Source organism: Dictyobacter arantiisoli (assembly GCF_008326305.1).
GTDB classification, from domain to species: Bacteria; Chloroflexota; Ktedonobacteria; order Ktedonobacterales; family Ktedonobacteraceae; genus Dictyobacter; species Dictyobacter arantiisoli.
Genome location: NZ_BIXY01000030.1, coordinates 1 through 57,671 on the forward strand (window position 1 = coordinate 1; position 57,671 = coordinate 57,671).

At 49.1% G+C, this 57,671-nt stretch carries 42 protein-coding genes and 1 pseudogene (1 of these 43 running past the window's edge); 23 read left to right on the forward strand and 20 right to left on the reverse strand.

Annotated features, from left to right (window positions below; translation table 11 throughout):
• Nucleotides 1-563 precede the first annotated feature (563 nt).
• The 3 genes from F1593_RS29605 (at nt 564) to F1593_RS11595 (ending at nt 2,123) form a co-directional block, all read left to right on the forward strand.
• Nucleotides 564-686, forward strand: a complete 123-nt coding sequence (locus F1593_RS29605) for a hypothetical protein (protein WP_268907042.1) — start codon at nt 564-566, stop codon at nt 684-686.
• Nucleotides 687-854: 168 nt separating this feature from the next.
• Entirely contained in the window at nt 855-1,478 is a 624-nt protein-coding gene (locus F1593_RS11590; protein WP_149401727.1) for a hypothetical protein, read from the forward strand.
• A 345-nt stretch (nt 1,479-1,823) separates the two neighbouring features.
• Complete coding sequence (locus tag F1593_RS11595; protein ID WP_149401728.1) at nt 1,824-2,123, forward strand: GlsB/YeaQ/YmgE family stress response membrane protein; 300 nt, start codon at nt 1,824-1,826, stop codon at nt 2,121-2,123.
• 669 nt (nt 2,124-2,792) lie between these two features.
• On the opposite strand, the gene cofH is transcribed toward F1593_RS11595, so the two are convergent.
• A complete protein-coding gene (gene cofH / locus F1593_RS11600; protein WP_371873825.1) occupies nt 2,793-5,225 on the reverse strand; it encodes a 5-amino-6-(D-ribitylamino)uracil--L-tyrosine 4-hydroxyphenyl transferase CofH in 2,433 nt (810 codons plus the stop codon).
• A 362-nt stretch (nt 5,226-5,587) separates the two neighbouring features.
• Between cofH and F1593_RS11605 the strand changes: the two genes are divergently transcribed.
• Both F1593_RS11605 and F1593_RS11610 read left to right on the forward strand, forming a co-directional pair.
• Entirely contained in the window at nt 5,588-8,086 is a 2,499-nt protein-coding gene (locus F1593_RS11605) for a DUF2298 domain-containing protein (protein WP_149401729.1), read from the forward strand.
• A 347-nt stretch (nt 8,087-8,433) separates the two neighbouring features.
• The gene (locus F1593_RS11610; RefSeq protein WP_149401730.1) at nt 8,434-10,371 is read left to right on the forward strand and encodes a PAS domain-containing sensor histidine kinase; all 1,938 of its coding nucleotides are present in this window, start codon (nt 8,434-8,436) and stop codon (nt 10,369-10,371) included.
• A gap of 140 nt (nt 10,372-10,511) precedes the next feature.
• On the opposite strand, the gene F1593_RS11615 is transcribed toward F1593_RS11610, so the two are convergent.
• Entirely contained in the window at nt 10,512-10,772 is a 261-nt protein-coding gene (locus F1593_RS11615) for a hypothetical protein (RefSeq protein WP_149401731.1), read from the reverse strand.
• Between the two features lie 380 nt (nt 10,773-11,152).
• Between F1593_RS11615 and F1593_RS11620 the strand changes: the two genes are divergently transcribed.
• The 4 genes from F1593_RS11620 (at nt 11,153) to F1593_RS11635 (ending at nt 15,724) form a co-directional block, all read left to right on the forward strand.
• On the forward strand, nt 11,153-11,596 hold the full coding sequence (locus F1593_RS11620; RefSeq protein WP_172632060.1) for a GtrA family protein: 444 nt from the start codon (nt 11,153-11,155) through the stop codon (nt 11,594-11,596).
• 167 nt (nt 11,597-11,763) lie between these two features.
• Nucleotides 11,764-12,774: an ornithine carbamoyltransferase gene (argF, locus tag F1593_RS11625; protein WP_149401733.1), complete on the forward strand. Its 1,011-nt coding sequence runs from the start codon at nt 11,764-11,766 to the stop codon at nt 12,772-12,774.
• Between the two features lie 232 nt (nt 12,775-13,006).
• Complete coding sequence (locus F1593_RS11630; protein WP_149401734.1) at nt 13,007-14,635, forward strand: S1C family serine protease; 1,629 nt, start codon at nt 13,007-13,009, stop codon at nt 14,633-14,635.
• Nucleotides 14,636-14,731: 96 nt separating this feature from the next.
• Nucleotides 14,732-15,724, forward strand: coding sequence for a YtxH domain-containing protein (locus F1593_RS11635; RefSeq protein WP_149401735.1), 993 nt, complete (start codon nt 14,732-14,734; stop codon nt 15,722-15,724).
• 226 nt (nt 15,725-15,950) lie between these two features.
• Here F1593_RS11635 and F1593_RS11640 read toward each other — a convergent pair whose 3' ends face one another.
• The 6 genes from F1593_RS11640 to F1593_RS11665 all read right to left on the reverse strand — a co-directional run bounded on the left by F1593_RS11640 (nt 15,951) and on the right by F1593_RS11665 (nt 22,098).
• Nucleotides 15,951-17,318, reverse strand: a complete 1,368-nt coding sequence (locus tag F1593_RS11640; protein ID WP_149401736.1) for an ABC transporter permease — start codon at nt 17,316-17,318, stop codon at nt 15,951-15,953.
• Nucleotides 17,315-18,112 (reverse strand): ABC transporter ATP-binding protein, encoded by a 798-nt coding sequence (locus F1593_RS11645; RefSeq protein WP_235932557.1) that lies wholly within the window; start codon nt 18,110-18,112, stop codon nt 17,315-17,317. Before F1593_RS11645 ends, F1593_RS11640 begins: the two co-directional genes overlap by 4 nt.
• A gap of 3 nt (nt 18,113-18,115) precedes the next feature.
• Nucleotides 18,116-19,405, reverse strand: coding sequence for an efflux RND transporter periplasmic adaptor subunit (locus tag F1593_RS11650; RefSeq protein WP_149401737.1), 1,290 nt, complete (start codon nt 19,403-19,405; stop codon nt 18,116-18,118).
• A 94-nt stretch (nt 19,406-19,499) separates the two neighbouring features.
• On the reverse strand, nt 19,500-20,339 hold the full coding sequence (locus F1593_RS11655) for a hypothetical protein (protein WP_149401738.1): 840 nt from the start codon (nt 20,337-20,339) through the stop codon (nt 19,500-19,502).
• A gap of 618 nt (nt 20,340-20,957) precedes the next feature.
• Nucleotides 20,958-21,419: an SRPBCC family protein gene (locus F1593_RS11660; RefSeq protein ID WP_149401739.1), complete on the reverse strand. Its 462-nt coding sequence runs from the start codon at nt 21,417-21,419 to the stop codon at nt 20,958-20,960.
• Between the two features lie 151 nt (nt 21,420-21,570).
• The gene (locus F1593_RS11665; protein WP_149401740.1) at nt 21,571-22,098 is read right to left on the reverse strand and encodes a hypothetical protein; all 528 of its coding nucleotides are present in this window, start codon (nt 22,096-22,098) and stop codon (nt 21,571-21,573) included.
• A gap of 566 nt (nt 22,099-22,664) precedes the next feature.
• Between F1593_RS11665 and F1593_RS11670 the strand changes: the two genes are divergently transcribed.
• A complete protein-coding gene (locus F1593_RS11670) occupies nt 22,665-26,708 on the forward strand; it encodes a tetratricopeptide repeat protein (RefSeq protein WP_149401741.1) in 4,044 nt (1,347 codons plus the stop codon).
• A 118-nt stretch (nt 26,709-26,826) separates the two neighbouring features.
• Nucleotides 26,827-27,936 carry a DNA polymerase IV gene (gene dinB, locus F1593_RS11675; RefSeq protein ID WP_149401742.1) on the forward strand — a complete coding sequence of 370 codons (1,110 nt, stop codon included), beginning with the start codon at nt 26,827-26,829 and terminating at the stop codon, nt 27,934-27,936.
• Nucleotides 27,937-28,997: 1,061 nt separating this feature from the next.
• On the opposite strand, the gene F1593_RS11680 is transcribed toward dinB, so the two are convergent.
• Together F1593_RS11680 and F1593_RS11685 are read right to left on the reverse strand one after the other, a co-directional pair.
• Entirely contained in the window at nt 28,998-29,591 is a 594-nt protein-coding gene (locus tag F1593_RS11680) for a GNAT family N-acetyltransferase (RefSeq protein WP_149401743.1), read from the reverse strand.
• 53 nt (nt 29,592-29,644) lie between these two features.
• Entirely contained in the window at nt 29,645-32,911 is a 3,267-nt protein-coding gene (locus tag F1593_RS11685) for an Eco57I restriction-modification methylase domain-containing protein (RefSeq protein WP_149401744.1), read from the reverse strand.
• A gap of 290 nt (nt 32,912-33,201) precedes the next feature.
• Between F1593_RS11685 and F1593_RS11690 the strand changes: the two genes are divergently transcribed.
• Nucleotides 33,202-34,092 carry a fumarylacetoacetate hydrolase family protein gene (locus F1593_RS11690; RefSeq protein ID WP_149401745.1) on the forward strand — a complete coding sequence of 297 codons (891 nt, stop codon included), beginning with the start codon at nt 33,202-33,204 and terminating at the stop codon, nt 34,090-34,092.
• Between the two features lie 174 nt (nt 34,093-34,266).
• Here F1593_RS11690 and F1593_RS11695 read toward each other — a convergent pair whose 3' ends face one another.
• Nucleotides 34,267-35,163 (reverse strand): aldo/keto reductase family oxidoreductase, encoded by an 897-nt coding sequence (locus F1593_RS11695; protein WP_149401746.1) that lies wholly within the window; start codon nt 35,161-35,163, stop codon nt 34,267-34,269.
• 146 nt (nt 35,164-35,309) lie between these two features.
• Here F1593_RS11695 and F1593_RS11700 point away from each other — a divergent pair, with 146 nt between their 5' ends.
• Nucleotides 35,310-35,729: a winged helix-turn-helix transcriptional regulator gene (locus tag F1593_RS11700; RefSeq protein ID WP_149401747.1), complete on the forward strand. Its 420-nt coding sequence runs from the start codon at nt 35,310-35,312 to the stop codon at nt 35,727-35,729.
• A gap of 988 nt (nt 35,730-36,717) precedes the next feature.
• Nucleotides 36,718-38,010 (forward strand): erythromycin esterase family protein, encoded by a 1,293-nt coding sequence (locus F1593_RS11705; RefSeq protein ID WP_149401748.1) that lies wholly within the window; start codon nt 36,718-36,720, stop codon nt 38,008-38,010.
• A 241-nt stretch (nt 38,011-38,251) separates the two neighbouring features.
• Here F1593_RS11705 and F1593_RS29830 read toward each other — a convergent pair whose 3' ends face one another.
• Nucleotides 38,252-38,383: a DUF1330 domain-containing protein gene (locus F1593_RS29830; protein ID WP_371873821.1), complete on the reverse strand. Its 132-nt coding sequence runs from the start codon at nt 38,381-38,383 to the stop codon at nt 38,252-38,254.
• Between the two features lie 27 nt (nt 38,384-38,410).
• Here F1593_RS29830 and F1593_RS29270 point away from each other — a divergent pair.
• Nucleotides 38,411-38,587, forward strand: a pseudogene (locus F1593_RS29270) (winged helix-turn-helix transcriptional regulator); the annotation flags it as partial.
• On the opposite strand, the gene F1593_RS11720 reads toward F1593_RS29270, so the two are convergent.
• Nucleotides 38,582-38,809: a hypothetical protein gene (locus F1593_RS11720; protein ID WP_149401749.1), complete on the reverse strand. Its 228-nt coding sequence runs from the start codon at nt 38,807-38,809 to the stop codon at nt 38,582-38,584. The pseudogene F1593_RS29270 and the gene F1593_RS11720 sit on opposite strands and share 6 nt — an antisense overlap.
• A gap of 212 nt (nt 38,810-39,021) precedes the next feature.
• On the opposite strand from F1593_RS11720, the gene F1593_RS11725 reads away from it, so the two are divergent.
• Together F1593_RS11725 and F1593_RS11730 are read left to right on the forward strand one after the other, a co-directional pair.
• Complete coding sequence (locus F1593_RS11725) at nt 39,022-39,657, forward strand: TetR/AcrR family transcriptional regulator (RefSeq protein WP_172632061.1); 636 nt, start codon at nt 39,022-39,024, stop codon at nt 39,655-39,657.
• 15 nt (nt 39,658-39,672) lie between these two features.
• Nucleotides 39,673-40,536: an alpha/beta fold hydrolase gene (locus tag F1593_RS11730; protein ID WP_149401751.1), complete on the forward strand. Its 864-nt coding sequence runs from the start codon at nt 39,673-39,675 to the stop codon at nt 40,534-40,536.
• A 69-nt stretch (nt 40,537-40,605) separates the two neighbouring features.
• On the opposite strand, the gene F1593_RS29275 is transcribed toward F1593_RS11730, so the two are convergent.
• Nucleotides 40,606-40,917: a hypothetical protein gene (locus F1593_RS29275; RefSeq protein WP_235932558.1), complete on the reverse strand. Its 312-nt coding sequence runs from the start codon at nt 40,915-40,917 to the stop codon at nt 40,606-40,608.
• Between F1593_RS29275 and F1593_RS29280 the strand changes: the two genes are divergently transcribed.
• Together F1593_RS29280 and F1593_RS28320 are read left to right on the forward strand one after the other, a co-directional pair.
• A complete protein-coding gene (locus F1593_RS29280; RefSeq protein ID WP_371873826.1) occupies nt 40,799-41,725 on the forward strand; it encodes an alpha/beta hydrolase family protein in 927 nt (308 codons plus the stop codon). The two genes, F1593_RS29275 and F1593_RS29280, sit on opposite strands and share 119 nt — an antisense overlap.
• A 128-nt stretch (nt 41,726-41,853) precedes the next feature.
• The gene (locus tag F1593_RS28320) at nt 41,854-42,021 is read left to right on the forward strand and encodes a hypothetical protein (protein WP_172632063.1); all 168 of its coding nucleotides are present in this window, start codon (nt 41,854-41,856) and stop codon (nt 42,019-42,021) included.
• 596 nt (nt 42,022-42,617) lie between these two features.
• Here F1593_RS28320 and F1593_RS11745 read toward each other — a convergent pair.
• Nucleotides 42,618-45,110 carry a hypothetical protein gene (locus F1593_RS11745; RefSeq protein WP_149401753.1) on the reverse strand — a complete coding sequence of 831 codons (2,493 nt, stop codon included), beginning with the start codon at nt 45,108-45,110 and terminating at the stop codon, nt 42,618-42,620.
• 1,893 nt (nt 45,111-47,003) lie between these two features.
• Nucleotides 47,004-48,338, reverse strand: a complete 1,335-nt coding sequence (locus tag F1593_RS11750) for a hypothetical protein (RefSeq protein ID WP_149401754.1) — start codon at nt 48,336-48,338, stop codon at nt 47,004-47,006.
• Between the two features lie 511 nt (nt 48,339-48,849).
• Here F1593_RS11750 and F1593_RS11755 point away from each other — a divergent pair.
• Complete coding sequence (locus tag F1593_RS11755; RefSeq protein WP_149401755.1) at nt 48,850-50,286, forward strand: MFS transporter; 1,437 nt, start codon at nt 48,850-48,852, stop codon at nt 50,284-50,286.
• A 380-nt stretch (nt 50,287-50,666) separates the two neighbouring features.
• The gene (locus F1593_RS28325; RefSeq protein WP_172632064.1) at nt 50,667-50,822 is read left to right on the forward strand and encodes a DUF5679 domain-containing protein; all 156 of its coding nucleotides are present in this window, start codon (nt 50,667-50,669) and stop codon (nt 50,820-50,822) included.
• A gap of 86 nt (nt 50,823-50,908) precedes the next feature.
• On the opposite strand, the gene F1593_RS11760 is transcribed toward F1593_RS28325, so the two are convergent.
• Entirely contained in the window at nt 50,909-51,847 is a 939-nt protein-coding gene (locus F1593_RS11760; RefSeq protein WP_149401756.1) for a serine/threonine protein kinase, read from the reverse strand.
• A 463-nt stretch (nt 51,848-52,310) separates the two neighbouring features.
• Between F1593_RS11760 and F1593_RS11765 the strand changes: the two genes are divergently transcribed.
• On the forward strand, nt 52,311-52,949 hold the full coding sequence (locus F1593_RS11765; protein ID WP_149401757.1) for a TetR/AcrR family transcriptional regulator: 639 nt from the start codon (nt 52,311-52,313) through the stop codon (nt 52,947-52,949).
• Between the two features lie 179 nt (nt 52,950-53,128).
• Here the strand turns inward: F1593_RS11765 and F1593_RS11770 are convergent, their stop codons facing one another.
• Both F1593_RS11770 and nudC read right to left on the reverse strand, forming a co-directional pair.
• Complete coding sequence (locus tag F1593_RS11770) at nt 53,129-54,328, reverse strand: lipid II:glycine glycyltransferase FemX (protein ID WP_172632065.1); 1,200 nt, start codon at nt 54,326-54,328, stop codon at nt 53,129-53,131.
• 484 nt (nt 54,329-54,812) lie between these two features.
• The gene (gene nudC / locus F1593_RS11775) at nt 54,813-55,673 is read right to left on the reverse strand and encodes an NAD(+) diphosphatase (RefSeq protein ID WP_172632066.1); all 861 of its coding nucleotides are present in this window, start codon (nt 55,671-55,673) and stop codon (nt 54,813-54,815) included.
• Between the two features lie 534 nt (nt 55,674-56,207).
• Between nudC and F1593_RS11780 the strand changes: the two genes are divergently transcribed.
• Nucleotides 56,208-57,341, forward strand: a complete 1,134-nt coding sequence (locus tag F1593_RS11780) for a right-handed parallel beta-helix repeat-containing protein (protein ID WP_149401760.1) — start codon at nt 56,208-56,210, stop codon at nt 57,339-57,341.
• 134 nt (nt 57,342-57,475) lie between these two features.
• On the opposite strand, the gene F1593_RS11785 is transcribed toward F1593_RS11780, so the two are convergent.
• Nucleotides 57,476-57,671, reverse strand: partial view of a hypothetical protein gene (locus F1593_RS11785; RefSeq protein WP_149401761.1) — the 3' portion only. The gene runs 191 nt beyond the window's last position; the window shows 196 of its 387 coding nt (coding positions 192-387); its start codon lies beyond the right edge, outside the window; the stop codon is at nt 57,476-57,478.

Here is a 57,671-nt window from a genome sequence, read left to right on the forward strand (position 1 = left end):
GAAAACGATCATCACCCTCCTTTTCGTGGTAGTATATCGCAGAAAGACAGGCTCCTTCTCACCCACCTCTGCAGATACGATGAGGGAAAACAGGGCCGGGTCTCGATGACGGAAAACCATACACCCTGCCTGCTGACGGAGTCTGGGTACGGATCCTGGCGTGCTTGCAAGCGTTTTTTTGCGTGCACTACCATACCGCTTCATGAAGAGGAATGAAGGCAATCGGCGTTCCCCATGCTCCCTCTTTCCATTCATTTGTTGGAGTAGGTGCTCGCAGCAGGCGCCGGTGCGTCTGCGCATTTTTATTGTGGCATGCAGAAAAAGTTCTTGAGCACCTCGCATGCGAAAACTCATGCGCGAAAAATGTAGAAATCACGAGAGTCAGACATTTTGAAACAATGGCATTGCATACGCCCCCAATTCAAAAACAAAAAAGTAAGAACAAATACAGAATCTCTTTTAAGGTACTATAAGAACAGCAAGATTTGTAGCACCTTGCATTGAAAAAAGACAAAGTGCTACTATAGATAAAAAAAGATTTTGTGCAAAGGAAACGCTGTCTCATGACACATTCATCTTCCTCTTCAATTGAAATAGTCCAGCCAGGACAGGGACAGGCTCTGCTTCTTGAACTTATCACTTTGCTGCAAGATGCTAAACTCATGTGTGAAGATTACGAAAGATAGGGAAGCAAACATTTTGTAGAATACATGTGATACAATATGCCGTGTAGTAGTAGAAATTGTATGAAAAAATACTGTATCATACAATAGTATTGCTGTTCCTTTTAAATGTTTTTTATGTCGTTTGTTCGGCAGGATGTTGCGTTGTATGGATGATGGAGGTTGGGTACGATGAAAAAAACAAAGGTTCAGTCCACTTTGTATGCGCTTGCTTTCTATCTGCTGGCGGGTTGGCTCATGGCCTGTGGGATCAGCACCCATGCTCAAGAAAGTAGCTGGCAGAGCAGTACACCTCGGGTACGTGCGCTGTCTACGACACCACCAGTTGTTCATGATGGTCCCGCGTTTCTGACGCATAGCGGCGATGGTTATACCATCAATTATCCCGCCAATTGGATCTTTAGTACAAACACCACAAATGCAGGCAATTACCAGGGAGACTATTTCACTGATCCGCTTCGCGGCTACTCTTTCCACGTCTATCCCAGCCAGGATCAAACTTCCCCATCTCAGATCCTGGATCATTTGTTGACGAGTATCCCTGGAAGTCAACTCATCGGCAAGCCAGATACAATTACGGTCAATGGTATTGTCTGGCAACAAGGGAAGGTTTTACGAACGGATATCGTGACGGGTCAGCCACTGGAAATCATCGGTTGGGTGGCAAAAAATCCTGTAGCGGCACAGCGCATTCCCTATTTTGTCTTGCATGGGGATGGCTCTCCCACCGCTTTCGATACGGTTAACAATACTGACTTCCTGGTGATGCTACAATCATTTCACTTTACCCCTTGATTTATCTCGGGACCACGATCGCAGAAAAAATGAAAGGATCGTAGAAAGAGTTCAGAAAAGCACTGCTCAAGCCAGGCCATACAGCTGTATTAAACAGCCTGTATCCTGGCTTAGTATTTGCTGAAAAGGCGACCACAGCAGTATTCCTTTGAGCTCACTTCATAAGAAAGCTTAGGAGAGCTTTAAAAGAGGATTAATGTTTTTGTTGCATGCATCTAATCTGTATCCCTTCTCATTCCTGTAACCGTATAGTATACAGAACGGAGAAACAAAATACTTCTCCAGCTATCAAAGATTTTTCTACAATGACATAAAAAATTCGTTTCTAAAAAAAGGAGAACAGATATGTTTGCAGCTACAACACTTGCACTTGGTGCTCTTAGCCTTGGTTCTATCGTTTGGTGGTTAGTGGTTGGCCTGATCGCAGGCGCTCTGGCAGGTCTAGTGATGCGTGGTGGCGGCTATGGCATCATCGGCGATATCGTGGTTGGTCTGGTTGGTGCGTTGGTTGGTGGCTTCCTGGCAAGTCTGATTGGCCTGGGTTCCTTCCATCTTATCGGTGAGATCATTATCGCGTTCATCGGTGCCTGTGTCTTCATCGCAATCTTGCGCGCCATTTCTGGTAGCACACGCAGCCGCGTATAACCGCTAAAATACGCTTACGAGCACATATTCGTGAACTCTATGCCTGTGGGTATGATAAGCAAAAAAAAGATCCTTTCCCAATCTATCAAGGGAAAGGATCTTTTTTGCTTACAAAGTGTTTGATTCCCATGCTCTCCGGCTCTCTATCCTTCCGGGGGATTGAGAGGAGGGGGAGTTTGCGAGGACTGTCATGCCCCCGGCATGCCTGCCATCGCGCTCCGTCATGGGCTGCCGCCCCATAGGTGCGAACGTAAGCGGGATTGTTAAGGGTGCAACCCTTAACCTGGGGTTCGGGGCTGTGCCCCGATCTCTCACCTCCCTCTCGCCGCCGCGCGCGGCGGCGAAGAAAAGAAGAAAAAGGGGTATTTGGGGACACCCCAAACCCCGGCAAAGGGCTGGCCGCCCTTTGCAATCCCGCTTGTAAAGCCTTACGTTCGCACCTATGGGGCTGCCGCCCCTGCACCCCGCTTTCACCCGCAAGGACGGAGAGCCTGATTCCCGTGCTCTCCACGATCTCTGTGCATGAGTTTTCGCACCAAGGTGTTCAAAACAGTTTTTAGTGTGGTACAGGAAAGGTGCAGTGCACCTTTCCTGTACCACACTAAAAGAAGAACTCAAGATCTAGCTCAATATAAAAAGTAGGATTACCAGGCAGGCACTCCAGATCAATCAGGTGCGCGAATAGCGTTTGCTTGGTGTCAGGACAATTGGTTGTAATTCGGGAGCGATGAAAGCGGTATGGTGCCTCTCAACGGGCGCTGACCGATAAAGCGTGGTACGCTGTAAGGGTATACGACCGATTTCTTTGATCAAAGCCTCCATCTGGGCAGGAGGAAGTTCCTGGCCAAATTCTCCACCGGCGGCGCGGGTGATGCTTTCATTCATGAGCGTGCCACCAATGTCATTTCCGCCTGCTTCAAGCACGGTCTGTACACCTTCTTTTCCCATTTTGACCCAGGAGACCTGGATGTTGGTGATGACAGGATAGAGTACGAGTCTGGCGACTGCATGCATGAGGACTGCTTCACGAAAAGTCGGCCCCTGACGCGCTCGTCCTTTCCAGAACATGGGTGCTTCCATATGGACAAAAGGCAGGGGAACAAATTCTGTGAAGCCTCCTGTGCGCTCCTGTAGAGCTTTGATACGCAGTAAGTGTCGCGCCCAATGCTTTGGTTGCTCGACATGTCCATACATGATTGTCGAGGTGGTGCGCAGACCGATCTTATGCGCCTCTTCCATCACATACAGCCACTGGTCGGTCTTGAGCTTGTCGGGACAAATGATGGCGCGCACCTCATCATCCAGAATCTCAGCGGCAGTACCGGGCAGGGTGCTCAGGCCAGCCTCTTTGAGCTGCTTGAGCAGTTCCGGTACAGTGATGCCAAGGGTTTGTGCTCCCTGCCAGACTTCAAGCGGCGAGAAGGCATGGATGTGCATATCCGGTAGCACGTCTTTAATGGCACGGCACATCTTGAGATAGGTGTCACCAGTGTATTCTGGATGAATGCCGCCCTGCATACATACTTCCGTCGCCCCTCGGTCCCACGCTTCCTGAGCTCGCCGTACAACCTCTTCCAACGCCAGATCGTAGGGCATGCCGCGCAAATTTTCGCTGAGCTTTCCTTTGGAGAAGGCGCAGAACTGGCAATGGAAGTAGCAGATGTTCGTATAGTTAATGTTACGGTTGACAACATAGGAGACGACCTCTCCACTGACACGTTTGCGCAGTTCGTTTGCCGCTCGACACACAGCCGTATATTCATCCCCACGTGCTTCGAAAAGACGGACTATCTCAGCCTCGTTTAGCGGCTCCGCCTGCATACATTTTGCCAGCAGAGCTTTGATTTCGTCCGACACCCGGCTCTCCTGATAGCTCACCCCATGAATGGTCTGGCGGCTATAGGCTTCAGGAATAGCAACCGCTTCACCCGGGGCCCAGGCTTCGACACGGGCCAGACCCTCACTATCGCTCAGCTTGAGGACCGCAGGAGCCATCTGTGCATCCTGCCAGAGATTATTCTGCTGGATGTAGCTGGGATAGACAGCCAGACGTTCAACCAGTTGCTTGCCTGCCAACGCGGTCTGATCAGCCAATTCCTGTAGATGAGGCCAGCGCGCCTCTGGATTGACATGGTCCGGCGTGACCGGTGAGATACCACCCCAATCGTTGAGACCAGCTCCAACCAGTTGCGCATAGGTGCCTGGACTGAGATTAGGCGGAGCCTGGATATTCATGGAGGCCCCAAAGATGATGCGCGTGATAGCCAGTGTCCAGAGCAGATCAGCAAGATCAGGTTCCGGGGCCTCGGCCATCTTCGTATCCGGCTTGGCACGGAAATTTTGGATGATCAACTCCTGAATATGTCCATAACGTTGATGAAGTGCGCGTAAAGCTAACAGGGACTCAATACGTTCCCGCCGCGTTTCACCAATACCGATCAGAATGCCAGTGGTGAAAGGGATATGGAGTTCACCAGCCAGACGGATGGTTTCCAGACGCACTGCGGGCCGCTTATCCGGCGATCCATAATGCGGTCCTCCCCGTTCGCAGAGCCGCTCTGACGCGCTCTCTAACATGATACCTTGCGAGGCCGAGACACGACGTAACGTGCTCAGATCGTCAACCGTCAATATCCCGGGATTCATATGTGGAAGCAGTCCGGTTTCACGCCAGACCAGTTCTGCCATCGCCGCCAGATACGCAATAGTGGTTGGATATCCCAGCTCGTCCAGTTCGCGCCGCGCAGCCTTATAGCGCAACTCGGGCTTATCGCCCAATGTAAAGAGCGCCTCCTTACAGCCAGCTTCTACGCCTGCCCGTGCGATAGCCAGGATTTCTTCACTATTGAGGTACACGCGCTGTCCGGGACGCGGAGGATGCGCGAATGTACAATAATGACAGACATCTCGACAAAGCTGAGTCAGGGGAATAAAGACTTTACGTGAGTAAGAAATACGATTGCTATGACCTCTATCGCGCAATTGAGCCGCTGCCGCCAACAGCGCCGGGAGATCACACATATCGTGTAACGCAAGTGCGTCTTCATCAGAGAGCAAGCTACCACGGAGAATATCATCCAATCTATCAGCCAGTACGATAATTTTCAAGTCTGTACCCTTTCAAACCAACCTCAAAAAGCCTGTTAGCAGAAAAACCAATGGTCGCGCTAAAAACGCTTAGAATCGTCTGCAAACTTAACAGGGAAGTAACACATATTACAGGTTTGTAACACGATAAAAAAGACTTAAATACTCTAAGATTAAGTGTAGTAGCTAAGAAAATGTTTGTCAATGTTCACATCAAAAAACCAAAAGCCCTAGTGATGTTACTTCTGTGTTCAAATAGGCGATAAAATATGATACAGTTTACTCAGCAGAGAGCATGCAAAACGTAGTAAGATAGAGTTACAGAACAGAGAGCCTCCAAGTCAGTCAGGCACAAATTCACATAGAGATGAGTATATATGTTTGAGTTATTTCAAATGTGGGCGCTAGTTGAAGTTTTGGGCATTGCCTTCTTGCCGCTCACCATCACCATTTTTCGCAATATGCCAGATCGCGGCTGGGCCTGGGGCAAAGCACTCGCCATCCTGATTGTATCATTTTGCGTCTGGTTTCCCCTGATGGTTCTGCACTTTTTGCCATTCAACCAGTTTTTTATTTTTGGCGTCGTATTCGTCCTGCTGCTACTGAATGGGATCGGCTTTTTTCGCACACGCCATACATTGGTACAGCTTATCCGCTCACAGAAAGGCTATATCATTGCCAGTGAGCTACTCTTCCTGCTTATGGTCGCGTTGCTCGGCTGGCTGCGTTCCTTTGGACCAGAAATTACGTCCTATGAGCGCTTTATGGATGAGGGATTTCTGGCTTCGATTATGCGTAGCCAGCACTTTCCACCCTCCGATATGTGGTATGCAGGCTCCTCAATCAACTATTACTATTACGCGCACTACATCATAGCAGTACTGGCAAAACTGCTGGGGCAGATCCCTTCGGTGGCCTTTAATACAGGGATCAGCCTGCTCTATGGACTGGTAGCGGTGAGCCTATTTGGCGTGACGTGCAATCTGATTGCCTGGTCACGACAACGGCGCAAACAGGCTCAGGCAATTGTCATAACGACCCCCGACGTGAACATCAGCGAGGAACCAAAAACGTATCCAACCCACAAAGCCCTGCTCTTTGGAATTCCCTTTGGACTGCTGACAGTCGCGATGGCCCTGATGTTTGGCAATCTGGCTTCCACACTCCAATATTTCGCAGAGCACAATACTCCCGCAGGCTATGATTGGTTCGGTGCCTCGCGCATTATTCCTAAGACGATTAATGAGTTCCCGGCCTTTAGCTTTCTGCTTTCAGACTTCCACGCCCATGTCCTCTCCTTGCCCTTCACGATCCTGGCGATTGGCTTCGCCTTCAATTTTCTGCTGGAACCAGAGGGACAGGGGATATACGCCTATGGACGCGGTTGGCGTCTACCGCTGACTCTGTTCTGCGTGGCCCTCTCGGTAGGTGGGTTATTCGTGATGAATGGCTGGGATCTTCCAACCTATCTGCTCTTGATTGTTGTTTGTCTGGTGGTACAGCAGTGGTTTAGCCATGAAAAAGTCATCAGTGCGAAGCTGATTGGGGATGTTCTATTGGCGGTGCTTCCGCTGGCTGTGCTGGCCTTTCTCTGCTATAGCCCGTTCTTTTTTACCTTTAGCTCGCCATCCCAGGGTGTTGGTTTCACGTCATTACAGGATCGCTCAACGTTACGCTATGAACTCCTGATTTACGCCCTGTTCGCTTTTGTCTTTCTCTCACTCCTCTTCAGCAATATGCTGGCCCGTCTGATTACTCCGGTGCCTGCGATCAGTGGCGCATCTGGTGAGGAAAATGAGCTACAAGAACTGACAGCCGTCGAGGAGACAACAGAAGAGGAAACAATAACATCCCAGATTGAGGAACGTAAAGGAGAGGGATTGATCTCCTGGTCGTTTGTGGGAACGTTGACTGGTCTGGGCTTTATTGTCATCGGCCTGCTCTTCCAACTCTTCAGCCCACAAAATGCTACCTGGTTTGTGACGCTGGGTATTACGCTGACAGCGCTGGCAATCGTGATTGAGAATATCCATGATCGCGGCTACGCCTTTACGCTCTTCCTGGGCGCGCTGGCCTTTGGATTGATCGCCGCCTGCGAAGTGGTGTTCCTGCGCGATGTCTTTGCGGATAACGTTCCACGCATGAATACGGTCTTTAAATTCTACTTCCAGGCCTGGATCTTGCTCTCGATTGCCTGTGGGACGGGACTTTTCTACATCATCGAGAATGTACGCGTGAGCAACGTTCTCTCAGCCCGGATGCGTGCTCTACGGTCTGTACTCGCAGGAGGCAAAATTATCTGGAGCGCCTGCTTGTTAATTCTGGTCGCGGCATCCTGCATCTATCCTATCTTTGCCCCCTATTACCGCTTCGTACAATACAGTCCTATCACCCATCAGGTCGGGATGTTTCGATCCAATAATCTGGACGGCATGACGTATTTGAAGGATGATCAGGCGCTGGCCGGTGATTACGATGCGATCCGCTGGCTGAATGCGCACATTTCTGGCACACCTGTGATTACTGAGGCAGTCGGTGATGATTATACTAATTATGCACGTATCTCTGCCTTTACCGGCCTGCCTACGATCATGGGTTGGGTGGGACATGAGTATCAATGGCGCGTCACGTGGTATAACAAGAGTAGCACCAACGCGGCGGATTTCAATAATCGTAAAAATGATGTCAACCAGATCTATTCCGATCCGAATGAACAGCGAGTGTTGAGTACGATGGCTCGCTATCATGTCCAGTATGTTTATGTGGGTATGCTTGAGCGGAGCACCTATACCGGCGCTAATCTCAATCGCTTTGCTAGTTTTATGAACACAGTCTATCAAGCGAACGGCGTAACCATTTATCAAGTGAAAGCATAGCATCGCAGGTAGTATCCAGCGACGCACATAGCCCACTTACAGTGGATCAGGAATAGTTTTGCAGGTAGCGAAAAGTTTATTTTCTCAAATAAGCTTCTCGTACAATGCTGCCTGGTGAATATCCACATCCACGCAGAGAGTTGCTAAGGGACTCACCCCATAGGTGCGAACAGAAGCAGGATTGTTAAGGGCTGGCCGCCCTTTGCAATCCCGCTTGAAAAGCCTTAAGTCCGCGCCTATGGGGACTCACCCGGGTCGGACAGCTTCCCAAAAAGTGTCTATGACGAGGTATATATAACGTGTAAGGTTTAGAGGATTGTTATTTGTGTGTGTTGAGGTTATGTTATATGGACCCGCATCATCATTACACGGCGGCGCGCAATGCCACACAGCCGACACAAACACCGCCCACAACATGCGATCAGCGCACCGCTGAAGCGCGCTTTATGGCCCTGGTTGAGGATAGCGCAGATATCTGCTGGCTCCTGCACACCGACGGGACCTGCACAAACGAATTTACACCCGGAGAGGCACGCCTCCATGGCACATATCGTTATCAGAGAGAGGGACATGATTGGCTGGACTCCATCCATCCACAGGATCGCACCGCCGTGGTTGAGACCCTCTTCCAGGTCATCGATACTAAACAGCCAGACACGCTAACATGCCACATCCAGAATCAGAATGGCCTCTATCGCCCATTTCAACTGCGCTATGTCCCCATCTACACACAATCCCAGGAAGTGGCTGAGATCATTGCTTATGGGATCGACATAACTGAGCAGCAGCAACAGCGTCAGGAGCAGGAGGAAGAGCAGCGCGCCTCGGCAAAAAAAATGGCTACCATTCTGGATAGTATGCGCGACGCCTTTTTTACTGTCGATAGTCAATGGCGCTATACATATATCAACACACAAGCACAACAACTACTCGGCAAATCCTCAACTGAACTCCTGGGGAAGTCCCTTACTCAGACCACACTGGATCTCTTTGATGCTTTCTTCTTGCGCAAGCTTCGGGAAGCTCAGAACAAACAACAAGCCAGTCATTTTGAAGTCTTTGCACAGACACGCAAGAAGTGGCTTGAGGTCCAGATTCATCCTGTGGTAGACGGATTTTCGATCTTAATTCAGGATATTACTGAGCGTAAAAACATCGAACGGGCCTTACGTGAAAGCGAATTAAAATTCCGTCGTTTTGTCGAATCTAACATTATTGGCATCCTGATTGCGGATATCTACGGCAATATCTATGAGGCCAACGACGCCTACCTTAATCTCACTGGCTATACGCTGGCTGAACTGAAGGCCCGAAAATTGCGCTGGACAACCCTTACGCCCGCCAATTTCCTACCGCGTCAGGCGGAAGCGATTGTGGAATTCCTTTCAACTGGTGTCAGTCAACCCTATGAGACGGCGATCCAGCACAAAAATGGCAGTTTGATGCCAATCATGATGGGGATGGCCCAACTCAAAACATCCTCAACTCAGGTTGTCGCGGTCGTGCTGGATATCAGCGATCGCAAAGAGGTCGAGCACCAGAAGGATGTCTTCATAGGCATGACCAGCCATGAATTGCGGACCCCGCTGACGATCATTAAAGGCACGCTACAAATGATTCAACGCCGCATGAAACGGCTGGAGAACGCTGAGGAGACACCATCCCTGGAGGCTTTAAGATCGATTAATGAGAAGAATGCTGAAGATATTTCGCATGCGCTACGGCAAATCGATGTCCAGGTTCGGCTTGTCAATGATCTGCTCGATATCTCGCGCATCGCTGTCAATAAGCTGGAACTCACCTGTGAACGCTGTGATCTGATCAATATTATTCGGGAAACTGTCGAAGATCAATGCTCGACTGCTCCTCAAAGGAGCCTGCTCCTGGAACTCCCACCACTGGAACATCTCTTTGTCCAGGCCGATGCGAACCGTATCGGACAGGTCATCAATAATTATGTCACTAATGCGCTTAAATACTCTGTTCCTGAAAGCCCCATCAAGATTGGATTGACCATCAACGACGGCTATGCCCGCGTCTGGGTCAAAGATGAGGGGCCAGGACTGAGCAAAGAAGCTCAGAAGAATATCTGGAACCGCTTTTATCAAATAAAACAATCCACAGCAACCAGCGATGGCATCCAGGGATTGGGCCTGGGGCTCTACATTTGCCAGATTATTATTCAACTCCATCATGGTCAGGTGGGGGTCGAAAGTACGCCCGGTCAGGGTTCAACCTTCTGGTTCACCTTGCCGCTTGAGGAACAGAACGAGCAGACAGGATAGACAAGGCAGATAGGACAGGTACAAAAGGTTAAAAAGGCATAAAAAAGAACCCTGGTATGTCTCTTTTGAGATCTACTCTACCAGGGTTGTACTGCCGTCCGGTCCAGGAATCAACCGGTCACACGCGCTTACTCATCACCTCACGCATCATCACAATCTCTACTCTCCGGACCCACATCCTGCACATGTATCCCCTCGCGACGTAAAGCCAATAAACGATCAATCACGCCCTTCGCACTCTCAATAGCCTCCGCTGGAGACGCAGAATACTCGTACGATGGATCTGTTTTAAGCACACGGCCATTCCAACGAAAAATGCCGTCGAACTCAGCCTCCGAAATCTTCTCCACCCAGATCTTGATACCTTTATAGCGTGCAGTAATCTCTTCTCTGTACACCATAACCAACTCTCGTTAACTCGGCACCTCAGTGCAACATCGTCCTATCGCATAGGATACAACATATCCAGTATACACTGACAACGCTGACCGCCCATATATTCCCCTGCCTGGAATAGACGAGTGAGAAGCGGCATCTATCAAAAACGCTGCCATCTGAACACCTTCCGCTCAGCTCTGCGTCTTGTGATCAAGCCAGCACAAAAACCGTTATAACACAGTATAGGAAGATAGTCTTTGCCGAGGCTAATTTCTTGCCGCACCCATAATGGTAATGTCAAAATACGTATGAATACAGCATTGTTGCGTATCCGTCTCTCATGTATGTCCCGGTAGAAAGAAGAGGTACCGTTATTCTTAAACTTATCAAAAAACTTCTGAATATGCATCTGGTACGTTACGCCATGGTAGGCGGCATTGGAATTCCAGTCAGTGAAATTGCACTCTGGTTTTTTTATCATCTCTTATTTAAAGATAACCATGGTTTCTTTTTCGTGGCACAATTATGCTCGTTTGAAATCAGCACGACGGTCAACTTTCTCTTGAATCAATACTTCACCTATCGTGAGCAGGCGCAGCATGTCAAAGGATGGGGCCTGGTCAAACGGGCCGTACGAGCACAGGTCACAAGCTTTTCCGCCAATCTCGTTTCATTGCTGACCGGCGACATACTGGTTTACCTGTTCAATGTAAATCCCTACATCGCAACCCTGGCAGGCATTATACTGGCCTTTGGCTATAACTATTTTATCTCCCGGCGTTTCGTCTATCGAGATATTAAAACTGAAGAGGTCGCTGAAATCGTGACGACCACTCCGTTGAACTAATACAAGCTGTGACCAGGGATGATAGAGTGGATATTTTGTACGTGTGTTTGTGTTGCTAACTTGACTATTCGCCAATGATACACTATATTTTTATGCTCAAGGCAGTTGTCAAGAGAGCCGCAAGGAGTTCTGTCTATTGCCAAATGAATACCAAGGAACAATGAAGAATGACAGTACATCTGCAACACAAGCATTTCCTGAAACTGGATACGATATCTCCAGCAGAGTTTGATTATTTACTCACATTGGCTGCGGAGTTAAAGGCAGCGAAACGTGCCGGTTCTGAGGTGCAATATCTCCAGAAAAAACAGATTGCGCTGATCTTTGAGAAGGATTCAACCCGTACACGCAGTAGCTTTGAAGTGGCAGCCTATGATCAGGGCGCTCATGTAACCTATATCGGAGCGACTGGTTCACATATGGGGGCCAGTGAGACAGTGAAAGATACGGCTCGTGTGCTGGGTCGGTTATATGATGGGATTGGCTATCGCGGCTTTGCTCAGTCGGTGGTGGAAGATCTGGCACGTTACGCCGGTGTGCCGGTTTGGAATGGCTTGACCAATGAGGCACATCCAACCCAGATACTGGCCGATTTTCTGACTATGTACGAGCATGCGCAAAAACCCTTGCGTGAGATCTCTTTCTGCTTTCTGGGCGATACTAGCTCCAATACGGGCGATTCGCTGCTGATCGGGGCCGCAATCATGGGCATGGATATCCGTATGGCTGGTCCTCGCGCTTGCTGGCCGTGTCAGGAGCGCATGGAACAGATCTATAGCGTGGCCAAACAGACGGGCGCACGTGTGCTGCTGACAGAGGATGTCAAGGCGGCCGTGGCAGGCTGTGATTTCCTGTATACCGATGTCTGGGTTTCGATGGGCGGTGCGGCAGAGCTATGGCAGGAACGCATAAAACAGATGCTTCCCTATCAAGTGAATAGCAAGCTGATGGCGTTGACCGGAAATCCACAGGTCAAATTTATGCACTGCTTGCCCGCTCTCCATAATGCTGATACCGCCCTAGGCAAACGTCTCTATGATGCGTATGGCTTAAATGGATTAGAGGTGGTTGAAGAAGTATTTGAGTCGGAAGCCTCTGTTGTCTTCGATCAGGCCGAGAACCGTCTCCATACCATTAAAGCTGTTCTGGTAGCTACCCTCGGTGAGCGAGCACACTAAACAGCGCACCTCGCTATTTTCCTCTCCAGCACTGGCATATTTATGTATAGCAAGCCAGATCATTGGACTAAACACTCTTTAGAATAGCGTGTTTAGTCCAATACATTCTCAATACATCCTCCGCATAAATGCACCCTTTGGAGGAGCACAAATCTATCCTTGCGGGCTATAGTTATTGTTATGGAATTGTCGTATCTCATCCCTGTGATAGCATTAGTTGAGGAGGATTCTCGTGGAACATCCTGATCAAAATGCTGACCAGTCAGCAAAAAATACGCCGGGTGCTACGCCAGAGCAGATCGAACCAGCTATAGAACAACATCAACGCTTTAACACCGCACAAAGCCAGAAGCACTATACTCCACGCCTGCCGTTATCAGAATCCGCCCTGCCTGCCAGTGAGAGGAATCTAACACCGCAGCCCGCACGGGAAGTGGATAACTCAGCCATGGCATCTTCCTCAACACCGGAATATCCACAGACTGAACAGCCTGACAATGGGACATCCCAGACGCCCTATGATGTGCCAGGAACAGATTCTCTCACGCAAAATACACCACTGGATATGGCTTACTACGCCTCTTCACAGCCGGGTTCACCCTATTATATGCCCGGCCCAGGTTCTTCACAGCCAAAGGATGCGGCAGACGCCCCGTCCTCACCAGCAGATCCGGCCATGGATACCACCCACACCATTCCAGCAACCGGCGCGCGTACCAGCACAGGAGGATATGCCTCGGGAATGATGGCAACAGTGCCACCACAGGGTCCAGACCGATCCAATCAACCAGGCAATGCATACGGAGGTAGAAACAGGGAAAGTTTAGCGGCACTGCTTGTCATTCCCTTGCTCGCACTGCTCATCGGCGGACTGGGCGGATGGCTGATAGGAACTGGAAGCGTATTCTCAAATCCGGGCTTCACCCCTCTGGGAGGCTCAACAATTGAGCAGGTGGCGGCGAAATTTCATACCTCCGTCGTCGAAATCACGGCGCAAAGTCGGCAAGGAACTAGCCTGGGATCAGGCGTCATTATCGATAAAGACGGCTATATCGTTACCAATAATCACGTCATCACTGGCGGTCATAATCTACAGGTCGTACTCTACGACAACACTAAAATCCCAGCTGAATTAACGGGAACTGATCCAAGTGATGATCTGGCAGTCATCAAGATCCATCCTCCCCAGCATATGTCAGTGGCACAGATCGGTGACTCATCCAAACTCAATGTAGGACAGCAGGTGCTCGCGATTGGCAATCCGCTAGGCATCACACAGACGGTAACCAATGGTATCATCAGCGCCCTGGGCCGTAACGTCAGCGAGGGACAGGATCATCTTATTATTAATGCTATCCAGACTGACGCGCCAATTAATCCTGGCAACAGTGGTGGCGCACTGGTCGGCATGCAAGGCACACTTATCGGTATTCCAACCCTTGTACCTATTGATCCTGAATTTAAAACTCCGGCCGCAGGTGTCGGCTTCGCCATTCCTGCCAATCGCGTCAAATTTATCGTTCCGCAACTGATCAAGGATGGACAGGTGACAAATTCGGGGCGTGCCGATATGGGAGTGCAGGTCATCAGCGTCGACCAAACAATTGCCAATGACGCGCGACTACCTGTGAATCAGGGCGCGCTAATCGTAGATGTGGTACCTGACAGCGCAGCCGCTCAGGCGGGGCTACAGCGGCGTGACATCATCGTACAGATGGATAAGCAACAAATAGAGGGTATAACCAGCCTGCAAGATTATCTTGTTGACAAGAGTCCCGGCAACACCGTGCTGGTGCATATCTATCGCGCCGATCAACAGATGGACGTAAAGGTAAGATTGGGTGAACGTAAGGTTTCTTGAAACTCTGATACATGGCAGGACGTGTGTCTGACAGGTATTGTTTTTAGATACGACATCAAATACAGTGATGTATAACATACAAGAAAGGCAATAGCCATGGGTAAGTTTCTGCAAGGAGTCTTAATTGGAGCAGGTGTTGGTATATTCATCGCTCCTGTAAAAGGCGAAGATTTACGCCGTCAGCTTGTTGAGCGCTGGGGTAAAGTGCAAGATAAATTGTCTGAGCGCAACCGCTCGGCCCTCTCAGGTGGCAATCTTTCCAATACCGCTGCCAGCGGTAGCTCAAATGCAACTGGTGGCACGCTACTCAGCACACTCAGCACACTTAATAGCAAGCTATCAGACAAGTTTAAGAGTGCACGCTCAACCACATCTGATACTCTACGCTCGAATATACCCGATACCAGTCGTTCAACCACTCCTGAAAACACGCGCCTGAACGTGCCCGATACCAGTTCAACGATGTCAGAAAGCACACGCTCAACCGCACCTGACAACACACGTACAAATGTACCTGAGAGCAATCGCCCGGTCAATACAGTCAGTGGCCGTGTCAATCCACCGGCAGACAACGCACCAGCGAACAAGTATAAATATAATCAGACCACAAGCGATAGCGAGCGTGAGACCATCGACACACCAGTCGAGACATACGAAGAGCCCAAAACCACGCGAAGTAGCAACGCGGGATCAACATCTTCAACATCATCCTCTAGTAATAAAACAGCAGCCACACCATCCAACAGGACTGGTGGTAGCAGTAATATTGGCCCTGGCAGCACGACTGGAGGAAGTAATATTCCTGCACGTCCCCATAATGCAAATCCACCGCAGACCAATAGCACCACCTCAGGCTTTACGCCAGCAGCAGGATTCATGCCATCCGAGGGTGAAGGTGCGCGAAACACGAGTTCAACACAATCAAGGCAATCAAATTTTAGCAACAAACCGTACAGTTCAAGCCAGGGACAAAAAACCTCTGCCAATGAACCCAATAAGAATCCAACCATGACTGACCAACAGCGCCGGGCCGAGCAAGCCAGACGTGCAGCCAATGACAGCGACAAAGATAGAACAGATAAACTATAAGAAATATCTGCGCCACTTATCTATGCTCATAGCAGCACAGGGATAGATGGCGCAGGCACGATGTCTCAACGGTGGATCAGGAAGTAGCCACCTTCGTTTTACAACTTACCGGTAGAGTTTTTTTGGGAGGACCACCAGATCCAACAAATCAGATTGCTCCCCAGCAGAGAAGGCCCGATCCCTCGCGATCGGGCCTTCTGTTGTCGTATAAACTTCGCGACAAGGGTTATTCGGAACGTAGGGCGACAATGGGATCGAGTTGCGATGCCCGTTGCGCGGGATAAAAGCCGAAGATGACTCCTACAGCGACTGAGAAGCCAAAGGCAAGGATAACTGCCAGAGGACTGAGCGCAAAAGGCACTGCCATTACTGTCGCAGTAATCAATGCCCCTCCAACACCAATCAGGATGCCGACAATGCCTCCCAGGGCACTGAGCATGAGGGCTTCAATTAGGAATTGCATCATAACATCCCCTGGACGGGCTCCAATGGCGATACGAATGCCGATTTCACGCGTGCGCTCGGTGACAGATACCAGCATGATGTTCATGATACCAATGCCTCCTACGATCAACGAGATCGCCGCTACGCTGATAAGCAACATGTAGAGCGATTGCGCGGTGGCTTGCGCCGTTTGTAGGACTGTGGATTGATTCTGAATCTGGAAATCGTCGTTGGATGAATTCGCTATATTGTGCAACTGCTCCATACGGGTCTCTACAGCCGCCTGCGCCGTCGTCATATTCGATGAGTCATCCACCAGGACGTCAATCGAGCTGACTGAGGTAGAGCCGGTCAGCTTCTTTTGCGCGGCACTAAAAGGAATATAGATTACATCGTCCGCATCCTGGAAGGAACTACTTGCGCCCTTGGAGGCCAGCACACCTTCAACCGTGAAGGGAATACTGTTGATGCGGATCTCTTTGCCGATGGGATCAACCCCGAGCGACGTAAATAGATTATCCGCCACGGTCTGACCGATGACGGCAACGGCACTGGTATTTTGCTGATCGGCATCAGAGATAAAGGTGCCTTCCTGCATTTTCCAGCTATTGATTTGCTGATACGTAGGATAAATTCCCTGCACCGAGGTGGACCAGTTTTCTGACTGATACACAACCTGCTCGTTGGCATTGACAATAGGACTGACGGCAGAGACGTGCGCGATTGATGTCAGAGAGTCCGCGTCTGATTGCTTGAGGGTTGAGGATGTTCCCTGCGCCTGCCGGACGCCTCCGGTTGAAGAGGCGCTTCCAGCCCGAATTACCAGCTCGTCTGGATTTAAGAATGATAGGCGCTGGTTAATCTGTGCGGCATTACTCTGACTGGTTGAAACCATTATAATGACCGCGGCAACACCGATGATGATACCCAACGATGTGAGCAATGAGCGTAATTTGTTGGCTCGCACCGCAACCAGAGCGCTACGGAAGCTTTGATAGAAGGCCAGCATACCGCGACGCCGCTGTAAGCTTCCATTCGATGTCTGCTGGCACTGCTTACGGGCCCGCACAGCCGGGGCTGAGGCAACCGACGACTCTGATGTGGTCGCCTGCTTGTCCGTTTCAATGCTTTGTTGTTCCGTTGAACTCACGGTAAGACCTCCGTTCCCTCCGATGATGACCACTCAGACAATTGTGCCTGCGCGGACAAGGGCTGGGGATTCCAGGTATCCTCACGAATCTTGCCATCCCGTAAGACTACAGTGCGCTGACAATAGCTGGCGATATCTGGCTCGTGAGTTACCAGCACAATCGTCATACCACTTGTGTTAAGCATCTGAAGCACCATCATAATCTGGATGCTGGTTTTGCTATCCAGATTACCGGTTGGCTCGTCAGCCAGGATCATGGCCGGGCGCGTTGCCAGCGCGCGGGCAATCGCCACACGCTGCTGCTGACCACCAGACATCTCCATAGGACGATGTCCTGAGCGTGCTCCCAATCCTACCAGCTTTAAGGCCCAGCGTGCTCGCTGTTCCCGTTCCTCGCTTGAAACGCCCGCATAGATCAGTGGCAATTCGACATTAGCCTGCGCCGACATCCAGGAAAGCAAGTTAAAACTCTGAAACACAAATCCTATCTTCTGATTGCGCACATCCGCCAGCTGGCTCTTGTTCATAGAACCAGCGGAAATGCTATCCAGATAATAATTACCACTTGAGGGACGATCCAGGCAGCCCAGGATATTCATCAAGGTTGATTTTCCTGAACCTGATGGTCCCATGATCGCTACCATTTCGCCGCGCTTAATCTGGAGATCCACGCCGCGCAAAGCTCGCACCTGGGTTTTGCCCATCTGATAGACTTTGCTCAATTTTTCCAGGCGTATGATTGGTTTTGCTTTCTCATCCCTGCCATACGCCACAGTTTCCACTTGATCAACCATTACCTAGTTTCCTCCAGAGCGAGCACCACCAGCGCCGCCGCCGAAGCCACCGGCTCCACCACCAAAACCACCGGCTCCACCACCAAAACCGCCAGTTCCTCTTCTAGTGCCGGTTCCGGTTCCAGTTCCAGTACCGGTCGTGGTAGTATTTCCACCCGTCTGACCGATGACTACTTGATCACCATCCTGCAAGCCAGACAGCACCTCAACGGATTGTCCACTGCTCAGGCCAACGGTGATCGCTACTGGTGTCAATTTGCCATTCTTTAATTCCATAACCACCCGACTACTGGTCGTTGCGCCATTGGCATTGGAGGTTGAACCGCTGGAAGAATTGCTCGTCGATGATTGCAGAGCAGCAACATAATCGCTACGGCTGATCTCGCCATTCTGGAGCGCCGTGGTGGGGAAGGTGAGCGCGCTGGATGGAATAAGCAACGTGTTCAAACGCTGTGCCGTCGTGATATCCACCGTTGCGGTCATGCCCGGATAGACCTGAACATTGGTCAGGCTACTCATATCCACAGTCAATGTTACGGCATAGGTCACCACGCTCGAACTGGTCTGTCCCAGGATATTGATCGCGGAAACGGTCGCACGTAAGGTTTTAGAAGGATAGGCTGAAACGGTAAACTGCGCTGGCTGACCAATTTTGATACTGTTGATATCTGATTCATTGATGGAAGCCTGAATGTTATATTTGCTCACATCTACCAGCGTCATAAATACCGAACTGCCACTACTACTACCGGTGCCCTGGCTGCTTCCACCGCTGCCAGAAGAGACAGTGCCAGAAGAGGAAACATTCTCACCCACAGCTCCATTGATAACCGCAATTGTGGCGTCACCAGGGGCCGTCAGAGTATCAACCGTCGGAGAATTATTATTGTTATTGTTGTTGTTAGCGTAGTTACCTGTCGAGGTGACAGACAATTTAGCCAGGGTCTGGCCTTTCGTTACATGCTGACCAACTTTGACATCGATCTCTGTAATCTGTCCGGCCGCAGGAAAATTCATCGTATATTCCGCATTGGGGGACAAAGGACCGCTGGCTGAGACTTTAACGCTCAAATTGCCGGTCGTAGCAGTGCCCTGAGTATACTGAATTGCGGGCGTCCGGTTGAGTAGATAATAGGATGTAACGCTAGCAATCAGAGCAATCACGACAATTACAATAATCGCCCAGATTGGAAAACGGCGTTTCCTAGGCTCTACACCGACGGTATCCATATCATCCAGATCTAACTGATCTTCTTCTAGCAAGGGTTGTAATTCTTCTACTTTTTCTGACATAGCGCACACTCACTTAATCTATTTAAATAATCCTATAATCGTGTGTCATCCCTTGGCGTCAATGGGAACAAAAAGACCCTCATCAAGGTGAGGGCTACGCCGGAGTTGCAGACGAAATTGTACTGGCCGGAGCTAACGTAATGGATACACTCCGGGCGGTTATGGCACCGTTATTACCACTGACAGCAGTACCCAGCAAGGTAATATTTTGACCTGCTTTCAATGCGCTGGCGGTCACGGTTTTCGTCTGCGTAATTTGTGTTTTACTGGTCAAGGTCAGGGAATAATCATTGCTGCTAAAATCTGTAACCGTCAATATATCACCACTGACCTGGGATACAGTGCCAATAAGACGATTAGCATTTCCTCTAGAAGCACCACCATTGGCACCACCACCAAAGCCACCATTGGTGCCCGGCGTGCCTGATCGACGCGGAAAACCACAGCGTGCAGAACCAGCTCCACCAGCACCAGGATAATTACCTCCTCCTGCTGCTCTACCACCAAAACCGCCTGCTCTACCACCGCCAAAGCCAGCACCGGTGCTTAATTGGATGCTGTCTGCTGTGTAAGAACTGCCATCGGCGTTTTGCGTGACTGTAACGGAAACGGCCACCCCGTTAGTGAGAGCACTTTTTGTCACCAATGCCTCTTGCGTATAGGTAGTCTTACTTGAAAGACTGGCGGTTACCGTTGAACCACCTTGTTTTGTAATCACCAGAGAACTACTAGTAACACTCTTTACCATCCCACTTGCACGAGTGATAGTGCTGGTCACAGGTGTACATGTCGCCGTCGCCGTCACGGCAGACGCCGCCGTCCCGCCGGTACTGTTATCCTGTGAAGCACCAGCATTACATCCGCTTAAGACAGCTAACAACAAAATCCCCACGGCACCGCCAGCGCACAATTTGTGGAAGCGCTTTATGAACATCGAATCCTGCCCCCTCATGAGAAATTGAAATAACACATATTTACACCAGCTAGAGAGAAATATATTTATACCCATCACAACAAAAGCATGATATATAAATAGAAAGTTAAGTCTCACTGCAAACAAAATAGTACCTGAGAGATAAATACTTTCTCTTGAGGAAATTTAACATGAAAGATTATGGAAATTATCAACTAACTGTAAATAAATTGAAAATTTTGTTACGTTTTTTTTTCCTTCAGGATGAAAGCAGGGTGCAGGGGCGGCAGCCCATAGGTGCGAACGTAAGGCTTTTCAAGCGGGATTGCAAAGGGCGGCCAGCCCTTTGCCGGGGTTTGGGGTGTCCCCAAATACCCCTTTTTCTTCTTTTCTTCGCCGCCGCGCGCGGCGGCGAGAGGGAGGTGAGAGATCGGGGCACAGCCCCGAACCCCAGGTTAAGGGTTGCACCCTTAACAATCCCGCTTACGTTCGCACCTATGGGGGCGGCAGCCCAGAAGGAGCACGAGGTGTTCTCGCACTTATTCCCTTATCCAATCACCTGGAAGGATAAAGAGCCAGAGGGAAAACGGAGGATGCCCGATATGCTAGCTATCGGGCATCCTTAATAGAGGGGGGAAATTATTTGGCAGATTTGGATTCTACCTTGCCACCCTTGCCCTCACAGATGTTTTTGATGGAGAGAAGGGCTTTATCTAAGTCTTCTTGAATGGTTTTGTCTTTGCTATCGGTTGGTTCGTTGAATTCTTTTCTGAGATTACTTGAAGGATCAAAGGTAAGATGGACGACGACCTCTGAAGCTTTTCCAGCATCTAAAGGGGTCACTTGTAGCCAGCCAGAGTATTTTTCCTCGCCATTTGATCCCCATTCCATGCGGTGTCTGGACTTGTCAACGCGGAAATATCCATCCGAATCATAGGAATGTCCATGCGCCGAGCCTTCTACACGCACGTGCTCTCCCTGTTGCGGCATGGCACTTTTGGTTGTTGGCAGATACTTGGGCAGGTTGTCAACCTGTGAGATGAATTGCTCAACTTGATCTGGCAAGGCCTGAATCTTTAAAGAGCTCTCATAGTCTGTCATTGAGTTTATCCTTTCGTCTCTATACTAGCCATGACACGAAAAAATCATGGAAATGCGTTTCACATTCATTGTATCGACAACTCTTGCATTTTTTTTTGACCTGATCTTTTTGCCTGGCACAATCCAGGCGTGTCCATGACTTCAGCAATCTTTACACTATGCCTCGCAGATAGGATTGTGCACTCTTTCCTGCTGGCATGGTATTCCACATTACTGTGTGGCAGAGTATCTGGATTTCTCCCAGATGGAGGGCGCTGCGTTCAACTGCTGTGAGTAAACAGGTATGGACCGTTGGTCGCGCTTGACTGGGAAGCTTTTGAGCCAGGCTCTGCTTTTCGACAAGCAAATCTAATAAGGCATTGGGAAATGAATCTAAGATAGTATGAACGCTTTTGATCCATTCCGCATAACAGGCTGAAAGGATGGGAAATGTAGCAGGAGAATGACACCCGGTCACGTGATCCATCAGAGCAGGCTGTCGGCCTCCGACAGGAACCAGTACCCAATTTTCAATCACTTGCGCAAGCTCAAGTGCCAGTAGCATCGGTGTACAGCTCGTCGAGAATGCAGGTGACCAGTTGAGCAGATCGTCTGGTAATGCTCTGCATTCCAAGAGTGCCTGATTGCCAATTTTTTCTAGTGTAACGGCAAATTGTGCCGCTTGATGTGCGTTATTCATGCTTCGTCTCACTTTGATCTGTTGCCAGACAATGCGGCATAATGATAGCATACAGGTAAGCGCTCTGATTCGCGCTATACAGCCAGCACAAACACACAAGGTAGGCAGTGAGCCAGAACTCTCCGGCTATACAACAACACGGACTCCGAAAGCCGGAAGTAACACTTTGATGGTCTGGCATAAAGATAATCGGACGTCGAACGTGCTGATAAGCCTACTTGACGGCAACTCCCTGATCGATGATGCTCTAAGCAGGTTACAACAGAAGGATTATAAAAATAATCTGTCATTGTTATTAATATCCCTCTCCCAACGTATCTTGAGACCTCATTGTAAAGGTGAGATCAACCCGATAAGCTCATCTTATACACCGCAAAGGCTCGGCCTGCGGTAATCCTACTCTATTCCTTATCTACATTTTTATTGTATTATCAATGAATTTCTAGTATATTTAACATCGCATATTTAACAATACCAATAAGGAGTCTTTTTTGCTATCGGCAGTATATTGTTAGCTGGCAGCATATTGTTCAAGACATGAGCATCATAAAGAAAGCATTGATATTATGAATGAAGACGATACTTCTAATATAATAGCCCCTCTTAATTCTATCAAACTAGAAACACCTTTTTCTGCCATATTTTCGACACGCCCAGACAATACGACGTCCGTACAGGGAAGTGAGGTAGATGTGAGGCTGGTAGCTGAACGTCTCACGACACTTGCACAACAGCCTCACATCTATCAAGCTGCCGTCTATATCTATTTCGCTGGTCAATATGAACTTTCAATTCCTGAATCGCTCCTGGCGATGCTCTGCCTGCCAGACAAACCTGAAAGCATACTGAATCAACCTGCGATGCTCGGACTACTCCAGCGCGAAGAGAACGTACCATCGTTGATACGAGCTACAAACTCATCTATCGCGCGTGCCGCTCTACAACATTATCAAGCTGATCCCTATTCACTTCTGCACGCATATATTGGCGCGCTCCAACCGCAGCGGCGTGAACAACGCATATTTTTACAACGCCTGCTTGAATATCTCGTTAAAGATACATACCTGTTACCGGTGCAAGACATCTTGCTTGAGCAGGATGCCTGGTTTCGAGCTTTAATCATGCATTGTGGCAATGCTGAAATGATGAATTGGGCGCAACTCTATACCATGGTCGGTAAGCCCGCCAGCGCCGAGCGCATCATTATTGAAGGTATGTCTAAAGCGCCAGAATACGATCTGGATTGGGTGGCCCTGATCAAGCAGACAGAACAAAAGGGTACAACCACCCAGAAAGCAGCGCTGAACACAAGGGTCATGCACTGGCTGGCCGAAAATCCACAGGATACGGTAGTCAGGCATGCGTATCTGGGTTTCATCGAGCGCAATGGAACTATCGCTGATATCGCACAGACAATCCAGGAAACCGGGAATTGGCTACACGCCACGCCTCAGAATATTAATGTACGGCAGATTTATCTTAAATTTATCGAGCATTGGGGCAACAGGGATCAAATCGCGCAATTAATCGCCAGCACCGAACATTGGCTGGATATGACGCCCGATGATACGCAGGTTCGTCAGACCTATCTGGGACTGATTGAGCGCAATGGCACGCAGGATCAGATCGCACAACAGGTTGATAGCATCTATTATTGGCTGCTGGAACATTCTGAAGATGTGCATGTTCGTCAGGCATATCTATGCTTTGTGGAGCGCTGTGGCAAACCAGAGCAAATCGCGCGTCTGATCGATCATACAAAAGACTGGTTGAGTACTCATCCACAGAATTCCAATATTCGCCAGACATACTTTAAATTCATTGAGCATTGTGGCAGCCCGGAGCAACTTGATGAACTGATCCAGAGCACGATGTCCTGGCTGGCTGCTAACCCGCATGATTGTTATGTTCGTCAGGTCTATCTCAAATTTCTGGAGCGACATGGCAGCCGAGAACAATGCAGCCAGCTCCTTGAGCAGCAGGAATTCGAGGTGATCATGAACATTCCAGATGCTAATGTCCTGCATATTTACCTGGATCTCATACGGCGCGATGGTACTGAAGAGCAGATGCATGCACTTATCCAGCTCACGGCCAACCATCTGGCTCTGAATCCCTATAGCCACGCAATTCGCACTACTTATCTGGAACTGATCAGTCACTATGCCCCACAGGACAAGATTATCGAAACGCTCAATGAAACAGCAGGCTGGTTGGATAGCAATCTACAAACCAGTTCCATCCGTTCCACCTATCTCAAAATAGTTGATCGATACGGCACCCATGAACAGATTCTCAATGCCATTCGTAGTACCAGAAACTGGCTAGATATGAATCCGCAGAGCATCAATACACGCGCTCTCTATGTGGCACTCGTCGGACAACATGGCACCTACGAAGATATCAGGCAGACCATCGCAAGCATCGCCAGCTGGCTGATTGCCCATCCACAAGATCCCTATGTGCGCAGCGCATATCTCAAACTGGTACATCGTTATGGCAACAGTGATGATATATGCAACACAATCAATAATACAGCCGCCTGGCTGGCAATCAATCCGGGCGAAACAAGACTACGTACAACCTTTCTTCGACTGGTCGAACGGCACGGAACCAATCAACAGGCACAGACGACAATTGCGACCACACTTGTATTGCCAGCCGTACATTTACAGGATGCCAGTGTGCGCATTACACTGTGTGGACTGGTCCAAAGACGGGGCACACGAGAAGCCATTATGGCAACCATTGATCTGAGCCTCAAATGGTTGCAACTCAGGCGACATAACACTGAAATTAAGGCCTATCTGGAACTCATTGAACCATACGCAACCCATACACAAATTATAGAGGCGATTACAGCAACTGCATCCTGGTTGGATAACCATAAAAAAAACACCAATATTCTTGCTCTCTACATCAAACTGGTGGATCGCTGCGGCCATCCTGAACAATTAGTATCCCTGCAAGAACGGATAAAAGAATGGCAGGATGTCCCTCATCAAAATAATCTAGTCCTGATCAATCTGCTGCATTGTCTGGAACATCATGCCCGGCCCGATTATCTGGCGGCATTTATCCCTACGCTAGAAAGCTGGTTACCGCAACACGTCCCAGAAGATAGTTTGCTCGTACAATACCTCAACTTTGTGAGTAAATATGGAACACACGAACAAACGTGCACTGCCCTGAATATGATCAATGAAAAAATGGGCGCATCCCCATCCATAATCAGCTCTTATCTTCTCTCCACCTATCTCAATCTCCTTGGACGCTACAGTCCACAGTCATACACACAGAACATACTCAATTTCACCGCCGACTGGTTAGCAGAACACAGTCCGAATCCTTATCTACTGACCGTCTACCTTCAACAGAGCAAACATCATGGCACAGAGGATCAGATCAAACACGCCCTGGCTTTTACCAGACACTGGTTGCGCGACAACGTGCCTGATTCCTATCTGCTGACAATGTATCTAAGCCTGAACAAGCGCTATGGATCGCGTGAGCAGATCGCCGCAGCTCTGAACTTCACTGCCTACTGGCTTGATAAACATAGCATAGATGATTTTATCCTGGAAACGTATCTGGATCTGGTGGATTATTGTGGTGCCGCACCGCAGACACTGCGTGCACTCACCATAGTAACTCCCTGCTTTTATAACAGCTCAAACCAGTTACAACCGCGCATACCAGCTGTCTATCTCAAGCTACTCAAACACTATGGCAACACCAGTCAGATCGCAGTGGGCCTGGAATTCACAGCCAGCTGGCTCGCTAACCATCCAGAGGATATCTTTGTGCGCGCCGCCTATCTACGACTGGTAGAATGCTATGGCAACCAGGATCAAATTGCCAGCCAACTTAAACACACCACAGCCTGGCTGGCTGCCCATCCTGATAGCATCTATGTCTGGACAGCCTATTGTAAACTTGTGGAACGACATGGTAGCGCGGACCAACAAAGCGCGAGCCTGAATATCCTCGTCGACTGGCTTAAACAACATCCAGATGATCCTATTGGTCGGAACTTATATCTGTCACTGATTAAACTCTATGGTAATAATGAACAGATTAGCAACGCCCTGCGTGCCAATATAAACTGGCTGGAGTGCCATCCCGAGCAGGACACCGTCTGTGCCAGCTATCTGTCACTCCTGGAACAACATGGCGCAGTCCTTTATGAAGCGAAATTAGGTGAGGAAGCATTCGCTATCTACACCCGAGCACTCGCACTGGACCCCGATAATGTCCTGATCTATTACCATCTGGGAATCGCGCTCCGCAAATGCTATCGCTATGATGAGGCGCTGGCCGTGTTTGAACGGATCATTACATTGACGCCCGACGATGCAACCGCTTACGCGAATAAAGCCAAGATTCTCTATAGTTGCAAACGCTATCCAGAGGCGTTACAGGCGTATGAGCAGGCCATTCGTTGCGATCCCCTGATTGCACAGGCGTATGGAGATAAAGGCACGATTCTGCGCCGCATGAACCGCCTGGAAGAAGCTTTAGATGCATATGAACAGGCACTACGCTTATCGCCTCAGGATGCGGTGATACGCAGCAAAAAGAATGAGCTCAGCAAACGGCTCGGCAGGTAGACCTGAAACTGATCTGTGTCCATGATATGATAAGAGATACGTAAGAAGAGCTTTGCTTGTCGGTTCGCAATCGGGCTTTCGGTTGGGCACATGATCGCTAAAGGAGCATACTACGGTTATGGAATTGATCAGGAAGATTATCCATGTCGATATGGATGCGTTTTATGCTTCTATCGAGCAACGAGATCATCCTGAATGGCGTGGCAAGCCTCTGGTCGTGGGAGGTGATCCCAATCGACGGGGAGTGGTGGCAACATGTTCATACGAGGCGCGGCGCTATGGAATTCATTCCGCGATGGCAGCCCAGCAGGCATACCAGCGCTGTCCCCACGCTATCTTCATCAGGCCACGCTTTGACGTGTATCACGCCGTCTCCGCGCAAATCATGCAGATTTTCCATAGCTATACTGAACTGGTTGAACCACTCTCATTGGATGAAGCCTATCTGGACGTAACCCATAACCTGCGCGGCATTGCAGCCGGCACCCATGTGGCCCAGGCAATTAAGGCGCAAATTTATCAGGAGACAGGGCTGACAGCTTCAGCAGGCGTTTCTTATAACAAATTTATCGCCAAACTGGCTTCGGATTACCGCAAACCAGATGGCCTGACAGTTGTATCGCCCCAACAGGCCGTCCGCTTCCTGGAAGGAATCTCTATCGATAAGTTCTTCGGCGTCGGCAAAGTAACGGCGGCCCGACTACGGGAATTGGATATAGAGACAGGAGCCGATCTGAAGCGCTTGAGCGAGGCTGAATTACAACGCATCTTGCATAAGCAGGGAAGTGTGCTCTATCACTATGTACGCGGTGAAGATGATCGACCAGTACAACCCGCACGTGTCCGCAAATCGGTCGGTAAAGAGACAACGCTCTCCGAAGATCTCGATGATCCCGAAGAATTGCTACTGCTGATGAGTCAGATGGCTGAACAGGTAGCACGACGTCTCCACGAGCTACAACTGCTCGGCAAAACGATCACGCTCAAGCTGCGCTGGAGTGATTTTCAGCGGCTCACGCGTAGCATCACCATTCCCGACGCCACACAGGATGCCCGGACGATAGTCAACATCCTGACCCCGGTCCTGCTGAATCAAATGCAAACCGGACAGCAACGTGTGCGACTTATAGGAGTAACCGTTTCACATCTGATCACCAGTGCCGAAGCCAATCAACCAGCGCAAATTTATCCCTTACCGCTCTGGGACGAAGATGCCTGGCTGGCTTAACATGCCCAGTATGGAACTCCCACAAGAGTTCACACGCCTTGTGTTAGACTTTTTAGCTTCCCTCAAATAATCTTCAACCGATCAGCAGGGCATCGCAGTGCAGCTACAGGGATAGTCAACTCGATACATATGCACTGTGATGCTCATTCTAGAGAGAGATAAAGATTAACTATTCGAAGTCATAAAAATATTTGATAAGGTATCGATTTCTCATCGAATCAAAGCTCAACCTCAGGAATGGTTAAAAACAGCCATCAGCGCAATTGATGAGCTTATACTGTGATAATTCAGCCTTTGTCAGTCCCAACTTCAGACAAATGCCAACTCATTTCGATTATTTTTAGTAATAAAAAAAGATCCTGAGCCTATCAGATTAGTATTACCTTAAAAGTATCCAAAAAAATGTCAATCATATTGACATTTTGGCATCTATAGTTTATATTGTTTTATAGGGAAAAGCGATTAAAGCTAAGAGCTACATCATTCAGTTATCTCTATAAGCTCTTGTGTTTGTAGAAAGCACATGCATATGTGCGAATTGCTTGAGTGCCTTACACACTTTTTCCGCGTATCTTCGGGGAAGATACACCTGCTCATTTATTTAAAGGCTCTGATGCATAAGGGAGTTTGCTTATGGGTGATCTGATTTCCGCTACTCAGCAGTGGTCAGATATACTCTGCATCTAACCTTACAGCCTGTATTTGTTACTGCGAACATTTAAAGCTAAAACACTACCTGTGACGGCGCATGGAGGCGTATGTACATTACGCATGGAGGCGTATGTACATTAATAGTGGGATGGCTTGTTCCGTGCTGGCACATACAGACACAGATTGTGTTCTCCAGGGATGGAGGCTACAATCTAATGGATTGTGCTCATCCAGGGATGGAAATGGCACAATCCATTTTTGCTTTTTGTGTCATTCTTGCCGCCTGCGGCGGCGAGTAAAAAAGAGTTTTTGGGGACACCCCAAACCCCGGCAAAGGGCTGGCCGCCCTTTGCAATCCTGCAAAATCTTTTGCTTTTACGTATTGGCGAGCCGTCCCTGGCAATCCTGCTTTAAGAGGTTTTAAGGGGGAGACCGAGGAGAATGGAGGCTTGCTGGGCGCGTTCAGGGTCGCCGGTTGGAATGAGGGCGAGTTGGTTGGATGAGATATGGATGGTGCGTGCGACTGGTTGGAAGCCCGCTTTTTCAATTCCATGCTGCGAGGCTCGATTGGTAGTTTGATGCATGATCCAGAAGTGTTCATATGCTCTGCTCTCACGTTCGAGGATTGCTTGCAGTAAACGGGGATAATAGCCACGTCCACGCCACGGTAACAGGGTGACGAAGTGATAAAGATAAATACTTTTGGCTGGCAAGTTGAAGGTGATAGCCGGACTCCCAAATGACGCTTGATTAATACCCAGCCATCCATAGGCAACCAGGGTATCATTCAGGTATGCCAGAATGGGATAATGTCCTGCGCTATAGCGTGCTTCGACACTCTTTATAGGGATATTTGAGATTTTAGCTGCAAACGGCACTTCCCGGGCTGTCTCGATATGCCATCCTTCAAGCACTGGTAAAGTGGGCAAGGGATCATGTTTCCACCAGGTCCAGAGATAGCTTTCTTTTGCACCTGTAGGATAGGGCCTTCGCTCATATGACATTTCTAGCGTTCCATTTCTGTTATTCAGCTCCATTATACATCCAATGCAAAGCTTCAGGATGGCAATGGGATAGGGATTGCGCGAGCATGAGCTTCGCATTCAGCCCAGCTTTCGTGGATTGATCCTTCTTGCTGCCAGGATGTGAAGCGCGGTCCTAGTTGTGCGGCAATCGCAGGCGGAAATTGCCAGTCTTCCTGCTCAAAAGCCGCTCGTCCAACGCGCTGTAAATGGGCATACGCTTGTAAGGTCAAGGTAGTATGACGTAACACTACTGGCCTCTCTTTATCCACACGCCAGAAGCCATAGAGCTGATGACGATCAGGGCGTAAAATCCAGGCGAGTTCATCGTATGTCAGGCCATAGAGATTGGCTACCAGAGCATCCAATATGCAGCGCAGACGCAGGCGCTCGTGCGGCGTGATAGCCCAGAGGCGTCTCCAATGCAGCTTTCCCAGCGTGGGATAACAGGTGCGTAACTCCAACCACTGCGGCGCAAAACATACCATGGCAAGATTGAGCCGCGCGGCCAGTTGCGCGCAAAGTGTCGGACAGATATGTACAGGTGGTATGACTGGCGTTTCTGCAAGCACAAAATAGTTGAGATGCTGTCCTCCCAGGCGGTAGCGTACCATATAGTCATAAACAAAAGAGTTTAAGTTCGCTAAGAGCGATAGAACCGTGACGATATCCTGCTTAGATGGTTGAATGACTGGTACGACATTCCCACAGGGATTGCCATGGATAAAAGTGGCATACATTGAGCGTGCATTAATAGCCGAACAAATATCCATAATACCAATTTTATGTCCCGCGATGGCAGAGTTGCAGGCCCGATAGGTAGGCAATGACATAAGATATTGAGGAGCAAACTGCTTTGCAGTCCAGGGAATAACATTCCAGACCGCGCTACGTCCCTTGCCAGAGAGCCATCCTTTCGCGCTGGGATCAAAGGCCCCGATCATGCGCCCTTCATAGACAGGGAGCGCAAAATCCTTATCCCCATGCCTCCAACGACCATACAGATCTGATTGATAGCCGTGCCAGTCGGGGAGGGGAGCAAAAAGATGAGAATCGGTAGTCATATCAAATTCCCGCGCATAGCGGATCTGCCAGCTATCCAGGCTCTGCGCACCCAAAAGCACAGTATCAGTAGCAAGTTTTTCTAGCAGAGCTATATCATGGGGAGACTGTGCTTCAATCAACGAGAGGGAAGTTGGGCTAAAACGCTCGATATGCTGACGCGAGAGGCGTAACAGGTTCTGCTCATAATCATCAAACACCTGCAAATCAACCTGCTGAAAGGCGACCTGCAACTGCTCGGTGCTTCCACCTTTCTCCACCAACAACGCCGCAAAGCGAAATGAACGGTGGATATCGAAGAGGCCACGACGATTGATAAAGCCCAGCAAGACGATCCACTTGCAGTGATACAGAAAAAGCTTTCGTAAAGCCAGTGCTCCCTGATCAGTATAGATACTGGCCGGTACCAGCATGCCAAGATAGCCATGTGGTTTTAGAAGATAATGGGCTTGCTCCAAAAACAATTTATAAGTATTCAGTTCGCCTGCTCCCTGATAACGAAAAGGGAGAGGGGTCGCATCTTCCGTCAAGACTGGCTTACCAGCAGGCGAACCTGCATATTTAAACCAGTTGCGTATGTTTTTGAATTCAGCCTGCTGGCTGAGCCAGCTATATTCCAGCATATGGTCCTGCGCGAATAGCAGGCGCTGCCTTGCTAACGCCTCTTGTTTGCCATACTGGCGATAACAGGGATCATAATCACTAAAGAACTCGCGTGAACCAGGCTTGCTCGTTTCCCAGGGAGGATTGGTTAAGATGGCATCAAAACCTGAATGCGCGTCCTGATAGATTTCTGGAAACACAAGTGGCCAGTGAAAGAAGCGCAGTTGTGTGGTCAATGTATCCACAATCTGGCGTGTCTGTTGCGTCGGAGTGTCCTGCCGATAAAAGGATGCCGGTGTCGGGACATGAGCCAGTTGATCAGCCGGCCAGAACCAGATAGCACACCAGCTATCAAAGGCATATTTGAGATCAGAGGATTGGATATCTATCGACTGAGGAAGCACGCTGGCAAGTTCTGGCTTGATCACAGTATCCCGCATCTGGCGTAACGCTCGGGTCCAGGCTCCTTCTGGATAATGGATACTCGTTGTATGGTTACTATCACCACCAGCGCGCATCCAGGCCATCCAGGGATATACACAATAATTCTGATACCAGGCACCCAGCAGAGCATTCCCAACCTTGATATGTGTATTTAGATAGTGAAGAGGCAAGTAATCAACCCCAATTTCAAGCCATAAGCTAATTTGAGCCAGTTCGACTACCAGGGGAGCCAGATCAACTCCATAAAGACACTGTGCAGCTATTTGCAAACGCAGATCGGTCTGTATGGGCTGTTCCGCATCCTCACATGTATAATAGAGCAACGAGGCAGTTAGACGCGTGCAAAGATAGCGCAATGCAGCCAGCAGAAATGAGGCCGAACCACAGGCGGGATCACAGATATGTAAGGCCAGGATATCGGCAGGCGGGCACGGGATTGATTGGCCTTGCTCGTCAAGCATACACGTTAACGGCTCAAGAGTACGACGTGCCAGCGCCTGTGCCAGTTGAGGACGTGTATAGAACGTACCTGATCCTTTGCGTTCAGCGCCATGCTGATGACAATCTAAGAGCGTTTGATAGATCAAACCAAGATACTCTGGACAGAGCATCTCCAGATCACGTTGCGGTGCATCCCGGTCATTTTCATCCATTAAAGGACGACGAAGAAAGAGCGCGCGATGAATGAGATCTAAGAGCTGCCAGACACACATATCAGGGAGATCAATAGCCTCAAACAGGGCCAGGGCTCGCTCCAACATGACAGCACTATGTGGTGAGCCGGACTGGAAAAGCAATCCTTCATACGCAGGAAAAGAGAGGGAGTCACCAAAGGAGTCGCCAGAACAACCGGTAGAGATCAGCGCAAAAAGATACAAAATAGATCTCCAGGCGCCCGAGGGAGATACAGAACAGACAGTCCCGTCTGGCTGAAATATCTCACATAACTGAACGTATAGATCCGTCAAACGGCATGACGCGCTAGCGGGCAGCAGAGCACGTGCCTCAGCAAAAAGAAGGATTACCAGACGCATTACGATCAGTATAGCGGCTTGATAACAAGCCTCCTGCCACATACGCAACGTGGATGTAGGGTCCTGTGATGACTTGAAAAATTGCAACAACACATCAAGAGCCGCATACAATGGCGCGCTAGCTACACAAAAATCGGCATTTTCATCCCTGCTACGCATCCCCAGCACTTTCCCTTTCCCATCAAACATCCCCACATTGATAACTTAACGTATCCATCTCTATTTACTATACACCATCCCAGGCTCATAGAGGAAAAAAAGCTTCTTATTCCCCCTTTTTGTCTCATACGGGAGGAATAAGGCATGAAAATTCATGGTAGAATGAGGATATGGCTTTAGAAACATCATTTCTATGTACACCCCCAACACTATACTTCGCTCATACCTGAGCGGAAGGATAGAGGGACACAATAGCAAAGCGAAGCCATTTTATAGAGGAGAATCTATTTATGCGTCTGTTAACTTTTCATACTCCAACAGGGTTACAGCTTGGAATAAAGACCGAACGGGGTATTATCGATGTGGCGCGTGCTGGCATAGCCTTCCAGGCAAAGTTGGATGGGGCACACATTCCAGCGACATTTGAAGAGCTTTGCAGCGGTTCTGAGGTTGATCTAAGTGGACTGCATAGCCTGATGGCAGTAACGAATGGACAACAGGGTGACTGGTTGCTGGTTGAAGAGCAGCTTCAATTTGGGCCCAGCGCATCACGGTACGGCAAAATTATTTGTGTTGGACTAAATTATCGCAAGCATGCAGCCGAGTCAAATATGGCAATCCCAGAATCACCAGTGCTCTTTCCTAAATACAGCAATGCGCTGGCGGGAACGGGAGAGGATATTCCATTATCGCCCAATGCAACACAATATGATTACGAGGCCGAGCTGGCACTGGTGATTGGCAAACGCGCACAAGGTATCGAGCAAGCGGAAGCCCTCGACTATGTGCTCGGCTACGCCAACGGTCATGATCTAAGCGCCCGCGACCTCCAATTTCGCACACCACAATGGATGCTTGGAAAAATACAAGATAAATTCCTGCCCATCGGACCTTATCTTGTGACGGCAGATGAAGTTACAGACCCACAGAATCTCAGTATCAAACTCTGGCTCAATGGAGAAATACGCCAGAACTCCAATACAGCCGACATGATCTTCAATGTCGCATATATTGTCAGTTACCTCAGCCAATATCTCACATTGGAACCAGGAGACATCATTATCACCGGAACACCAGAAGGAGTTATATTGGGTCATCCAGAATATTCCTGGCTCAAGGCAGGAGATACAGTCACCATTGAAGTGGGAAATCTTGGCGAACTCACCAATAAATTAAGTTAAGCCAGGCCCGCAATGAAGCCAGAGGGATACCCTCACCCCGGCGGGTGAGGGAGAGTGAACGTATACTGTCCATATAGAGTATGGATGATGAAACGGTTGTGCTTTCTCTACTCTGACTGCTCGGAGTTATCAGAGCAGTTTTTAACCTGATCTCAGTTTGCGCAATACTGCTTCTTATGGAGCAATACTGTTCAGCTCAGTCTGTGTGTCCTCGGAAAGGGTCAGCGCAGCACCAGTGACGTTTTCACGCAGATGTGCGACGGATGAGGTACCAGGGATAAGCAGGATATTTGGAGAGCGCTGTAACAGCCACGCCAACGCAACGGCCATTGGGGTGGCGTTGAGACGCGTAGCGACTGTTGACAAAGTATCGGACTGCAGTGGAGAGAAGCCACCGAGCGGGAAGAAAGGCACATAGGCGATACCCTGCGCAGCCAGGGAGTCGATCAGGTCGTCATCGGCCCGGTAGGCAAGGTTGTACAAGTTCTGCACGCACACGATTGGCGCGATGGACTGCACTTCGGCGACCTGCTCGGCGGTGACGTTGCTCACCCCGAGGTGCTTGATCAATCCTTCTTGTTGCAATTGCGCGAGTACTGTGAACGGTTCAGCAATTGAGCCAGGAGTGGGAAGGCCGCCCCCCCCGACGCGTAGGTTGACAACGTCGAGTGCGTCCAGTCCAAGGCGGTCCAGGTTGTTGAATACGTCCTGGCGCAACTGCTCAGGAGCTAGCGCCTGGGGCCAGCCGCCTTCGGCGTCTCGTAACGCTCCGACCTTGGTGACAATGTGCAACGAGTCGGGGTAGGGGTGCAGGGCTTCTTTGATGATCTGATTGGTGACATATGGGCCGTAGGCGTCGCTGGTGTCGATGTGCGTGATACCCAGCTCGATCGCCTCGTGCAATACGGCCACGGCAGCGTCGCGGTCGGCGGGCGGGCCGAATACGTACGGGCCAGCCAACTGCATCGCGCCGTACCCCATGCGCGTGACCGTCAGATCCTCGGCCATGGTGAACGTTCCTGCAACTGTGGCTGGCAGATTACGATGTTTATTCTCTGAATGCGATACCATAGAAAATTTACTCCTTATTCTCAGCTCTCGTCTGATTTTTTTACCGCTCTCTCATACACTCGTATTCAATGCGGCTCACTCGTAGCTACTATACCCAAAAAGCTTGTATCTTGTAAGAAGTAACTAAAAAGTGATATAGTTACCACATGGAAACTAAGCAACAGACACAACCTGATATTTTCCGGGCAGACTGCCTGTCACGACAGGTGCTGGTATTGATCGCTGATGAGTGGACGCCCCTGGTCATCTATGCGTTGGAAGAGGGCACGATGCGTTTTGGCCAATTGCTCAAGCGCATCGATGGCATATCGAGAAAAATGTTGACGCAGACATTGCGTGCGATGGAACGCAATGGCCTGGTACAGCGCGTCGTTTATCCTGTTGTGCCTCCAGTAGTAGAATATTCTCTCACACCATTGGGACAGACGCTGATAGAACCAATAAATGCACTAAGAGTCTGGGCATATGGGCATTTGCAGGAAGTTGCGCGCGCCCGAACGACGTATGATCAACGCGATCAAAAGCCGCTCCAGGAAGAAATAGCTTCCCTTGTTCAACAGCGATAGCTACGAAAAGGCCTAGCACACAGTTTACGTACACACAACACGTGATTTCTCCATCAGAATGCAGGTATCGCGTTCCATGAGAAAGGTACTCGCAGGAGCGACTGTCGTTTGACTGATAAGTTCGCCAATATGAGTTATCCCGAATCCATCGAACAGATGTTCGATCCGCTTCAATCCGCTCTACAAGCGGGATTGCAAGGGGCGGCTAGCCCATAGGTGCGAACGTAAGGCTTTTCAAGCGGGATTGCAAAGGGCGGCTAGCCCATAGGTGCGAACGTAAGGCTTTTCAAGCGGGATTGCAAAGGGCGGCCAGCCCATAGGTGCGAACGTAAGGCTTTTCAAGCGGGATTGCAAAGGGCGGCCAGCCCTTTGCCGGAGTTTGGGGTGTCCCCAAATACCCCTTTTTCTTCTTTTCTTCGCCACCGCAGGATCTTTGCCTTTTTATGCTGGTAGGCTGTCAGTGAAATTGGACGCTGTCACTGTGTGAAAAAGCCGGAGCGGCCGCTACGTTGGTTCTCCCCATTCACCTTTTCATTTTTGTACCATTTTCATTTGTAAAAGATCGTCAGGCGGCATGCAAAAAGGGAAAAGAAGGAGATTGAAGGAGGCCCAGCTTCATGTAAAACTCTCAAGTCCAAAGTTGAGACTTTTTGCGATACACTTCTCGTTCTCTCACAGAACTCCAAGCATATTGAGCGGGCTCAGATCCATTCCTGTCCATACACACGCGCCTTTCTCTCTTTCTACCCTCTAATATTGCATCTGTGTTGTACAGTAGAGACGTGATCCAGAAAAAGCCCGGCCAGCTTGGATCGGAGATGCATGCATGCAGCCGAATGCTCGATCTGCCGAAACCTGGAGAGTGTTCTCACTTGCCCAGGCTCCCAGGCTCCCAGATGGTAGAAGAGAGCATGGGAGTGAGATTCAGCAGAAGGAGAAGATTTCTCATTAGATGAATGTGACAGTGAAAACAACGGAGGGTAGACTCATGACGCACGCTGCAAGAGTATATGCGACACTCGGCGACTGGATTGCACACGAGGTGCTTCCATTCTCGCTCGATTCTCGCCCGGATTTCAACGCCGCCGTGGATACGGTGATCGACTCACTTGGCAATGCGGTAGAAGTGCTTGGCTTTGGAGAAGCGCTCCATGGAGGGGACGAACTGCTTGTCCTTCGCAACCAACTCTTCCAACGCCTTGTAGAAGCCCATGGCTACAGCGCCATTGCCATTGAGAGCGGTTTTCCTCAGGGATCTATCGCCAACGACTACGTGCTTGGCCGGGGTCCAGCATCCTATGAGGAGTTGCAAGATACTGGCTTTAGCCACGGTTTCGGAAAGTTCGAAGCGAATCGAGAACTGGTCGAGTGGATGAGACACTACAATGCTGATCCAGCTCACCCTACAAAACTCCAGTTCTATGGGTTCGATAGCCCAACCGATGTGATCGCAGATAGTCCCCGCCAGACACTGCATTTTGTGCTTGATTACCTCAGCGAGAGAGATGAGGCCCTCGGCCAGGAGTATCGCAAGCGCATCGACCCGCTGCTCGGACAGGACGCTGCCTGGGAGAATCCGGCTACCGTGCTCGACCCGACGCAAGCGATAGGTCGATCACCGGAGGCAACCGCATTGCGGATCGAGACAGAGGAGCTGATTTCAGAACTGCGCGTGCGCTATCCCGAATTGGTCGCGAAGAGCGACGAGAGCCGCTATCAAGAAGCCGTCCACTATGCAGTGATGGCTCGGCAGCTCCTGAACTTTCATGCTACGCTCGCGCAAACGTCCGAGAAGCGCCAGGCCCGCCTGCTCGGCATCCGTGCCGCAATGATGGCAGAGAATCTGGCGTACATCGTCTCCCGTGAACAGGGTCGAGGCAACGTATTGGTTTTTGCCCACAATATCCATCTCAAGCGTGGAAAGGTGCAATGGGGGAATGAGACGGTGATCTGGTGGCCCGTTGGATCTCATCTTCATGAACTGTTCGGTCGCCGCTATGCCGTCATCGGCTCAGCCGTAGGCTCCTCGCTAGCCAACGGGATCAGCCAGCCAGAAGCCGGGACACTTGAGGCGCGGTTCACATCCGCTCCCGGACCAGTGCGGTTCATTCCCACCCATCAAGGGCAAGGGCTTCCTGCCGAGGAAATGGCGGCACTTCCGATTCGCTCTGGCAGTCAGAAGAACAGGAGCTATGAATCACTGGGTGCCCAAAGCTTCACCGATTTCGATTGGTTCGCTGTCCTGGATACAGCGACATACAACGGGTGGGGCCATTTCTAGAAGACTGGAGCGCACGTTCCGAGCAATCACGTCCTCGCCTTTGAGATGCTTCTAAAGAGACCATTCCAATATGCACACCATTTGAGGTGATTTAGCCTTTCGTTATGACACAGCCACAGATCAATAAACTGGTCATTTTTCTGGCTCCAAAAAACGGATGAGATACACTGAGTGCAGAGCAGTGGCATACAAGAGAGCACATCTCAGCGGTTGGTCTCTCTTGTATGCCATATCATAGGAGTCACCTATTGTGACAGGTAAAAGACCTTTTAAGCTCCCTGTAAGAGCATTCCCCGCGAGGTAGCCCCTGCAAGCGGAGCGGCATAACCTCCCGATACTCAGGTGAGTGATACCAGCGGTTGAAGTGCTCCACATCCTCAAATTCCAGGATCGCTACCGCTTGCGGCTGCCAGTTCCCTTCAACCGCCTCTGGTGCTCAGTGGAAGCAGCATTGGATGTAATAGGAGGCAAATGGAAAAGTGTCATTGTGTTTCATTTGCTTTCAGGAACTAAGCGTTTTAACGAATTGCATCGTTCCTTCCAGGGTATCACCCATCGAATGTTGACCTTGCTATTGCTCTACTTCTAACGACGAGGGATCGACATTGAGCGAAAGCGTGATGACCACCGCGCTCCCATCCGTCGCAAAGAATGATGACGAGGCCACTGGCTGACTCGCCGCCCGTGGTGCCTGCACGGCGGTGACATGCGACACTTGTGAGAGCGCCGTCGCCACCTGAATAATTGCCCCACGGTACTGTACCTGACGCAGGTCATGCCCCGGATCGTTGAGGATCACACCTGCACCTGGGCAGTGTCGCTGAAGTGCGCCTGGTACACATTGAACGCTTGAACGGAAGGAGACGTGGCGAGGTTTCTACCCACGGGATGCGCAACGAGTTTAGCTCATGAATAAACACCGAAAAAAGGGAGCTTGACATCCTTCTTTCTCTGTCCTATACTTACAGTGTAAGCTTACACTGTAAGTATAGGACAAAAAGGATGAGGATCATGACGAAATCTGGTGATCCGCTCACACGGCAACGGGTGTTAGAAGCCGCCCTGCGCTTGCTTGATCAAGAAGGGCTGGAAGGTTTTAGTATGCGCAAGCTCGGAGCTTCGCTTGGGGTCGAGGCGATGTCGCTCTACAACCATGTGGAGAGTAAGCGAGCTGTATTTGATGGGGTAATCGAACTGCTCATCATTCAGGCACCGTTGCCTCTGCGCCCCAATGCCACGCCACGCGAGGAATTGTGGGCCATTGCTCATGCTTTTCGGGATGTGCTCCGCGCTCATCCACGGGTGCTTCCACTCGTGGCAACCAGTCCGCTGCGCACATCAGCCTCTCTCGCCATGTTAGATCACCTTCTGGGAACACTCCACCTGGCACAGATCACCGGCGTTCAGTCCATCTATGCGCTCCAATGCCTGGTCGGTTTTATTGTTGGGCATACCTTGCTCGGCACGGGAACGCAAGCAATCGCGGATCTGGAACCAGGGCCAAGCGGTCCGACGGTCTGGCAACACTTTCCGGCAGACCACTACCCCAGGCTTCACACGCTCTTGCCAGAGCTCGCACAGTGGAATGCTGACCAGGAGTTTGACTTTGGGTTGCAGGCCCTGTTTCAGGGCTTATTTGAGCAATAGAAAGGGAGAGACAGCATGTCAAGAACAGAGGTAAAACACTACAAAGTCGCCAATGGAGATGTGCAACTCGCGGTCAGTGAGACTGGCCAGGGGCAGACGCTCCTGTTCTTCAACGGTGGTGGGGCAACACAAGTGTCCTGGAAGCGGATCATTGCGAAACTCGAAGGGCAGTATCGGCTCGTGACCTTCGATTTTCGCAATCATGGGAAAACCACCACCGCGCATAACACCTCCTTGGAGAGCTTCCTGGCGGATGCGGAGGCCATGATGGACAAGGTTGCTCTCGATCGACCGATTCTGGTCGGCTGGTCTCTGGGGGCAGATCTAGCTGTCTGGTATGCGGCACGCCATCCAGGGAGGGTGGCAGGGTTGTTTCTCATTGATGGAGCTGTGCCGGTCAACCTGGTGAGTGATCCCGAGGATACAAGAAGGCGACTCAAGACACCAGCGGTGAAATACGGGCCTTTGCTTTTGTCTCTGGTTGGTATGGGCTATCGCCTCACGCCTGATGAGTATGCGACGCTTACCATTGAGCTCAATAGGAGCCGCGAGCAGCTTCTTTCGGTCTATGAGCAACTGGATTGTCCCGTGGAACTGGTTCTGGCAACGAAAAGTGCCGGGGAAAAGGGGGAGCGCGCTGAGCGAAACAATGCCCTATGGCGATCTGGAGGAGAACAACTGGGGCACTTGCATCCAGAGTTTTCTATTCAGTGGTTGGACAGCAGCCATCAACTCCCATTGAAAGAGCCAGTCAGCCTCGCGCGCTCCCTTGGCACGTTTGTCCAACGCATTCAGGCTGGCTCGTCAATCCCAACGGGAGACGAGCGACCAACATCAATTGACCTCGCACTGGAAACGCCGCAAAAGGAAGGGGAATGAGCAAGTGCATTTTGCGCGGAAGCGTTTTGGCCGCTACGATGTGATCGATTTTCTCGCAGTGCTTTTCGGCTACGCGATCAGTGGCTCGGCAGTTTCGGCAATCGTGGCAATGGTCCCTCCCTCAAACAATCGCTTGACATACGGAACAACGTTCCGTATAATACTAATCGGAGCAAAGTTCCGATTAGTATTATCATACGCGAAATAGTGGAAGGAAGATCTTTCTATGAATGAATCAGACATGGCAGCGACATCCGTGACCATGAGTGCGCCTACTCCTGTCGTCTCTGTCAGTCCTGTAGTGCTGCCAACTCCGGGGCGTGCTGTGGATTTGCAGATGCGAGTTTCCGCCCCTGTGACCGGGCGCGATCTCCCCATCATCCTCTTCTCACACGGCCACGGAAACTCGTGGTATCTTTCCTCGTTGCACGGCTACAGCCCACTCGCCGATTTCTGGGCTGCTCACGGCTTCGTCGTGATCCAGCCCACCCATCTCGACTCAAGGGCGCTAGGCCTCAGAGACGCTCCCGGAGGACCCTTGTTCTGGCGGTCCCGCGTAGAGGACATGAAGCGCATCCTCGACCAGCTTGACCTTATCGAGGCTTCCGTGCCGCAACTCAGCGGGCGCCTGGATCGAAGCCGGATCGCCGCAGCCGGGCATTCAATGGGCGGACATACGACAAGTATGCTGTTGGGCGCGCGGCTTACCGATCCCAATGACGGAACGGAAGTGGATATGGCCGATTCCCGGATCAAAGCGGGTGTGCTGCTTGCCGCGCCTGGCAGAGGCGGTGCTGATCTCAGCGCGTTCGCGGCTGAGCATTATCCATTCTTCTTGTACCCCAGCTTTGCTGAGATGACGACGCCGGCCCTCGTGGTCGCGGGCGATAAAGATGTCTCCCCCCATCTGACGGTTCGGGGTGCGGACTGGCATGCTGATCCGTACATCCTGAGTCCCGGCCCCAAGTGCTTGCTTACGTTGTTTGGTGCAAAACATGGGCTTGGCGGGGTTGCCGGGTACGACGCGGCTGAAACGACCGACGAGAACCCCAAGCTACTGGCTGCGGTCCAGCAGCTTACCTGGGCCTACCTGCGCACCGCGCTCTACCCCGAAGACCCCACCTGGCCGGCAGCGCGCATGGCTTTGATGCAGAGTCCCAATCCACTGGGTCGAATTGAATCCAGGTGAAACTCTCAGAAACGCAGTCGCGGTTTCTGATCGATTCGGTCGCGGACAACCTCCGGGGCAGTCGGGCCCTTGGTGAGGCGTTAGCCATCCCGCGGCGGCGTCTGAGACATGGGTGGGGGTGGGGAAGCTTGGCAGCTTCACCCCACAAGGCTAATAGCTTAGCAACTCCAAAGACAAATCACCAGGGGCCGCGCCCACGACAAGGCGGACCAGAACCCGATAGTGCTGAAGATGTGGCCCAGAAGATTCTCGAGGCGGCACGCAATGAGCCGCACGATCCATATATTGATCGTTAAGCGATCAATATGAGTACTGCTTTACCATATGTGGCTCTTCGACCACTTTATGCCTTTGAGAGGGCATCCCAATACGGTCCAAATAAGCCATGCTCCTAACGGAGCACCCTGAACCATGAAATTGCTCATGACAAAAAGCACCATGGGAGCCTGCATCGACATCGGTGGTGGTATGGTGGACCTCTACGTGGCGCGAGGTGCGCAACCTATTGCTGAGTATTGCAAAAGTGATCGGTCGAAGCCGCTGCGCAACTGGTGCGTGAGATTTTTGCGAATCGGCATCCTGGCGGAGGACTCACCGATCTGGAGACTCGCGAGATCCAGCAGCAGAAGGAGAATGAATGAGCTGGATATTTCCTCAGACGAGAGCCTTCAAAAAAGTTTATCCTGGTTGTCCCTTCCAAAGGTGACCAACACTTTCTGCTGTATGACAACGAACTCCAACCCCAGATACATCCACGTCAGACACACCGGTAGAAAAGGTCGCGCACGGCGCGGCATTCACACCGAAACCGATGATCACTATAGACCTATGACAAAAGAAAAAGGGAAATATCGTCCACTTGTGAAAGAATCCCGAAATATAGTGGCGCCATCTACCGGCTCCGCTTGTATTGTTTTGTACGGATCTTTTTACCGCTATTGATCAAAATTCTCATTTCAGCGGCAAATTGCTCATAGGTCATAGTTGCATAATTGTTGATCAGCTTAAGGGTCTCCTCCTCAACTGCATGGTGTTTGTAATATTTACAACGCGAGGTGAAATAGGCTCCTGGATTTTGTAGGGTTGTATAACCAGGCTCATGCATTGACAGGACTGTATCGAAAAAAGCATTCATCACAACTTTAGCACTAAAATTGCTCAAAAGTTGTTCGTTTTGTTTATGAAGTTTTTCTTTGTCTGTTTCCTGACTATCGAAGGTTTCTGAAAGAAAGCGAGCACCCTCTCTACGTAACGTAACGTTATTAAATAATATATTAAATAATATATTAATATTACGTTCACGTAAGACCTCGTAGAGGTCTTTTACGTAAAGCTCCGAGTCAATCGTTTCAGGGATACGTGGCGGTGTAGTATTGGCTGCCTTCGCGATATTGTCCCAGAAGCGCTGATGGCGGACGTAGGGATCTTCCTCATCCTCAGGCTCCTGCAAACAACCTTCTGAGGCTGCCTGGGGGGTAGACTCTGTGAGGGTTGTATTCGCCACAGTTGAGGGATACTCAGACGCGAATGAGTCTACCGCTGGTGGATACTGACTCGCTACTGGTTGTTGAGAGTCTACCGCTGGTGGATACTGACTCGCTACTGGTTGTTGAGAGTCTACCGCTGGTGGATACTGACTCGCTACCGGTTGTTGAGAGTCTACCGCTGGTGGATACTGACTCGCTACCGGTTGTTGAGAGTCTACCGCTGGTGGATACTGACTCGCTACTGGTTGTTGAGAGTCTACCGCTGGTGGATACTGACTCGCTACTGGTTGTTGAGAGTCTACCGCTGGTGGATACTGATCTTTGTCTGTAGGAATATACTGACGTCCCGTACACTCAAAAACATAAGCGCAGGCGTTAAAATTACGTATCCTATAGGATAACGCAAGTGTGCGAATAATGTTTAATTCAATCGACTTCCACATGTATCCTCTGGTACGACTGAGTAGACCAGCGTTATACATACGCAGGTAATGGGTATATAACTGATCGTGAACCTGCTTGAAGAAAATGGGAGGGAGAGCTGATCTTTGCCAGCAAACATTCGGATCTGTTAGCAGATCATCGTAGCGGTAAAGCACGCTTACGATTAAGTTTTCCCCTTCGAGAGATTCCTCCTCGAAAGTCTTCTCTTCATAAGGTTGTTGGTAGACTTCTTCATCCTTTTGTGGATATCCATCCGCATAAGAAGACTTTTCTGTCGACTCAGGTTCAACATGCTCAGTCTCGAGTCTACCCTGTGAGGAGACTTTCCAGCGAGAAGGAGACTTTTCTGTCGACTCAGGTTCAACATGTTCAGTCTCGAGTCTACCCTGAGAGGAGACTTTCCAGGGAGAAGAAGACTTTTCTGTCGACTCAGATTCAACATGTTCAGTCTCGAGTCTACCCTGTGAGGAGACTTTCCAGGAAAAAGGAGACTTTTCTGTCGACTCAGGTTCAACATGTTCAGTCTCGAGTCTACCCTGTGAGGAGACTTTTTGTATTTCAGGGAGACTTTTCCTAGTTTCACGGGTAGACTGTCGTGGGCTTGCCTGAATGGTTTTCTTTGTCTGTTTGCTTGTTTTCTCGATACGCATCTTCGGGCTTATTGCTTGCTTGTCCACAGTGAATGTTGATGGTGAAAATATTTTGCTCATAACTTCACTGATGATGCGTAACGCGATATGCTGCCCTTTAGACGCCTCAATGTCTTCAGACCGCATTATCTCTAACATCGGTCCATAAACGGCGTTGTGAAGGCGTATAGGGGCATCTGCGTCAAGCGGGAAGGGTCCCATCTCCATATCCAGATGGCTTGCCAGTAGCTTATTGAGTATCAGGCGTTCTTTCACCTTTCTGGTGAATTGGCTTACTTTAGGGCGGCTCTGAGTGATGAGTTTGTCCAGAGCAGCTACTGTGGTTGGCTTCTCGATTTTTTGGAGTGGGAAGACTAATTGGACTTCTTTGCCGTGTTTGTGGCGAAAGAGCAATCCTAAGGCTGCAAAGACAACAACATATTTGTGGGTCGTATCATAACCCCAATGGATTGCCTGGGCAAGATGACGGATCGTTCGGACGCTGATGACAGCGACCTTCTCTCCCAGAAATTCCAGGCCAGGTAAGACGTTCTGGATGATCTTTGCGTTCTGGAGTACACGTGCGATAAATTCGAGTCCGCCAGTAGGAAAAAGGGTCGCAATGAATTCCAGAACATCAGCATTGATGTGCTCATAGACGTTATTTTGTGATAACGTGACTGCGGCAAACTCTGAGACAGGCTGCGCTTCTCCTCTCCGCCCCCTTTCTCCGAGCACACTTTGTTGCATATACGTCTCCGCTTCTTCATTGACCGATGTAGACGATGAAATATCCGTTGATTTTCTAGCTCGTGCTTTGTTCATATTTCCAGCCACCACCGAATCCCCTCAAAAATTTTAAAATTTGATGCTTGCTTGATTAGCGAGTAGATCATAATAGTGTTATGAGCAGAGTTGCGCGGGAATTTATATCACCCCAAGATGGAACATTATGTTGATTTATTGTGTAATCCGCGCCTCTCTACAACTTCAAGTTGTGATGTATATAGTACCTTGAGAAATCATGTTTTACTAGTGGTACTACAAGGCAAATGTGGTTTATGAGTCTGGAGGTTTTACGCTCAGAAACGCGCCGTACCATGGTGGGGTTTTCACCGCACCCTGGTGGGGTTTTCACCGCACCCTGGTGGGGTTTTTTCCCTTTGAGCACAGTACTTCTGGTATATTCCTTCCATTTACGTTTATCTGGTTGTTTGCTTGACGTGAAATCCTTTACTGATCATTTTTTTTACTCTTTTTCTTACAGTTATTTATGTAAATATTATGGTGTTTACATGTCAATACAACCTGACTTATTAGCAAACGGTCTGTGCGCCACTTCTACTTATTATCAAATAGATTTTTATCATTGTATGTTCTGTATTAGGAAATGCGCCGGACCCTGGTGGGGTAATTCTAGTAATAAATTATGCCTGATGAATCCTGTTTTTTGTCCAGTTTTGTTACCTTTCTGACCCCAAAATGCACCGAACCCTGGTGGGGTTATTGATACCATTTTGGGATAGAAATGCACCGAACCCTGGTGGGGTTATTTGGCATTGCCAAAAGCAGAAATGCGCCGTACTCCGGTGGGGTTATTTTCCCCATTCATCCCCAAAATGCACCGGACCCTGGTGGGGCTATCGACACCAATTTAGAATAAAAATGCGCCTAACCATGGTGGGGTATTTCGGCATCATAGGATGTGAAAATGCACCGGACCCTGGTGGGGCTATCGACACCAATTTAGAATAAAAATGCGCCTAACCATGGTGGGGTTCGACAAGAGCGGTCTTTCCTCGAACATTTTCATACTTATAAAGGTTAACAAAATTTTAGCATGTTAAAAGGATATTTCTGCGAGGGAAAAGTTAAATATACCTACCTATTTATAAGGGGCAAGATAAAGCTGCCCCATCTTTTTAACCCTGGCATCGCTTCGTAATTAAGGTGAATACTGGCTTTAATTTCGGGTTGTGTCCAATTTGCGCCAGACCCTGGTGGGGTTGATTGATAGATAAAAATGCGAGACGTCCTTATATATAGGTAGAAACTGGTATTTTAATGATGTTTCCTATTGGGAGCATTCACTCTGTCGGAGTGTATTAATTTGGAATAAAAATGCACCGGACCCTGGTGGGGTTATCTGACAATATAGGATGTGAAAATGCGCCCAACCCCGGTGGGGTTATTTTGGGTCATCGAATATAAAAATGCACCGGACCCTGGTGGGGTTGTTTGTCATTAGAAAAAGCAAAAATGCACCGAACCCTGGTGGGGTAATTTGGTGTTAGAAGAACAAAAATGCGCCCAACCCTGGTGGGGGTATCGACGCCAATTTGGAATAAAAATGCACCGGACCCTGGTGGGGTTGTTTGTCATTAGAAAAAGCAAAAATGCACCGAACCCTGGTGGGGTTGTTTGAGCCCTTGACCCCTATTGTGAGAGTGTTTTCTGTTTTTTTATACGATTAAAAATATTGCTGAATTCTATTTGCTCAAGTGCATATGAAATTGATGCGTACCAATCAAACGCGCCGGACCCCGGTGGGGACGACTGTTTCTCGATATTTTGTGCGTTTAGAAATGCACCGGACCCTGGTGGGGAATGGTTTTATCAAGGTGGTAGTGAATGGGAGGATGCAGCGCACCAGTGTATACACGATCTCGCTGAATACAGAATGCGCCACACCCTGGTGGGGATGTATCAACTGTCTGCTTAGTCTCGCTCGCGTGTGCGGGTTTTACGAAGCCGTTTGCGCATAGGATTGTTTATGGCCTGATATTCTTGAATTAATTTCAAAGGGGGGAGGATCTCCCAGCGGGAGGCTATCCATTCTTTACTCCACCGAGTCTGGTTTCTATCCACTTTGCTCAGGCAAACCTGTTTACCAATGATGCCCATATTCTCTAATTTTTCCAGCGCGGCTTCGATGCGAGGGACAAAGCGTGAGGTCATATGGCGCTCGTCTACTTCGATCATGCTGGATGCCAGTAATTCAGACATCATGATCGGAGTACTAAAATCCCCCTGTTTGGCTTGTTCACGCCAGCGCTCGGAAAGGTAGAGCGCCAGGCGCAATGCGTAGCTATCATTTTGGGGATTCAGTTTAAAAATTTGCGTATCTACTTCAGCCAGATATTGGTTCTGGTGTTGTTCATAGGTGCTAATCCAGTCACCCGGGGACACCATAAAGCCGATGATGACATTTTCATTCAGCAGTGTCTTGCGGCTAAACGCCGAATAGCGCATATAGGTTCCATCTACCTGGATCGAAACAGCTTTGCCTTTAACAATCATGGTACAATTTCCCCGCACATTACAGGATGCCAGAAGCGCTAGATCCTGAAGGACACGCTGTTTCTGTTCTGTGCGATAACCATCTGTATAACGCTTGGTGGTTCCGGGATGAGCGATGCGGCTATGCTTTTGCACACCTTGCCATTGTAAAATCTCTTCGAGAAGAATCGCAGCACTACCATTTTTGGCTACGCGATCATTGTGTCGCCGAATATTCCAGAGTCCCAATACGATGCGAGCCGTTAAAACAGTACTTTCGCTCAACTGACGAATTTGCTTGAGTGCCTGTGGTATCTCTAGCGGCCTCTCAGGGGTTCCTAAATAGACCTCAAGCGTATTTGAGGCCAGATAGGATATTTCGCCATCGCCTGGACGCCACATATTTTTCCGTGCCAGCGAGGCCTCGCGCACTGCTTGATCAGGACGGTAGTTGGTAACTTTAATATTCTCTGGAATGTATGGTGTGACATTCTCAAACAGCGTATTTTCGCTCTCAATTTCAACCCCATCGAGAATACGCGCGATATATTCGGTCGCCTCTTCCTCCGTCATGTAATCCGTAATATCGGTTATGGTCTGACTGAGCAGAGTAGAAAGCTCACTATCGTTACCACTCTCGATTTCGCTTTCGTCTGTGAGCACAACCTGGGCATCTTTTGCCGTATCAATAGTATTCTTATTGTCAGTATGATGCGTATTTTTGATCTTTTCGGTTGTGACGAGTTGAAGCTCTTGTTGTTGATGTTTTTCCATCAAGAATTCCCTTCAAGATACCTGATATAAGCAATACAAATTCGTCTATGAGTCGCCTATGACGGTTCTCTTCTTATTGTATACCTCAGGCTGGCTATTCGTACCCTGACCGCCCGCATATGCCAGATCGTTTTGTTTGAAACAAGTTCTTACATTATTGTGGTTGGAGATAGCTTCTATCTGGCTTACACTGCAGTGCGCATGAGATTCCTGTGGGTAGGGTAGCATATTGTACAGTCCTTGTGAAGAGTTTACGAGCTATTATGGGTGCTAAATAGTGCATAGATTTGGCTTTAAGAAACAGAGTAGCGAGTTGATTCATCTCTTTTTAAAGAGTGGATACATGTCACAGGCGTTTTCTCATCTTGAAGATTGTGGTTAAGGATGGATATCCATCGTTATATAAGTGCCAGAGTTTTTTTTACTTGGCGACACGTTTGAGATCTTTCTGTGACAAATTTCTTCTATCATTAAGTGGAGATGCTACGTAAAAGAAAAAATTGGATGGATTATGAAGCCAAACGCCATTGATAAACATATTCAATCGAAACCAGCTATCGCTTTAACGAGCCAGAATGATCGGTTTGAGGGATCGCTCGCTGGTCCTGTTCCTGTGCTTCCTTCGCATGCCCACTATGTATCTGTGGGAGCTAGCATTTTTTCTTCATTGCTCTTACGTGTCGCCAGTCGTATCAGTTTTGTCCTGCTCGGCTTTTATCTTGGCGAACATTTTACTTCGGCTGGAGTCGTCGCGCTGGTCCTTGAGTCTTTCTATCTGAGCGAACTTCTGCTCGCGCCACTCTCTGGGAGCATTTCTGATCGTATTGGACGCAAGCCCTTCTTATTGGGAGCGCCTATGCTGGGTGCATTGGCCGCACTGTGTCTGTTATTGAGCACCTGGATTTATCCACATCCAGATGCAAGATATTTCTCTATTCAGCTCTTTTTCCTGCTGTGTTTAATCCTTTGTGGTCGTTTGCTAGAGGGCGCGACCACGGCATTGAATACTCCTGCCAGCCTCGGCTATATTACGGATAGCACCTATGGCCTGCCAGGATTGCGCACAAAGGTGATGACTGCCTTTGAAGTGGCAACGGTCGGTGGGCTGGCACTGGCAATCCCTTTTGGAGGACAGGTTAGCGTACTATTGGGAAATTGGGGTTTCCTGGTTGTGATGGCCCTCCATCTCTGCAATGTGCTGGTAGTGGCTTTCTTTGTTAAAGAGCGTCAGTTCCGTACATGGCGGGCAAAAAATACCCCCTCGCTCATGAGCAGTTTCTTCCTGTTACGAGATAGGCATATTGCAATCTTTTTGCCTGCCTGGCTGTCAGTTAATACTCTGGTAGGCGCCTGGATTACCCTGATTGTGATCACACTTACCTATCCTAATCCAGCTGCTGACTTACGTCATCCACATCAATTGCTCTATGGTGGTTTCGGCAAGAGTTCCGCAACGCTTATCTTTGGTGGATTTGGACTGCTGTTTTTATTGGGCATGGGACTCTGGTTGTTGGTGATACCACATTTACGCCGCACTACGGTGATGTTGATCGGCCTGGCCGGGCTGGCACTTTGTATCGCCGCCCTGACAGCTATCAATGGATTGGCCGAAAATGTCTCATCCCTTACCCAGGAGACCAGCGTATGGCTATGGCTCTTACTCCCGTTGGTGATGATTGGCGTGTTGTTGCTCAGCGGTTTTACCCCTGTTTCACTGACACAAATGGCTTCGATTTCTGAGCGCAAGCCGGACATGAATGGGAGCGCCATGGGACTCTATTCGGTGGTCATGGGAATTGGACAACTTGTAGGAGCCTCAATAGGAGGCTTTTCTATTGACCTGGGTGGCTTCTATGGCTTGATGGCTTTCTCGGCTATTCTGGGCGTCTGTTCGCTGGTCAGTGTGTTTTATATGCGTGCTTATCGGCACGATACTATCCAGGCTTGAGTTTCGACGCAAACATTGCGACCGGTAGAAACTGCAATGTTTCTGCCGGTTTTTTACAGGCTATTTTTGCTTTTGACGAATTTTATGCGCCCGATATAGTGCCTGCTTGTTGAAAATCTCATCTTCAGGTGTATACTCATATTTAGCGTAGTGCTTGATACCAGGAACCCCATTTTCCGGAGAGACAAGGAGAATACTATCGTGATGGCTTGCTTAGGGGTTGCCACGACTCAAATTTTCTAATCTCCAGGGATAACTGGTTTCATTTGTGAGTCTTAGTGCGACTATGATCCGTTACAACAAGAGAAGCGCATGATAGCCTCCTTACATTCAGGCTCATGCACCACATGAATATGAACAATATTAGTGAGGAGATAGAAATGGCAGATGTAGCATATTGTGTAAAGTGCAAAGAAAAACGCGACATGAAGGACCCTCATCAGATCACAATGAAAAATGGCAAGCCTGCTTTACAGGGAACTTGCTCAGTTTGTGGTACTAAATTGACGCGTATTCTTTCCAGCCAAAAAGCATAAGCTTTGAGCTAAATGCATAAAGCCCCAGGGCTCTTTTTTAGAGCCTGGGGCTTTTTCAGTTTTTGTAGAGATGGCGGTGCTATCTGTCAGGAAAATTTCAAGTGGCGTGGGGATTTAAATTGTGTTTTGCTCACCACCTGTTGTGATTTAGAGACGGTCGGTGTCGCCAATGCTGGATCTGTTAAAATACCTCTGGCCTGCGCGATCTTATAGGACCAGACGAGTTCTTCCGTGAAACGCTTTACGCTGGGGAAGCGCCTAGTTGCATCCTTTTCCAGTGCGCGTAAGATAACTTTTTCAACATTCTCAGGACAATACACGCCGCGCTCTTTGAACGCAGGCGGTGCTACAAAGAGATGCTGATGGGTGATTTCGTGGAATGTCCCGGTAAATGGCCAATCTCCACTCAGCCATTCATACACCATGATGCCCAGCGCATATTGATCACTTCCACGGCGCGGTTTGCCTTGCAATTGTTCAGGCGCTGCATAAGGGGTCGTTCCTTCGAATTCGCGCAGAGAGGCATGGATGGGACTGAGGCTGTGTGAGGTAATGGCTGTGCCAAAGTCACTCAGCAAGATTTCATCGTTGGGTCCCAGCAGCAAATTATGAGGTTTGATATCACGATGAACTAAACCTTGCTCATGGGTGTATTGCAGCGCTGGTGTAATTTGTTCAACCAGTTGCAGCACGGTTTCCAGGCTGAGACGCATCCCCTTTGGATAACGTTGTCGCAGCGAACCATTGGGCGCATAGCGCATAGTCAGGTACGCTACATCATCCTCAATGCCATAGTCCAGAATCGGTACAATGTTTGGATGCTGTAGTTGCATGAGCGCAGCCGATTGGTTCAGAAACTTTTCCGCACTTTCGCCTGTCCAGCGTCCATAGTGAAGTTTCAGCGCAACCGGTGTTTGCGTTTCCGTATTTGTCGCAAGATAGACTTCAGATAAATCGCTTTTTCCGAGTAACTGCTTTATCTGGTAATTACCAATATGTTGGTCTGCGTAACGGCTCTCATTCATGAATAGTAAAATTCATCTTTTTATTTTTCTACGCTTCTGCTTGATATTTCTTAACGCTGCGGCATTTGTGGATCATTACTGCGATTGTACAAGTACAAATCAAGCGTTGTCAACTAATAGAGACGGACTATCCTAAATGGATTATATTTGCATACTGTCTTGCATCCAAGATGTTATAATTTTGTGATAAGCAAACGGCAGTTATGCACAGTTTAGCCTGAGAAGTGGTCGTACAAACTTTCTATTATTCGGAGATATAGAGGGATACTTTCATCGCTCCTGCTCAATTCAGGGGAGCATTGAACCTGCATAGCCTTTTTTCTCCCTTGTCTTTTTAGTATTTGCGCAATGAATGCTTGACATTGGATGACCTGACCGTTAATATAATGACTAACAAGTCACTTTATATAATAAGTAGTCATCAGCCAACACTTATTATGCAACAGGCAAGGAGGCAATTATTATGGATACGCCGCAACCTCGCTCTCTCAAGGAGAAGCAACGTCAGGAGCGCGAACTGCTCATTTTACAGGTCGCTGAAGATGTATTGCTTGAAAAAGGCTACCGTGATACTTCTATGGACGAAATCGCGGCGCGGGTTGGCATCGCCAAAGGAACCCTTTATCTCCACTTCGCCAAAAAAGAAGATTTGATGCTTGCTTTTTTTGAGCGTGAAATGGTCGGTATCCTCACTTGCTTGAAAAAAATCTACGCTACGCATCAGAGTGTGCAGAGCCGATTAGAGAAATTTGTTAAAACAATATATAGCGATCCTAAAGAGCGTCGTGGACATCTCATGTATATTTTTATCAATAGTGATGATTTTACGATGACCGTAAAGCATCAAGCGCAGCCTATTTTTGCTGAAATTGTTCAGGAGGTTTCGGCTTTGCTGGATGAAGGTAAGGCCAATGGTGAGTTTGATACCTTGATTCCAACGCCTCTCATGACAACGAGTTTCTTCAGTTTGCTATCTCCTCGCACCTACCGCTCTCTGATCGAGAGAGGCTATGATCCCAAAGAGATTATGCGTTATTCACTGGGCATTTACTTTCGTGGTATTGGTGGACAATTCTCCTTTGCCACAGAGCAACAGTCTTAAGCATGAGTCGTGTCTGTTTTTTTGCTGCTATAGCAAGAAATACAATTTTTTATTAAAATGCCTTAACACTATTGTTCATTCTCTCGTGTCTGTTTCTCCCTGTTCTTCTGGCATAAAGAATCGGGGAGAGCATACACAAGAGAATGAATAGTAAGCAGAGTAATCATGCTGAGCGAGTGTTATCCGCGTCGTTCATTGGTGCTACTTGTCGTAGCCTTGGCCTGGACTTTTTCTTCCTGTACTACTGCCGGTTGCGCGCTGGCAGTCTCATGCTGCTGGGATTGGCCTGCTGCAGCCTGTTGCTGTTGTTTAATGACATTTTTTTTCTGTTGTACCGCACGCTGACGTTTCTCGGCCTGGCTTTTCTTATACCAATCACGGGCGGAGAGGAGAAAGCGATAGAGACGGTAGAGAGCGGGCTGATAGGCCAGATCCTGGGTCTCCAGTGATCGTATCGCGTAACCGCCAAAACCACTCTTAAAGACATAGATGCCCCACATCGGATCGCCCTCTTCCAGCACATCGGGAATGCCTCTGAAATTATAGTACCAGCAGCCCTGAGCTTTGGCCCATTGAAAGGCGGTCCATTGCAGCAAGTGATTGGGCATACGGTCTCGATGTTCGTTGCTGGAGGCTCCATACATATACCAGCACCAGCGTCCATGGGTGACCAGTAAAGCGGCGGCCAGTGGTTGTCCTTCGTATTCGGCGATCATAATTTTGGCGCGCTCACCATACAGCGTCATGAGACGCTCATAGAAGCTTTCCTCATAAATAAAGAATGTATCGCGATTGCTGGTGGTTTTCAATAATGTATAGAAAATATGGAGATCCTGAGGACCAGAACCGTGGCGTATCTGCACATCCTTACGGCCTGCCAGGCGGACACAGTAGCGCCAGGTTTTTTTCATACCGGCCAATATTTTTTGCTCATCCGGTCGTAGATCCAGAACCCATTCATGACGGAGATGGCGTGCTTCAGGATTCTTGCAAAATCCCCGTCTGGCTAGCGCACGTAACCAGGCTTCATCATCATGGGGAACGCCTGGTTCAATTTTAAGCATAAATGCATGGCGTTTGCGGGCCTCGTCTTTCGCGAACGCAAGTAAAATATCCATCGCTGGCGTTTCAGGATTGTCAATGATGGGGCCGCGAGGTGCATAGAAATAGGTCGCTTTGAGGAGAGCTGCCTTGGATATAATGATCAACATGGCGGCGCAAAGCTCTCCCTCGTCATTCAGGACGCCAATCGGGAGCATCTCTCCAGCGCGGCTGGACATGAGTTCTCCCCATTCATAGGTTTGCGTAACATTACAGCCTTCTGAATTCGCAATAAATGTATTCCATAACTGGCGATCAGTGATTATTTGTGCTTTCATAACTGCCCCCAAATTTCTCTTTGTTGTGGGGGCGAGTATGAGCATATGAGATATGTACCAACCACCACAAACTTTCGATAATAGGTTTTTTAGAAAATGGAAAAAAGGAACGATAAACGAGCCAATCTGCTACGATAGAAAGAGTCTCAAAATGTTCGTCGTATCAGGAGGTGCGTCATGTCTACCTCAAGCCCATTATCGCAATGGAAAGAAAGTGTGTCAATGACTTTTTCTGTGTGCAGCCATCCAAAGGGGATCGCCTTCATTCTGCGTCGTTATTGAATAGTAAATGCGAATTTGAGAGGTAGTAAGTGCATTTGTGTTGTACTTACCTGTAAATGGAATAGTCTGAAAGTACCTTGCTTTCTCTGTCGTCGGGATGTCGCTCTCTTCACATATGGGTTTTTGCACGCGCTTGCACACCTGGCCCTTTTTCGCAGGCTCAAAAGCCTAAAAATATACAAAGTCGAGCTAATCAAATAAGCTATTTAGCGTCTTCTTTTACCGATTGTTGTTTGAGCCAGAGCGTAATCAATTCATAAGCCAGGCTTGAAGGCGGAGGTAGTTCTGGCAGGTTGTCGCGTGTGAACCAGCGAATATCATCAAGCTCGTCATCGGTAGGCTGGAATGTTCCCTCTTTATAACGTGCCATATAGCCAATCATAAGCTGGCTGGGAAAAGGCCACGGTTGGCTGGTAACATAAACCAGATCGGTGACAGCTATGCCCGTTTCTTCTTTAACTTCGCGCTCAACACATTCCTCAAGCATCTCACCGGGCTCGACAAAGCCAGCAATTAAGCCATAGCGGTCTCCCCAACCGGGTTTATGACCCATCAGTATACGGTCCCCATCATGGATAAGGACAATAATAGCCGGGATAACAGGAGGATATCCACTATAATCGCCACGGGTACAGCGTCTCCCCCATCCGCCCGGTACTGGTTCCATGGGCGCGCTGCACACAGGACAATAGCGGCTGATCCTGTGCCAGTTGATGAGTTGAGCCGCGTAGCTGGCGATATTGTACTCAATATCTGTTGTGCGCCTGTACAGTTCCCGTAATCCAATCGCTTTCCAATCCTCTGGCAAACTGGCATCGGGATCGATGATTGTAGCCAGACAGGGTTGCCCATTGAGTCGTCCGATATAGAGTGGTGATTGATGGGGCAAGCTAGCGATAAGGAGAGCATCTCCCTCAAGCAGGGAAATTTTATCGTCATGGACATGCACCAGCAGTTTGTTGTTTTGTTGTGGAAACCAGAGTACTGACCCTTCTGGGATGGCCGCTGGTGGATAGACGCGCTCAAATCTCTTGTATCCGCCGACACTATCGGTGTTTTCCATTGTATATCCTTTATCGCATTGTTGCATTACTTGAGGTTTTCGATACATCCTCTTCCTGACTTGAATTTATAGTATCACACGATCTCCAGTTCTGAGAACGATCAGGAGGCATCCAACGTGCTTTTGTTGAGCTGTAAGTCTTAGCTGACCATACCAGCTTCCTACTGTTGAACAAATTGTCCATCTGTTCCGTATTACTAGTAGTAAACTCAATGTGTCCGAGCTCTCTCTCTCCTCCCTGCGCAGGCGGCAAAAAAGTGAAGAGGGAAGCCCTGGTTCTGTGAAAGAACACATTCTTTTTACTGGAAATAATTATCTTTGTGTATCAAATACGAGGTTACATATTTATATATATAATGGCTGGCATATTTTATGAAGGGAGATATACTGAATTATAGAAGATGGTTTGTATTGTTCTTTTTATGTATTATCTACTTTTCTGTGTATATACTACATAAAAACAAATCTAGGATTTTTATCTGTGTGTGTGTATGATGCGGCTGAGGTTGGGGGGTATTATTGGAGCGGTTTATTATGTATTCAAAACCATTATCAGTTGGTAACGATTCATCTACCATACGTATTGTTTCTGTTTTAGCCGAATATCCTGGCGTTTATCCTACTATTTCTGCGGCGCTCTCTGCATCGTTGGATGGCGATACAATCCTTATTGAGCCGGGCACTTACTGTGAAAGCCTGCTTATTGATAAAGCTGTGTCTCTGGTGGGAAATGGTGCCTGTGGAGATATTGTACTTGAGAGCTATAATCAGCCGTGCCTCTCTCTGTCTTCCACCGGTATCCACATTGAATGTTTAACGGTGCGTTGTCGCATAAATATGCAAGCGGAGTTGTATGGTGCTGTGAATGTTACGCAGGGTGTCGTTGAAATTGTAAATTGTGATCTCTCATCTGCTTCTTACGCCTGCCTGATGCTTGCTGGGCCTACAACACGCGTAGTTATGCGTCATTCCATTGTGCATGATAGTTCCGGCTATGGCGTTTTTGTTGGCACGGTAGCGCAATGTTTGCTTGAGCAATGTACGTTCAGTAACAATATGTATGCTGAAGTGATGGCGGTCCAAAACAGCGAGGTGATTTTACAGGCTTGTATTTTATGCCATGGCAAGGGGTATGGAGTGCTGGTTGCCGAGTGTAGCCATGGATGCCTGTCAAATTGTGACATTTATAAGAATGCTCAGGCCGGCATCGCTGTGTGTCAGGATAGTGTCGCAGAGATATCCACCTGTAAGGTACATGATGGTAAAGCTTCCGGTGTGACTTTTAGTCAAAATGCACATGGAATTATGGAGCATTGCGATGTGTATGCCAATTGCAGTTCCGCGGTTGAAATCAAACAAAATAGCAATCCTGTGATTCGGGCATGCAAGATTTATAAAGGAAAATGGTCGGGCATCTTTATAGGGGATCGGAGTGGAGGGATCATCGAAGATTGTGAGATTCTTAATAATACTCTGGCAGGTATTGAAGTGACCTGGGAAAGTGATCCGACGATTCGCCATTGCAGAATTCATTATCATGGTCGGGGCATTGCTGTGTTTCAACGTGGCCGAGGTACTGTCAAGGATTGCGATCTGAGGAATAATTCGCAAAGCTCGGTGCTGGTTGAAGCTGGCTCACAGCTTGCTCAGGAGCGCAATAGTGATTGATCAGTTGCAGAACAGGTTATGTAACTTCTAGCTGGTTTTAGCCAGCACAACAAGCTGTCGCCGTTACGGAGCAGGAATGGCGATACTTGTTATGCATACTGTTAGTCTCAAACAAGATACATGCTTATCTACAACTATTTAGCGATATTCATGGTTCTGCTGAAGACAGGTTTGACGGTGCGATCAAGAAAAATGTAGGCGAGCGTGATCGCGCTCATCAGGATACCGAACAAAGGGCCGACGATGTGCAGATTATGATATTCTGGTCGGGTAATCATCAAGAGCTCATAGACAATCTCGCCTGACTCATAGGTGGCGGTCAGCCAGAAG

Excerpts from the sequence above, each read along its gene's own strand:
- F1593_RS29605 (WP_268907042.1), top strand. The coding sequence starts at position 564 with ATGACACATTCATCTTCCTCTTCAATTGAAATAGTCCAGCCAGGACAG.
- F1593_RS11590 (WP_149401727.1), top strand. The coding sequence starts at position 855 with ATGAAAAAAACAAAGGTTCAGTCCACTTTGTATGCGCTTGCTTTCTAT.
- F1593_RS11595 (WP_149401728.1), top strand. The coding sequence starts at position 1,824 with ATGTTTGCAGCTACAACACTTGCACTTGGTGCTCTTAGCCTTGGTTCT.
- F1593_RS11605 (WP_149401729.1), top strand. The coding sequence starts at position 5,588 with ATGTTTGAGTTATTTCAAATGTGGGCGCTAGTTGAAGTTTTGGGCATT.
- F1593_RS11610 (WP_149401730.1), top strand. The coding sequence starts at position 8,434 with ATGGACCCGCATCATCATTACACGGCGGCGCGCAATGCCACACAGCCG.
- F1593_RS11615 (WP_149401731.1), bottom strand. The coding sequence starts at position 10,772 with ATGGTGTACAGAGAAGAGATTACTGCACGCTATAAAGGTATCAAGATC.
- F1593_RS11620 (WP_172632060.1), top strand. The coding sequence starts at position 11,153 with ATGCATCTGGTACGTTACGCCATGGTAGGCGGCATTGGAATTCCAGTC.
- argF (WP_149401733.1), top strand. The coding sequence starts at position 11,764 with ATGACAGTACATCTGCAACACAAGCATTTCCTGAAACTGGATACGATA.
- F1593_RS11635 (WP_149401735.1), top strand. The coding sequence starts at position 14,732 with ATGGGTAAGTTTCTGCAAGGAGTCTTAATTGGAGCAGGTGTTGGTATA.
- F1593_RS11645 (WP_235932557.1), bottom strand. The coding sequence starts at position 18,112 with ATGGTTGATCAAGTGGAAACTGTGGCGTATGGCAGGGATGAGAAAGCA.
- F1593_RS11650 (WP_149401737.1), bottom strand. The coding sequence starts at position 19,405 with ATGTCAGAAAAAGTAGAAGAATTACAACCCTTGCTAGAAGAAGATCAG.
- F1593_RS11655 (WP_149401738.1), bottom strand. The coding sequence starts at position 20,339 with ATGTTCATAAAGCGCTTCCACAAATTGTGCGCTGGCGGTGCCGTGGGG.
- F1593_RS11660 (WP_149401739.1), bottom strand. The coding sequence starts at position 21,419 with ATGACAGACTATGAGAGCTCTTTAAAGATTCAGGCCTTGCCAGATCAA.
- F1593_RS11665 (WP_149401740.1), bottom strand. The coding sequence starts at position 22,098 with ATGAATAACGCACATCAAGCGGCACAATTTGCCGTTACACTAGAAAAA.
- F1593_RS11670 (WP_149401741.1), top strand. The coding sequence starts at position 22,665 with ATGAATGAAGACGATACTTCTAATATAATAGCCCCTCTTAATTCTATC.
- dinB (WP_149401742.1), top strand. The coding sequence starts at position 26,827 with ATGGAATTGATCAGGAAGATTATCCATGTCGATATGGATGCGTTTTAT.
- F1593_RS11680 (WP_149401743.1), bottom strand. The coding sequence starts at position 29,591 with ATGTCATATGAGCGAAGGCCCTATCCTACAGGTGCAAAAGAAAGCTAT.
- F1593_RS11685 (WP_149401744.1), bottom strand. The coding sequence starts at position 32,911 with ATGCGTAGCAGGGATGAAAATGCCGATTTTTGTGTAGCTAGCGCGCCA.
- F1593_RS11690 (WP_149401745.1), top strand. The coding sequence starts at position 33,202 with ATGCGTCTGTTAACTTTTCATACTCCAACAGGGTTACAGCTTGGAATA.
- F1593_RS11695 (WP_149401746.1), bottom strand. The coding sequence starts at position 35,163 with ATGGTATCGCATTCAGAGAATAAACATCGTAATCTGCCAGCCACAGTT.
- F1593_RS11700 (WP_149401747.1), top strand. The coding sequence starts at position 35,310 with ATGGAAACTAAGCAACAGACACAACCTGATATTTTCCGGGCAGACTGC.
- F1593_RS11705 (WP_149401748.1), top strand. The coding sequence starts at position 36,718 with ATGACGCACGCTGCAAGAGTATATGCGACACTCGGCGACTGGATTGCA.
- F1593_RS11725 (WP_172632061.1), top strand. The coding sequence starts at position 39,022 with ATGACGAAATCTGGTGATCCGCTCACACGGCAACGGGTGTTAGAAGCC.
- F1593_RS11730 (WP_149401751.1), top strand. The coding sequence starts at position 39,673 with ATGTCAAGAACAGAGGTAAAACACTACAAAGTCGCCAATGGAGATGTG.
- F1593_RS29280 (WP_371873826.1), top strand. The coding sequence starts at position 40,799 with ATGAGTGCGCCTACTCCTGTCGTCTCTGTCAGTCCTGTAGTGCTGCCA.
- F1593_RS29275 (WP_235932558.1), bottom strand. The coding sequence starts at position 40,917 with ATGATGGGGAGATCGCGCCCGGTCACAGGGGCGGAAACTCGCATCTGC.
- F1593_RS11745 (WP_149401753.1), bottom strand. The coding sequence starts at position 45,110 with ATGAACAAAGCACGAGCTAGAAAATCAACGGATATTTCATCGTCTACA.
- F1593_RS11750 (WP_149401754.1), bottom strand. The coding sequence starts at position 48,338 with ATGGAAAAACATCAACAACAAGAGCTTCAACTCGTCACAACCGAAAAG.
- F1593_RS11755 (WP_149401755.1), top strand. The coding sequence starts at position 48,850 with ATGAAGCCAAACGCCATTGATAAACATATTCAATCGAAACCAGCTATC.
- F1593_RS28325 (WP_172632064.1), top strand. The coding sequence starts at position 50,667 with ATGGCAGATGTAGCATATTGTGTAAAGTGCAAAGAAAAACGCGACATG.
- F1593_RS11760 (WP_149401756.1), bottom strand. The coding sequence starts at position 51,847 with ATGAATGAGAGCCGTTACGCAGACCAACATATTGGTAATTACCAGATA.
- F1593_RS11765 (WP_149401757.1), top strand. The coding sequence starts at position 52,311 with ATGGATACGCCGCAACCTCGCTCTCTCAAGGAGAAGCAACGTCAGGAG.
- F1593_RS11770 (WP_172632065.1), bottom strand. The coding sequence starts at position 54,328 with ATGAAAGCACAAATAATCACTGATCGCCAGTTATGGAATACATTTATT.
- nudC (WP_172632066.1), bottom strand. The coding sequence starts at position 55,673 with ATGGAAAACACCGATAGTGTCGGCGGATACAAGAGATTTGAGCGCGTC.
- F1593_RS11780 (WP_149401760.1), top strand. The coding sequence starts at position 56,208 with ATGTATTCAAAACCATTATCAGTTGGTAACGATTCATCTACCATACGT.